This is a genomic window from Nocardia testacea NBRC 100365, from assembly GCF_000308775.1.
Lineage (GTDB): Bacteria > Actinomycetota > Actinomycetes > Mycobacteriales > Mycobacteriaceae > Nocardia > Nocardia testacea.
In genome coordinates this window covers 1-53989 of record NZ_BAGJ01000269.1, presented here as the reverse complement: position 1 = coordinate 53989, position 53989 = coordinate 1, and the positions used below count along the sequence as shown (strand labels likewise).

The 53989-nt window shown below is 69.2% G+C and carries 59 protein-coding genes; 27 read left to right on the top strand and 32 right to left on the bottom strand.

The window, feature by feature from the left end:
• The first annotated feature begins 54 nt into the window (after window positions 1-54).
• Window positions 55-699 carry a sigma-70 family RNA polymerase sigma factor gene (locus ON38_RS30465; protein ID WP_245564414.1) on the top strand — a complete coding sequence of 215 codons (645 nt, stop codon included), beginning with the start codon at window positions 55-57 and terminating at the stop codon, window positions 697-699.
• A 239-nt stretch (window positions 700-938) separates the two neighbouring features.
• On the opposite strand, the gene ON38_RS30460 is transcribed toward ON38_RS30465, so the two are convergent.
• The gene (locus ON38_RS30460; protein ID WP_039828537.1) at window positions 939-1778 is read right to left on the bottom strand and encodes an amidohydrolase family protein; all 840 of its coding nucleotides are present in this window, start codon (window positions 1776-1778) and stop codon (window positions 939-941) included.
• Window positions 1779-1834: 56 nt separating this feature from the next.
• Between ON38_RS30460 and ON38_RS30455 the strand changes: the two genes are divergently transcribed.
• The gene (locus ON38_RS30455; protein WP_083873227.1) at window positions 1835-2305 is read left to right on the top strand and encodes a MarR family winged helix-turn-helix transcriptional regulator; all 471 of its coding nucleotides are present in this window, start codon (window positions 1835-1837) and stop codon (window positions 2303-2305) included.
• Here the strand turns inward: ON38_RS30455 and ON38_RS30450 are convergent.
• The 3 genes from ON38_RS30450 to ON38_RS30440 form a co-directional block, all read right to left on the bottom strand.
• Window positions 2288-3196 carry a bile acid:sodium symporter family protein gene (locus tag ON38_RS30450; RefSeq protein ID WP_039828536.1) on the bottom strand — a complete coding sequence of 303 codons (909 nt, stop codon included), beginning with the start codon at window positions 3194-3196 and terminating at the stop codon, window positions 2288-2290. The genes ON38_RS30455 and ON38_RS30450 overlap by 18 nt on opposite strands.
• Before the next feature lie 107 nt (window positions 3197-3303).
• Entirely contained in the window at window positions 3304-3813 is a 510-nt protein-coding gene (locus tag ON38_RS30445) for a GtrA family protein (RefSeq protein WP_039828535.1), read from the bottom strand.
• 73 nt (window positions 3814-3886) lie between these two features.
• Window positions 3887-4363 carry a MarR family transcriptional regulator gene (locus ON38_RS30440; protein ID WP_039828534.1) on the bottom strand — a complete coding sequence of 159 codons (477 nt, stop codon included), beginning with the start codon at window positions 4361-4363 and terminating at the stop codon, window positions 3887-3889.
• A gap of 68 nt (window positions 4364-4431) precedes the next feature.
• Here ON38_RS30440 and ON38_RS30435 point away from each other — a divergent pair, with 68 nt between their 5' ends.
• The gene (locus ON38_RS30435; RefSeq protein ID WP_039828533.1) at window positions 4432-4818 is read left to right on the top strand and encodes a tautomerase family protein; all 387 of its coding nucleotides are present in this window, start codon (window positions 4432-4434) and stop codon (window positions 4816-4818) included.
• Window positions 4819-4962: 144 nt separating this feature from the next.
• On the opposite strand, the gene ON38_RS30430 is transcribed toward ON38_RS30435, so the two are convergent.
• The gene (locus ON38_RS30430) at window positions 4963-5301 is read right to left on the bottom strand and encodes a hypothetical protein (RefSeq protein WP_039828532.1); all 339 of its coding nucleotides are present in this window, start codon (window positions 5299-5301) and stop codon (window positions 4963-4965) included.
• A 414-nt stretch (window positions 5302-5715) separates the two neighbouring features.
• On the opposite strand from ON38_RS30430, the gene ON38_RS34505 reads away from it, so the two are divergent.
• Window positions 5716-6183, top strand: coding sequence for a hypothetical protein (locus ON38_RS34505; RefSeq protein ID WP_157182007.1), 468 nt, complete (start codon window positions 5716-5718; stop codon window positions 6181-6183).
• Here ON38_RS34505 and ON38_RS30420 read toward each other — a convergent pair.
• From ON38_RS30420 to ON38_RS30410, 3 genes are all read right to left on the bottom strand, one after another.
• Window positions 6160-7410: a cytochrome P450 family protein gene (locus ON38_RS30420; protein ID WP_039828531.1), complete on the bottom strand. Its 1251-nt coding sequence runs from the start codon at window positions 7408-7410 to the stop codon at window positions 6160-6162. The genes ON38_RS34505 and ON38_RS30420 overlap by 24 nt on opposite strands.
• A gap of 252 nt (window positions 7411-7662) precedes the next feature.
• Complete coding sequence (locus tag ON38_RS30415; RefSeq protein ID WP_039828530.1) at window positions 7663-8916, bottom strand: cytochrome P450 family protein; 1254 nt, start codon at window positions 8914-8916, stop codon at window positions 7663-7665.
• A 286-nt stretch (window positions 8917-9202) separates the two neighbouring features.
• Entirely contained in the window at window positions 9203-9769 is a 567-nt protein-coding gene (locus ON38_RS30410) for a TetR/AcrR family transcriptional regulator (RefSeq protein ID WP_039828529.1), read from the bottom strand.
• 75 nt (window positions 9770-9844) lie between these two features.
• Here ON38_RS30410 and ON38_RS30405 point away from each other — a divergent pair, with 75 nt between their 5' ends.
• From ON38_RS30405 to ON38_RS30390, 4 genes are all read left to right on the top strand, one after another.
• Window positions 9845-10309 carry a cupin domain-containing protein gene (locus ON38_RS30405; RefSeq protein ID WP_039828528.1) on the top strand — a complete coding sequence of 155 codons (465 nt, stop codon included), beginning with the start codon at window positions 9845-9847 and terminating at the stop codon, window positions 10307-10309.
• Between the two features lie 357 nt (window positions 10310-10666).
• Window positions 10667-11479 (top strand): class I SAM-dependent methyltransferase, encoded by an 813-nt coding sequence (locus ON38_RS30400; protein ID WP_039828527.1) that lies wholly within the window; start codon window positions 10667-10669, stop codon window positions 11477-11479.
• A 90-nt stretch (window positions 11480-11569) separates the two neighbouring features.
• Window positions 11570-12085 carry a peptide-methionine (S)-S-oxide reductase MsrA gene (gene msrA, locus ON38_RS30395; protein ID WP_039828526.1) on the top strand — a complete coding sequence of 172 codons (516 nt, stop codon included), beginning with the start codon at window positions 11570-11572 and terminating at the stop codon, window positions 12083-12085.
• Between the two features lie 84 nt (window positions 12086-12169).
• Window positions 12170-13732: a bifunctional phosphatase PAP2/diacylglycerol kinase family protein gene (locus ON38_RS30390; RefSeq protein ID WP_245564412.1), complete on the top strand. Its 1563-nt coding sequence runs from the start codon at window positions 12170-12172 to the stop codon at window positions 13730-13732.
• A 190-nt stretch (window positions 13733-13922) separates the two neighbouring features.
• On the opposite strand, the gene ON38_RS30385 is transcribed toward ON38_RS30390, so the two are convergent.
• Both ON38_RS30385 and ON38_RS30380 read right to left on the bottom strand, forming a co-directional pair.
• On the bottom strand, window positions 13923-15563 hold the full coding sequence (locus tag ON38_RS30385) for an MFS transporter (protein ID WP_051165490.1): 1641 nt from the start codon (window positions 15561-15563) through the stop codon (window positions 13923-13925).
• Between the two features lie 15 nt (window positions 15564-15578).
• Window positions 15579-16004: a VOC family protein gene (locus ON38_RS30380; RefSeq protein ID WP_039828525.1), complete on the bottom strand. Its 426-nt coding sequence runs from the start codon at window positions 16002-16004 to the stop codon at window positions 15579-15581.
• Between the two features lie 341 nt (window positions 16005-16345).
• Here ON38_RS30380 and gad point away from each other — a divergent pair, with 341 nt between their 5' ends.
• Window positions 16346-17785 (top strand): glutamate decarboxylase, encoded by a 1440-nt coding sequence (gene gad, locus ON38_RS30375; protein WP_039828565.1) that lies wholly within the window; start codon window positions 16346-16348, stop codon window positions 17783-17785.
• 108 nt (window positions 17786-17893) lie between these two features.
• On the opposite strand, the gene ON38_RS30370 is transcribed toward gad, so the two are convergent.
• The 3 genes from ON38_RS30370 to ON38_RS37225 all read right to left on the bottom strand — a co-directional run bounded on the left by ON38_RS30370 (window position 17894) and on the right by ON38_RS37225 (window position 20250).
• Complete coding sequence (locus ON38_RS30370; RefSeq protein ID WP_039828524.1) at window positions 17894-18292, bottom strand: hypothetical protein; 399 nt, start codon at window positions 18290-18292, stop codon at window positions 17894-17896.
• A gap of 177 nt (window positions 18293-18469) precedes the next feature.
• Window positions 18470-19675 carry an NADH:flavin oxidoreductase gene (locus tag ON38_RS30365; protein ID WP_039828523.1) on the bottom strand — a complete coding sequence of 402 codons (1206 nt, stop codon included), beginning with the start codon at window positions 19673-19675 and terminating at the stop codon, window positions 18470-18472.
• Window positions 19672-20250, bottom strand: coding sequence for a TetR/AcrR family transcriptional regulator (locus ON38_RS37225; protein ID WP_039828522.1), 579 nt, complete (start codon window positions 20248-20250; stop codon window positions 19672-19674). The genes ON38_RS30365 and ON38_RS37225 overlap by 4 nt, the downstream gene beginning before the upstream one ends.
• Window positions 20251-20464: 214 nt before the next feature.
• Between ON38_RS37225 and ON38_RS30355 the strand changes: the two genes are divergently transcribed.
• Window positions 20465-21319, top strand: a complete 855-nt coding sequence (locus ON38_RS30355; RefSeq protein ID WP_039828521.1) for a 3-hydroxyacyl-CoA dehydrogenase — start codon at window positions 20465-20467, stop codon at window positions 21317-21319.
• A gap of 115 nt (window positions 21320-21434) precedes the next feature.
• On the opposite strand, the gene ON38_RS30350 is transcribed toward ON38_RS30355, so the two are convergent.
• The 6 genes from ON38_RS30350 to ON38_RS30320 all read right to left on the bottom strand — a co-directional run bounded on the left by ON38_RS30350 (window position 21435) and on the right by ON38_RS30320 (window position 26558).
• On the bottom strand, window positions 21435-21869 hold the full coding sequence (locus tag ON38_RS30350; RefSeq protein ID WP_039828520.1) for a hypothetical protein: 435 nt from the start codon (window positions 21867-21869) through the stop codon (window positions 21435-21437).
• Between the two features lie 39 nt (window positions 21870-21908).
• Window positions 21909-22628, bottom strand: coding sequence for a hypothetical protein (locus tag ON38_RS30345; RefSeq protein ID WP_039828519.1), 720 nt, complete (start codon window positions 22626-22628; stop codon window positions 21909-21911).
• 124 nt (window positions 22629-22752) lie between these two features.
• Entirely contained in the window at window positions 22753-23580 is an 828-nt protein-coding gene (locus ON38_RS30335) for a CbbQ/NirQ/NorQ/GpvN family protein (RefSeq protein ID WP_039828517.1), read from the bottom strand.
• A 77-nt stretch (window positions 23581-23657) separates the two neighbouring features.
• Window positions 23658-25187 (bottom strand): nitric oxide reductase activation protein NorD, encoded by a 1530-nt coding sequence (locus ON38_RS30330; protein WP_039828564.1) that lies wholly within the window; start codon window positions 25185-25187, stop codon window positions 23658-23660.
• A 191-nt stretch (window positions 25188-25378) separates the two neighbouring features.
• Window positions 25379-25996, bottom strand: coding sequence for a TetR/AcrR family transcriptional regulator (locus ON38_RS30325; protein WP_051165489.1), 618 nt, complete (start codon window positions 25994-25996; stop codon window positions 25379-25381).
• Between the two features lie 211 nt (window positions 25997-26207).
• Window positions 26208-26558 carry a DoxX family protein gene (locus tag ON38_RS30320; protein ID WP_051165488.1) on the bottom strand — a complete coding sequence of 117 codons (351 nt, stop codon included), beginning with the start codon at window positions 26556-26558 and terminating at the stop codon, window positions 26208-26210.
• 155 nt (window positions 26559-26713) lie between these two features.
• On the opposite strand from ON38_RS30320, the gene ON38_RS30315 reads away from it, so the two are divergent.
• Both ON38_RS30315 and ON38_RS30310 read left to right on the top strand, forming a co-directional pair.
• Complete coding sequence (locus ON38_RS30315; protein ID WP_039828516.1) at window positions 26714-27610, top strand: LysR family transcriptional regulator; 897 nt, start codon at window positions 26714-26716, stop codon at window positions 27608-27610.
• Window positions 27611-27667: 57 nt separating this feature from the next.
• Window positions 27668-29158, top strand: coding sequence for a class I adenylate-forming enzyme family protein (locus tag ON38_RS30310; protein ID WP_039828515.1), 1491 nt, complete (start codon window positions 27668-27670; stop codon window positions 29156-29158).
• Here the strand turns inward: ON38_RS30310 and ON38_RS30305 are convergent.
• The gene (locus tag ON38_RS30305) at window positions 29125-29379 is read right to left on the bottom strand and encodes an acyl carrier protein (protein ID WP_039828514.1); all 255 of its coding nucleotides are present in this window, start codon (window positions 29377-29379) and stop codon (window positions 29125-29127) included. The genes ON38_RS30310 and ON38_RS30305 overlap by 34 nt on opposite strands.
• 79 nt (window positions 29380-29458) lie before the next feature.
• Here ON38_RS30305 and ON38_RS30300 point away from each other — a divergent pair, with 79 nt between their 5' ends.
• On the top strand, window positions 29459-30739 hold the full coding sequence (locus ON38_RS30300; RefSeq protein ID WP_157182003.1) for a phthiocerol/phthiodiolone dimycocerosyl transferase family protein: 1281 nt from the start codon (window positions 29459-29461) through the stop codon (window positions 30737-30739).
• Between the two features lie 37 nt (window positions 30740-30776).
• Here the strand turns inward: ON38_RS30300 and ON38_RS30295 are convergent, their stop codons facing one another.
• Window positions 30777-31268: a MarR family winged helix-turn-helix transcriptional regulator gene (locus tag ON38_RS30295; RefSeq protein ID WP_039828512.1), complete on the bottom strand. Its 492-nt coding sequence runs from the start codon at window positions 31266-31268 to the stop codon at window positions 30777-30779.
• A gap of 132 nt (window positions 31269-31400) precedes the next feature.
• Between ON38_RS30295 and ON38_RS30290 the strand changes: the two genes are divergently transcribed.
• Window positions 31401-32585: an MFS transporter gene (locus ON38_RS30290; protein WP_051165497.1), complete on the top strand. Its 1185-nt coding sequence runs from the start codon at window positions 31401-31403 to the stop codon at window positions 32583-32585.
• Between the two features lie 43 nt (window positions 32586-32628).
• Here the strand turns inward: ON38_RS30290 and ON38_RS30285 are convergent, their stop codons facing one another.
• Together ON38_RS30285 and ON38_RS30280 are read right to left on the bottom strand one after the other, a co-directional pair.
• Complete coding sequence (locus ON38_RS30285; RefSeq protein WP_039828560.1) at window positions 32629-33912, bottom strand: cytochrome P450; 1284 nt, start codon at window positions 33910-33912, stop codon at window positions 32629-32631.
• Between the two features lie 34 nt (window positions 33913-33946).
• Entirely contained in the window at window positions 33947-34438 is a 492-nt protein-coding gene (locus ON38_RS30280) for a helix-turn-helix domain-containing protein (RefSeq protein ID WP_083873225.1), read from the bottom strand.
• Window positions 34439-34494: 56 nt separating this feature from the next.
• On the opposite strand from ON38_RS30280, the gene ON38_RS30275 reads away from it, so the two are divergent.
• Complete coding sequence (locus tag ON38_RS30275; RefSeq protein ID WP_218000869.1) at window positions 34495-35139, top strand: class I SAM-dependent methyltransferase; 645 nt, start codon at window positions 34495-34497, stop codon at window positions 35137-35139.
• 9 nt (window positions 35140-35148) lie between these two features.
• Here the strand turns inward: ON38_RS30275 and ON38_RS30270 are convergent, their stop codons facing one another.
• Complete coding sequence (locus ON38_RS30270; RefSeq protein ID WP_039828511.1) at window positions 35149-35919, bottom strand: IclR family transcriptional regulator; 771 nt, start codon at window positions 35917-35919, stop codon at window positions 35149-35151.
• 111 nt (window positions 35920-36030) lie between these two features.
• On the opposite strand from ON38_RS30270, the gene ON38_RS30265 reads away from it, so the two are divergent.
• The 5 genes from ON38_RS30265 (at window position 36031) to ON38_RS30245 (ending at window position 41296) form a co-directional block, all read left to right on the top strand.
• Window positions 36031-36879, top strand: a complete 849-nt coding sequence (locus ON38_RS30265) for a 2-keto-4-pentenoate hydratase (protein ID WP_373281263.1) — start codon at window positions 36031-36033, stop codon at window positions 36877-36879.
• Entirely contained in the window at window positions 36876-37838 is a 963-nt protein-coding gene (locus ON38_RS30260) for an acetaldehyde dehydrogenase (acetylating) (RefSeq protein WP_039828510.1), read from the top strand. Before ON38_RS30265 ends, ON38_RS30260 begins: the two co-directional genes overlap by 4 nt.
• Window positions 37839-37917: 79 nt before the next feature.
• Window positions 37918-38964 (top strand): 4-hydroxy-2-oxovalerate aldolase, encoded by a 1047-nt coding sequence (gene dmpG, locus ON38_RS30255; RefSeq protein WP_039828509.1) that lies wholly within the window; start codon window positions 37918-37920, stop codon window positions 38962-38964.
• A 189-nt stretch (window positions 38965-39153) separates the two neighbouring features.
• Window positions 39154-40344 (top strand): NAD(P)/FAD-dependent oxidoreductase, encoded by a 1191-nt coding sequence (locus ON38_RS30250; RefSeq protein ID WP_039828508.1) that lies wholly within the window; start codon window positions 39154-39156, stop codon window positions 40342-40344.
• A gap of 10 nt (window positions 40345-40354) precedes the next feature.
• A complete protein-coding gene (locus ON38_RS30245; protein WP_039828507.1) occupies window positions 40355-41296 on the top strand; it encodes a sigma-70 family RNA polymerase sigma factor in 942 nt (313 codons plus the stop codon).
• A 98-nt stretch (window positions 41297-41394) separates the two neighbouring features.
• Here the strand turns inward: ON38_RS30245 and ON38_RS30240 are convergent, their stop codons facing one another.
• Window positions 41395-41976 carry a TetR/AcrR family transcriptional regulator gene (locus ON38_RS30240; RefSeq protein ID WP_039828506.1) on the bottom strand — a complete coding sequence of 194 codons (582 nt, stop codon included), beginning with the start codon at window positions 41974-41976 and terminating at the stop codon, window positions 41395-41397.
• A gap of 130 nt (window positions 41977-42106) precedes the next feature.
• Here ON38_RS30240 and ON38_RS30235 point away from each other — a divergent pair, with 130 nt between their 5' ends.
• On the top strand, window positions 42107-42421 hold the full coding sequence (locus ON38_RS30235; RefSeq protein ID WP_039828505.1) for a hypothetical protein: 315 nt from the start codon (window positions 42107-42109) through the stop codon (window positions 42419-42421).
• A gap of 48 nt (window positions 42422-42469) precedes the next feature.
• Complete coding sequence (locus ON38_RS30230) at window positions 42470-42886, top strand: nitroreductase family deazaflavin-dependent oxidoreductase (RefSeq protein ID WP_039828504.1); 417 nt, start codon at window positions 42470-42472, stop codon at window positions 42884-42886.
• A 227-nt stretch (window positions 42887-43113) separates the two neighbouring features.
• On the opposite strand, the gene ON38_RS30225 is transcribed toward ON38_RS30230, so the two are convergent.
• Entirely contained in the window at window positions 43114-43455 is a 342-nt protein-coding gene (locus ON38_RS30225; protein ID WP_245564410.1) for a GNAT family N-acetyltransferase, read from the bottom strand.
• 72 nt (window positions 43456-43527) lie between these two features.
• On the opposite strand from ON38_RS30225, the gene ON38_RS30220 reads away from it, so the two are divergent.
• Window positions 43528-44148 (top strand): TetR/AcrR family transcriptional regulator, encoded by a 621-nt coding sequence (locus ON38_RS30220; RefSeq protein WP_051165487.1) that lies wholly within the window; start codon window positions 43528-43530, stop codon window positions 44146-44148.
• 111 nt (window positions 44149-44259) lie between these two features.
• On the opposite strand, the gene ON38_RS30215 is transcribed toward ON38_RS30220, so the two are convergent.
• Window positions 44260-45159 (bottom strand): thioesterase family protein, encoded by a 900-nt coding sequence (locus ON38_RS30215; protein ID WP_083873224.1) that lies wholly within the window; start codon window positions 45157-45159, stop codon window positions 44260-44262.
• A gap of 40 nt (window positions 45160-45199) precedes the next feature.
• Here ON38_RS30215 and ON38_RS30210 point away from each other — a divergent pair, with 40 nt between their 5' ends.
• The 3 genes from ON38_RS30210 (at window position 45200) to ON38_RS36515 (ending at window position 47464) form a co-directional block, all read left to right on the top strand.
• Window positions 45200-45856, top strand: coding sequence for a GntR family transcriptional regulator (locus tag ON38_RS30210; RefSeq protein WP_051165486.1), 657 nt, complete (start codon window positions 45200-45202; stop codon window positions 45854-45856).
• The gene (locus tag ON38_RS30205) at window positions 45853-47052 is read left to right on the top strand and encodes an MFS transporter (protein WP_039828503.1); all 1200 of its coding nucleotides are present in this window, start codon (window positions 45853-45855) and stop codon (window positions 47050-47052) included. The genes ON38_RS30210 and ON38_RS30205 overlap by 4 nt, the downstream gene beginning before the upstream one ends.
• Window positions 47053-47161: 109 nt before the next feature.
• On the top strand, window positions 47162-47464 hold the full coding sequence (locus ON38_RS36515; protein ID WP_039828502.1) for a hypothetical protein: 303 nt from the start codon (window positions 47162-47164) through the stop codon (window positions 47462-47464).
• A gap of 94 nt (window positions 47465-47558) precedes the next feature.
• Here ON38_RS36515 and ON38_RS30195 read toward each other — a convergent pair whose 3' ends face one another.
• The 5 genes from ON38_RS30195 to ON38_RS30175 form a co-directional block, all read right to left on the bottom strand.
• A complete protein-coding gene (locus ON38_RS30195; RefSeq protein ID WP_083873223.1) occupies window positions 47559-48767 on the bottom strand; it encodes an NAD(P)/FAD-dependent oxidoreductase in 1209 nt (402 codons plus the stop codon).
• 98 nt (window positions 48768-48865) lie between these two features.
• Window positions 48866-49339: an RrF2 family transcriptional regulator gene (locus ON38_RS30190; protein ID WP_039828501.1), complete on the bottom strand. Its 474-nt coding sequence runs from the start codon at window positions 49337-49339 to the stop codon at window positions 48866-48868.
• 188 nt (window positions 49340-49527) lie between these two features.
• Window positions 49528-50868, bottom strand: a complete 1341-nt coding sequence (gene gudD / locus ON38_RS30185) for a glucarate dehydratase (RefSeq protein WP_039828500.1) — start codon at window positions 50866-50868, stop codon at window positions 49528-49530.
• On the bottom strand, window positions 50865-52274 hold the full coding sequence (locus ON38_RS30180) for an MFS transporter (protein WP_039828499.1): 1410 nt from the start codon (window positions 52272-52274) through the stop codon (window positions 50865-50867). Before ON38_RS30180 ends, gudD begins: the two co-directional genes overlap by 4 nt.
• A gap of 125 nt (window positions 52275-52399) precedes the next feature.
• Entirely contained in the window at window positions 52400-53332 is a 933-nt protein-coding gene (locus ON38_RS30175; protein WP_039828498.1) for a LysR family transcriptional regulator, read from the bottom strand.
• Between the two features lie 105 nt (window positions 53333-53437).
• On the opposite strand from ON38_RS30175, the gene ON38_RS30170 reads away from it, so the two are divergent.
• On the top strand, window positions 53438-53989 hold a 552-nt coding region (locus tag ON38_RS30170), incomplete at its 3' end, for a dihydrodipicolinate synthase family protein (RefSeq protein ID WP_039828497.1).

Here is a 53989-nt window from a genome sequence, read left to right as displayed (position 1 = left end):
AGGAAGCCCATCGGGCCGGTCTCAGTTTCACCCGAGATCGCGGAACTCCTCGGGGTGACGAAGGGCCGCATCAGCCAGATCAGGACGAGCGCTCCGCCGGCCGAACGCGCGTTCTTCGGTGTCGGCCCGGTGGCCGTCGGAATTCCCCGGCCGGCCGACGACGAGGACGAACGCGAACATCCGCACTTCGACGTGAGCTTCCAGGCGACTCGGCAGCGGGTGGAAGTCGACCTGGCTCGCCTGTCCATGGCCTCCACGCACTTCGAGATCGAACCCGACACCGAGGACGTCCCGGCCGGTGACGCCGTGGTGATCTGCGAGCCGGAGGCGGCCCCGGTGGCGCGCCGACTGCTCGCCGCCGACCCGGCCTTGCGCTTCGAGAACGATGACGGCACCTGGTATCTCGTCGACAAGGCCTCCGGGCACCGGTACGGCTCTCCGTTCCGCGCCGACAGTACGAACCGGATCGATATCGGTTACCTCGCCCGGCAGGTGGCCGACGGCCGGGTCATCGTCCATATCGCGGGTGTGACCGGCGTCGGATCGCTGGGCATCGCGCATTGGCTGACCGGCCACGTATCCGAGATCTACGAGCGATCGGCCCGGTTCACCAGCGCGGTGATCGAATGCGATTTCGACACCGATCTGTCGATCACCGGCAGCCGGATCGTCGCGGGGCCGTTCACCTCCCGGGAATGAGCCGGCGGTGGGCCCGCGGCCGAGGCGCCTACGCCGGTAGCGCCGACGCTCGGCGATCGGCACGGTCTTCCAGGCGGATCAGGGTCCGGCGACCGGTCGCCACCCGGTCCGACGGGGCCGCGTAGCCACCGGCCGTATCGGCGATCGCGTCGAGGCCCCCGCGTGGAACGACTTGTGCTGCCGGGTGAGCGTGGGAGCGTGCTCGCGGGTGATCTCGGCGCGGCCCGGCTCGACCGTGGTCACGACTCGTCCTGCGTGGCCGGGGGGTCGGGGAGGCGGAACACCCGTCGGGCGGTGCCCGCGAGGAAATCGGCCCGCAGCTCCTCGTCCCAGCCCAGGCCCGCCAGGTCGCGCAGGGCCCGGACCGGATCGATCATCGGCCAGTTCGTGCCGAACATGACGCGGCGACGACCCACGGTCCGGGCGTAGTCGAGGAACGCCGCGGGTAGCCGGTCGAGCGCGTACGCGGAGGTGTCGACGTAGAAGTTCGGGAATTTGACCGTGAGCGTGACGACTTCGTCGAGCCACGGGAATCCGACATGGCCACCCACCACCACCAGTTCCGGGAAATCGAGCAGGACCCGCTCCAGGTAGGGGATGAGCCGGCCGGTCTCGGAGGTCTTCAGCGGTCCGGTGTGCCCGATCTGGGTGCACAGCGGTATGCCCGCTTCGGCGCAGGCGGTGTAGACGGGGTAGTAGAGCCGGTGGTCCGGCGGCAGCTCCCACAACCAGGGCACGACCCGCACGCCCACGAAGACGTCGCCGGCCAGCTCGCGGACGGTCCGGGCGGCGCCCACCGGATCGCGGAGGTCGACTCCGAGCAGGCCGCGGAATCTGGTGGGCGCATGTTCGACAGTGGCCCGCACCTCGTCGTTGGTGATCAGCGGGCCGCTGGGTCCGTACCAGGCCGAGAGCAGCGCGAGATCCACTCCCGCCGCGTCCATCCGCGCGAGCGTCCGGTCGATACCGGGCACCATATCGGCGGCCTCCTTGCCGGTCCAGCGCAGCAGGGTGGCCAGCCAGGGCTCGCGGGCCATGCGCGGCCCCACCTGCTGGGCCCAGACGTCGATCGCACCCATGGACGGCTCCTTCCGACGGATATACTTCACTATCAAAGTATTGAGAGGCGGGCAGGATGGCAAGGGACCCGTACCGACTGATGGGCCGGATCCAGCAGGTGGCTCATTCGCTGCGCAAGAAGTCCGACCAGTTGCTGATCGACAGCGCCGGTGTCACCACGGCACAGGCCGGCATCCTTGCCGTGGTCGCCGACGATCCGGGCTGCTCCCAGCGTGATATCGCCCGGCGCCTACGGCTCGGCGAATCCGCCGTGGTCACCGCGATAGGGCGCTTGCGCGGCGCCGGTCTCGTCGAGCGGCGGGCGAGCGACCAGGATCCCCGCGCGGTCGCCCTGTTCCTCACTGCCCGCGGGACCGAGAGCGTCGGCCGGGCGCAGGAGACCTACCAAGTGCTCAACGGTCTCGTTCTCGACGCCCTCGGCAGCGACGGCCGGGCGCGGTTGGCCGAACTGCTGGACGCGCTCGATTCGGCCGTCGCGGCGTTCCCGGACCCGCCGGACGACGCGAGCTCACCCGGCCGGGGGTGAGGGCACAGCCCGAGTAGGCCGGGCCGGAGCCGGGCCGGAGCGGCGGGAACGGGCGAACAGGAAGGTGGCGAGGGCCGCGGGGATGTTCATGAGGAATCCGTACACCGCACCGGGAACGGCCATGGTCTCGTTGCCCAGGACGGTCACCGCGATGGTGATTGCCAGGGCCGCGTTGTGCACGCCGATCTCCATACCCGCGGCGATCGCATCCGCCTGTTCCACCCCGAACGCACGTGGCACCGCATAACCGATGAGCAGGCTGCATCCGCACAGCAGCAGGGCGATGGCGCCCAGCTGCCCGACATGTTCGGTGAAGGCGTCGAACTCCGAGACCAGTGCCGCGACGACCACCAGCGCCAGCACCACCGCCGCGGCGATCTTCACGGTGGTGTGCATCCGCAGCGCCCAGGTGGCGAACAGCCGGCGCACCGTCATCCCGAGCGCCACCGGGACGAGAACCAGCGCGAATACCTGGAGGAACTTGCCGGGTTGCAGACCGATGCCGGTGCCGTCGTCCAGGAACACCGAATAGGACAGCCCTACCACGATCGGCAGCGTGAAGACGGCGAGCACGGAATTCACCGCGGTCAGCGTGATGTTCAGCGCGACATTGCCACCGGCGATATGGCTGAACAGATTCGCCGACGTACCGCCGGGTGAGGCGGCCAGCAGCATCATGCCCACCGCGAGCGCCCCGTCGAGGCCGAACAGTCGCACCAGGCCGAAGCAGAGGGCGGGCAGCACGATCAGCTGACACGTCAACGCGATCAGCGCCGCCTTGGGAAAGCGCGCCACCCGGGCGAAGTCATCGACGGTGAGGGTCAGGCCCAGACCGAACATGACGATTCCGAGTGCGAGCGGCAGGGCGACCGCGAACACCATCGACCCCATAGGTCCATCCTTCCGACGGCCGAGTCTCGCCCGGGGGCTCGCGTCCCGTCAAGCGGACCGGGCGCGGCCGGTGGCGGGATCGGCCCGCTCGCCGGCCGGTGGGTGCCTCAGTGGGGTACCGGAGCCTGCTGCTCCCGCTCGCTCGGGAACACGAAACGCCGGAAGGCCCAGAACCGGAACGCCATCGCGAGCAGCACACCGAGGATCTGGCCGCTCACGAAATTCGCGGCCGCCTGCACCGCCGGACTCACCTCCGGGACCCGCATGCCCAGGACGTAGAGCGAGATGGCCTGCGGCACAAGGGTCACGCCGATACCCAGTGCGCTGATACCGAAGAACAGGGCGGCTTCGTGCCGGCGCTGGCGCCCGCCGCGGGTCCGGAAGGACCACTCGCGGCTGAGGACATAGGACACGATCGTCGCGAAGAGCACTCCGATCGCGCGCGCGGTCAGCGGTTTGTCGCTCAGCACGGTGAACTTCAGCGCGTACACGATACCGGTGTCGATGAACCAGGTGATCGCACCGACCACGGCGAACTTCAGCAGTTCACGGTTGCGGAGGAGCTGGGAACGATACGGTTCGGGGACCCGGTCGAGCGCAGTTCGGACTAGGGGCACTTCGCCCAATATAGGCGGCGCCGACCGGGATCGGTGCGAGTGCCGCCGCGCGAGTGCACACGATCACCGCCGTTCACGGTGCGGCGGAGCCGGGTTCGCCGGTGGCCTCCGCGATCGCGGTCTCATAGGCCAGCAGGGTGTCGACGATCATGCGCCGCTGCGCGGAGGTCAACGGGCCGAGCGCCGCGCGCCACGCGTGTGCGCCGGGGGAGAGCCACTGCGAGATGGCCGGTCTGCTCGTGGTGGCGATATCGATGATGCGACGCCGGCGATCGGCGTCGTCCTCGCGGCGGACCAGTACTCCCTTACGACTCAGATCGCTCACGATGAGGCTCACCGTCGTCGGTGCGACGCCGAGCCGGTCGGCCAGTTGCGAGACGGTTTGCGGGCCGTCCAGCAGAAGCAATGACAGCAGCGAGAGATGCCTGGGGGCCAGGTCTAACGACTGCAGTTCCGGCGGCGGACGCATCCGTTTCGCTCGGCCGACCAGGCGCGGCATCAGCAGCAGCAGTTCCCGGACGGTGTCGTCCGCGGAGTCGGGTGTTGACACGTGACAACCTCCGATTTACCTTTGTTTACAAATATTCTTTGTTCTCGAATCCATCCTAAGGGGCGCCGATGCCGCATCTGACTGTGCATGTCCTGGAACGCGACCTCGCCGGCCGGGAGGCCGGGCTGATCGAAGAACTGACCGACGCGGTCGTCGAGGTCTACGGCGAATGGGCCCGGGAGATCGTGGACATCCGGTTGATCGGCCTCCCCGACGGCCGCTGGGCGATCGGCGGTGTGCCGGTGACGAAGTCGTCGCCGAGCGTAACCTTCGGCATCAAGGAAGCCGCGTTCGAGCGGGCGGACGGGCCGGAGCTGGTGTCGCGTCTGATTTCCGGAGTGACCGACGCGATCGTGTCCGTGTTCGGGGACGAGGTCCGGTCGCGAGTGACCGTCGAATTCGTGGGGACCCCGGCCGGCCGCACCGGGGTCGGTGGTGTGCTCGCGGCACACTAGCTACGGACGTACCGGGAGCCGGTGGAAGCCCGGCGACTCGCGGATTCGGTGATTCGTCGGCCGCGGGCTCGTGTTCGTCGATGGCGGCGCCGTTCCGGCCATCCGGCGGCGCGGTGGACGACGCCGCTTCCGCGAGGGGACGGATCAGCTCTGCCCGCCGAGTACCTCGCCGATCGGCATCGGCGGCAGCGCGCGGACCAGGGTCATCACCGTGTTGCAGTACGCGGTGCGCAGCGGCTCCCACTGATTGGTGTTGCAGACGTAACCGCCGGTCTTGTCGTAGTGCGAGGAGTGGCCCTTGTACGACCAGGTGAGGCCGTCCTCGGAGGGGCTCCACGGGCACTGGTTCGGCTGGAGTCCGGTGCACGGACCCTCTACTCCCCACGGGCCGACCGGATAGGCCATGGCCTGCGGTGCGCCGGCGAAGGTCAGTGCCGCGACCGCTGCCGCGCCGGTGAACAGGTATCGTACGGTCGATTTCACAGCGCTCTCCTTCGGTGTGCGGGTTCGGAACCCATTGCCTCTCGTATCGCCGCGTCCGCATCCGTGTTAGCCGGGTGTACGAAAATGTCACCGGGAGTGCAGATTTCGGACCGGTGGCGGTGATTCTCCGAATCGGTCGGGGCCGGCCGCGTGGGCCGGGGCCGGATCGACCGCCGCGGAAGGGGTTTCGGCTGTCGCACCTGCCGCGAGCCGCCGGCACGCGGCGCCGGTGGCCGTCCGGTCGTGCGGTGAGGCGGACGGTACGCCGCCGCGCCGGTGGGTCGGGGTGAGTTGAGAACCTCCGTGTCCTGTGTGCCGTGTGCCGTACACCTTGCCTAATTGGTAGGCATCTGCATATGGTAGGCAAATGTTTACCAATACGTTCGTCGGTCCCGGCACCGTGCGAGTCGGCGGATGACCGCTACGTCGCCGTTCTCCGAAGGCACAGTGCTGATGCCGTGGAAGCCGGGCCCCGGTGCCGACTCCGCCGGGGCGGTGTTCGTCAGCGTGACCGATTTCCTGGCGACCTCGGAGCCGGATGTCCGCCAGATCTACCGGGAGGGGCTCGATCTGGGCGAGACCTGGCCGGTACTGCAGGGTGCGGTCGGAATGTGGCTGTGGGGTCGCCCGGCGCAGCTGCGCGGCGGTTCCATCTCCGTATGGGACAGCGAGCGGGATATGCGGCGCTTCGTGCGGTGGCCGGTACATGCCAGGATCATGCGGGCCTGGCGGGGCCGGGTCCGCGTCGTCACCGACTCGTGGCAGGCCGACCGTTTCGATATCGAGAGTGTCTGGGCGCGCGCCGGGCGGACCATCGAGGGTCCGCATCGCGGCGCCCGGCGCGGAGACGCGTCCGCGTCACCCGGCGAAGATCGGCGGTGACGGGGGGAATTTCACCGGCAGCGCGGTGAGGGACCGGTGGAAGGGGCCCGGTCGCCAGGTGGGCCCCTCTGGTGCGTCCAGTTCGAGTTCGGGAAGCGCGTCCAGCAGCAGGTCGATGGCGTCCTGGGCCACCAGGTAGGCCGGGGTCTGCGCGGGGCAGGTCCGCTGTCCCAGGCCCCAGGAGAGGTGGGAGCGGTTGCCGCGGTGGTCGTCGGCGCGGATGGAGGGGTCGTGGTTGCAGGCGGCGATGCTGATGACGACGGGTTGGTGGGCGGGTAGCCAGACGTCGTCGATGAGGATGGGTTGCCGTGGGTAGGTGATGAGGAAGTTGGCCATGGGCGGGTTGTCGAACAGCGCTTCGTCCAGGGCGTCGCGGGTGGAGAGGCTGCCGCCGAGGACGTTTCCGCCGAAACGTTCCTCGGTGAGGATGAGCAGCAGGGCGTTCGCCACGAGGTTCTGCTGCAATTCGATCACCGCACCGTACATACCCGCCAGCTGATGGACCATCTCGTCCTCGTCCAGTTCGGCCGGGTGCTGGAGCAGTCGTGAGGTGACATCGTCACCGGGTTCGGTCCGTTTGAGCGCGACCAGCTCGGCCAGTGCCGCATTGATCATCTGATTGCCGGCCCCGGCGTCGATCCCCTCGAACATGGCGGCAATCCCCGCGGCGACCTGCTGTCCGATCTCGGACGGGCAGCCGAGCAGGGTATTGCAGACCCCGAATGCCAGCGGGAAGGTGTACTGCATCAGCAGATCGGCCCGGCCGGTCTCGCAGAAGGAGTTGATCAGCGGGGTCGCGATCTGCTCCACCGCCGCGCGGAGTCCGTGCAGATCGACCTCGGCGAGCGCGGACACATTCGCCGATCGGTAACGCTGCTGGTCGATTCCGGTGCTCCGGGCGGGAACCGGCCGCCATTCCATGATCGGCAGTACGGGGCAGTCGGCGGGCATGCTCTGCTGCCAGGCCCGGGGGTCGGCGGGGAAGTGCTCGTGATCGTTGAGAATGTGGACAGCGGTCCGATGGTCGATGACCAGGGTCGCGGGGACGTCGGGCGCGAGGTCCACGGGCACCATCGAGCGGTGTTCGCGGCGCATCTGCTGGAACACCCGGTGCGGATTCTCGGCGAATTCGGCCGAGTAGAGGGGGATGCGCGGACCCCCGTCGGCGAAGGGCGAGCCGTGCACGGTGCGGGCGGCGGCATGGGTATCGGGGTGTGAGGTGCTCAATATGACTCCGTAGGTTTCGCAGTGGTCGACGACGGCCCCGGGGGCGGGCCCCGTCGTTCCGGCCCGCGGGCACGATACGTGACCGGATCGTCGAATATGTTGCGGTCGATTCTCTTTGCGCATGTACGACATCGCGTCACGCTGTGCTGACCGCGGGCTCCGCGGACCGCGCCCGGTCGTGCTGTTCCGCCTGGCCGGTACCGGCGGGGCCGGTGGGAACCTGCCGGTTCGCTCGGTCGGCCGGCCGGGATATCAGCGGAAGGTGAACGGGGGTGACGGCGGGAACTTCACCGGGAGCGCCGTCAGGGAACGGTGGAATGGGCCGGGGCGCCAGGCGGGGCCCTCGGGTGGCAGGTCGATCTCGAGTTCGGGAAGCGCGTCCAGCAGTTGGTCGATGGCGTCCTGGGCCACCAGGTAGGCCAGCGTCTGCGCCGGGCAATTGCGCTGTCCCAGGCCCCACGAGAGGTGGGAGCGGTTGCCGCGGTGGTCGTCGGCGCGGATGGAGGGGTCGTGGTTGCAGGCGGCGATGCTGATGACGACGGGTTGGTGGGCGGGTAGCCAGACGTCGTCGACGAGGATGGGTTGCCGTGGGTAGGTGATGAGGAAGTTGGCCATGGGCGGGTTGTCGAACAACACCTCGTCCAGGGCGTCGCGGGTGGAGAGGCTGCCGCCGAGGACGTTTCCGCCGAAACGGTCGTCGGTGAGAATGAGCAGCAGCGTGTTGGCGATGAGATTCTGCTGCAATTCGATACCCGCGCCGTAATGGCTCGTCACCTGATGGATCATCTCCACCTCGTCCAGCTCGGCGGGATGGCCGAGCAGGAGCGAGGTGACATCGTTACCCGGCTCGGTGCGTTTGAGGGCCACCAATTCGGCCAGGGCCGCGCCGATCATCCGGTTGCCCTCCTCGGCGTCCACGCCTTCGAACATCGCGGCCATACCGGCCGCGACTCGCCGGCCGATATCGGGTGGGCAGCCGAGCAGGGTGTTGCAGACCTCGAAGGCCAGCGGGAAGGCATACTGCATCAGCAGATCTGCTCGCCCGGTCTGGCAGAAGGCACTGATCAGCGGTACCGCGATCTCTTCGACCGCGGCGCGGATGGCATGCAGATCGATCTCGGCCAAGGCCGTGACATTCGCCTCCCGATAACGCTGCTGGTCGATTCCGGTGCTGCGCGCCGCGATCGGCCGCCATTCCATGATCGGTAGTACGGGGCAGTCGGCGGGCATGCTCTGCTGCCAGGCGCGCGGGTCGGCGGGGAAGTGCTCGTGATCGTTGAGGATGCGGACCGCGCTCTGGTGGTCGATCACCAGGGTCGCGGGGACATCGGGAGCCAGATCCACCGGCACCATCGCCCGATGTTCCCGGCGCATCTGCCGGAACACCCGGTGCGGGTCTTCGGCGAATTCGGGTGCGTAGAGCGGGATGCGGGGTCCGGCGTCGGCGAAGGGGGAGCCGTGGCCGGCATGGGGTGCGGTATGGGTATCGGGTGGTGGCGTGCTCAAGGGTGACTCCAGACTGGTCGCGATATGCCGAGACCTTCCGAGCGGCCGGCCCGTCATCTCGGCACGATGTAGCACCCTACTGGAGGCGGGTACCAATTACTCTGTGGCGCATTGTGTTTGACCACAGTGGCGGCGGGGTAAAGCGAGCCGACGGCCGGAGATGTGGACGCGATGGACGGCCTCGGCTGCGTGGCGGCCCGCCCGCGGTCCCGGAGAACTGTACGGTCGTCGTCCGTTGTCTGCCATGCGAGTGCGGTATCGCGCTGTGCGCGCAGGCCGTCGAGCTCTATGGGCGCAGCCCGTCGAGCACTATGGTCAGGAGTCTGCGCCAGTCACCGGCGGCCGTGCGAATGGTTGCCGAAAGGGCACCCACGATCATGTAGACATCGGCCACTGTGCAGTCGGCGCGCACGGTGCCCGCGGCCCGGTCGAGTTCGATGACCTCGCCGAGCACGGCTTCGAGACCGGCGCGGGCCTCGCCCCGGGGCTCGCTGCCGGTCGAACGCCGAGTGGATTCGATGGCGGCGGACAGGCCGCGGTCGGCCGCCAGGATCTCCCCTACGTGATGCAGATAACGGCCGAGCGCGCTCCCCGGTGGCGCGCTGATCAGGCAGTCGCGGGCGAAACTCTCGATCTCGGCGAACCGCTGTGCGGCAGCCGCTTCGACCAGATCACCGTGGGTGGGGAAGTGGCGGTAGACGGTGCCGATGCCGACGCCGGCCGCGCGCGCGATCTCGGGAAGCTGTACGCCGCTTCCGTGTTCGGCGAACAGGGTGCGCGCGGTGGCGAGGATGCGATCCCGGTTGCGGGCGGCATCGGCGCGCGGGGTCCGCCGGGGGGTGGGTCTTGACAACCGAGTTCCTCTCGTGGCCAACTAAACGGAATCGGAATCCGCTTCCGATTGTATCTCCGCGAGAGGTGGGAGTCCATGTCGGAGGATCGTTTTCGAGTGCTGGCGCCGCACGAGGTGCGCCCGGGCCGGGTGCCGCTACCGCCGGCATTCGCCGTGAAAGCGCTGACCGGTGATACCGAGGGCAGGTTTTCGCTGCTGGAGGTGACGCTCGTGCGCGATATCCCGCGCCACACCCATCACGTCGCCGACGAATGTATCTATGTGCTGGACGGGGGACTCGGCGTCGACTTCGCCGACCGATCGCTCACCGTGACCACGGGTATGTTCGTCCTGTTGCCACACGGGGTCCCGCACGCGTTGCGCGCGGTCTCCGACCCGCCGCCCCGGCTGCTGCAGATCTCCTCCCCGGGTGGCTGGGAATGCTATCTGGAGGATCTCTTCGAAGCGGGACCCGCAGTGTTCACCGAGGGTGCGCTCGACCCGGCGAAGGTCAATCCGATCGCGGCCCGCTACGACATCCGCTACGAGGAAACTGCCTAGGCCACAAGGCTATTCGGCGCACAGTATGTGCGCGGTGGCGACCGGTGCGAACCGGGGACCGTTGCCGCACGGCGAGGCGCACACGCGTCCGCCGATAGCGGTCGCGGCGGCCGGGGTCCTACCGGGACCGCGTGAAGCCGGTGGCGCCGCGCCCGGCCCGCCTTCTTCGGTGACGTCCCCGGGGGTGGACCGGGAAACCGGGGTTTGCGGCGCGCGGCCGCCGGGGCAGACAATAGGACGAGCTCGGCACGCGGCCGAGCTGGTGAAACGACAAGAAAGGGCGGCCGCGAGGTTTTCCCCGGAGGGCGCGACCTGCCGTGAACGGTTCCAGGTTCCGATCGACCCGAGGAGCAGACGATGACGCAGTTCGCGCCCGATCTCAAGAGCAAGCACAGAGCGATGTGGGCCTCCGGCGACTACCCCCGGGTGGCCGCCGATGTGATTCCCGGACTCGGTAGGAGGCTGGTCGCCGCCTGCGGTATCGGACCCGGGCAGCGGGTGCTGGATATCGCCGCCGGAGCCGGGAACGCGGCGATACCGGCGGCCCGGGCGGGCGCCGAGGTCGTCGCCAGTGACCTCACCCCCGAACTCTTCGAGGCCGGCCGCCGCAATGCCGCCGCGGCGGGCGTCGAGCTCACCTGGGAACAGGCCGACGCCGAAGCCCTGCCCTACGACTCCGGCGCCTTCGACGCCGTCCTCTCCTGCGTCGGAGTGATGTTCGCCCCCTTCCACCGGACGGCTGCCGACGAACTGATCCGGGTCACCCGGACGGGCGGGTCCATCGGGCTGATCAACTGGACGCCCGAAGGGTTCATCGGCCGGATGTTCGCCGTCATGAAGCCGTACGCCCCCACCCCGCCGCCCGGTGCGCAGCCGCCGCCCCTGTGGGGCGACGAAGCACATGTCACGGAGCTGCTCGGAGACCGGGTGACCGGCCTGACGCTGCGCCGCGAGCGCGCCGCCGTCGAGTGTTTCGCCGACGGCGCGGCCTTCCGCGACTTCTTCAAGGCCAACTACGGTCCCCTGGTCACCGTGTACAAAACGCTCGCCGGCGAGCCGGAACGGGCCGCGCAACTGGATCGGGACCTGGCCCATCTCGGCGCCGCGCACGATCTGGGCAACGGCCGGATGGAATGGGAGTATCTGCTGGTGACCGCGCACCGTGACTGACCATGTGCCGGTCGGCTGGGGAACGGGACTTTCCGGCTCCGATCGCGGGTTGTACCCGGGGCAGGGAAAGCACAGGACTGAGGAGGAAGCGTGACCGAAACGCGCAAGGCGATCCTGGCCGGTGGGTGCTTCTGGGGTATGCAGGAGCTGATCCGTAAGCAGCCGGGGGTCGTATCGACGCGCGTCGGCTACACCGGCGGGCGCAACGATCACCCCACATACCGCAACCATCCGGGGCACGCGGAGGCCGTGGAGATCGTGTACGACCCGGCGCAGACCGACTACCGGGCGCTGCTGGAGTTCTTCTTCCAGATCCACGATCCGACCACCAAGGATCGGCAGGGCAACGATATCGGCAGCAGCTACCGCTCGGAGATCTTCTACGTCGACGACGAGCAGAAGCGGGAGGCGCTGGCCACCATCGTCGATGTCGAGGATTCGGGACTGTGGCCGGGCAAGGTCGTCACCGAGGTGACGCCCGCCCAGGAATTCTGGGAGGCCGAACCGGAGCACCAGGATTATCTGCAGCACTTCCCGAACGGCTACACCTGCCACTTCCCGCGACCGGGGTGGAAGCTGCCGCGGCGGCAGACCACCGCCCGGTAGACACCGGGTAGCGGAGCGGCCGGGGCCGGTGTCCCGCGCCCTGTCGTTCGCCGCCCGGCCGCGGCGATGGGTAGTGTCGGGCGAGTGAGTGGTTGGGCGCGCCGGAGGTTCCAGAAGATCGGACGAGTCGATCGCGCGGTGGGGGGCGCGGTGTCGGACCTGCCCGCCTCCCGGCTGGACTCGGGATTGCTACGACTGACCGGCAGCGCCGACCACAGTGTGCTGTGGATGGCCTGCGCGGGGCTGCTGGCCGTCCGTCAGGGGGCCACACGGCGGGCGGCATTGCGCGGGGTGGTCTCGGTGGCCGGCGCCAGCTTCGTGGCCAATATCGTGCTCAAGCCGATTTTCGCGCGCCGCCGCCCGGCCGCGGAACTGATGCCCGAGTACCGCCGGCTCTCGCCCGCCCCGTCCTCGTCGTCGTTCCCGTCCGGGCACAGCGCCAGCGCCGCGGCCTTCGCGACGGCGGTCGCGATGGAGAGCCCGCGCACCGCGCTGGCCGTGGCGCCGCTGGCCTCGGCGGTCGCCTATTCCCGGGTGCACACGGGAGTGCACTGGGGTTCGGATGTCCTCGTCGGTGCCGCCGTGGGTTCGGGGATCGCATTGGCCACCCGGCGCTGGTGGCCGGTGCGCGAATCCGACGAGGCCCGGGCCCGGCTGGTCCGCGAGGCGCCGGTGCTCGCCGAAGGCAAAGGGCTCGTCGTCATGGTGAACCCGGTCTCCGGCGACGCCAACTACGACCCCACAGACGATATCGCCGCGGCCCTGCCGGCGGCGGCCGTATTGCGCACCCAGCCCGATATCGACTGCGCCGAACTCCTCGAACAGGCCATTGCCGCGCAGCAGGAGCCGGTCGCGGCCGTCGGGGTGGCCGGTGGTGACGGGACCGTCGCCGCGGTGGCCGCCGTCGCCCTGCGCCGTGGGTTGCCGCTGGTGGTGATCCCGACCGGCACGCTCAATCATTTCGCCCGGGATCTCGGTGTCTACGATCTGCTCGAGGTTGTCGACGCGACCGGTGTCGGGGAGGCCGTCGCGGTCGATATCGCCGGTGTCCAGTACGGTGACGCGACCGAGATGCGGACCCGGCACCTGATCAACACCTTCAGCCTCGGCTCCTACCCGGATCTGGTCCGGTTGCGCGAGAAATGGCAGTCGCGGTGGGGTAAGTGGCCCGCGTTCGCGGCGGCGCTCGTGGTCACCCTGCGCCGGGCCGAGCCGATCGAGATCTACCTCGACGACCACTGGCAGCGGGTGTGGTTCCTCTTCGTCGGCAACGGGCCCTACCACCCGCACGGCGCCGTACCGGCGTTCCGGGACCGGCTCGATTCCGGATTGCTCGACGTGCGCTGGTTGCGCGCCGATCTGCGCTGGTCCCGCACCCGCGCGGTGGTGGCGCTGCTGCTCGCCGCCATCGGGCACAGCCGGGTCTACGGGGAGCGGCAACTGTCGGAGCTGTTCGTGTACCTACCCCGGGCCGAATCGCTGGCGGCCGACGGTGAAGTGTTCGGCAGCGCCACCCATCTGCGCTTCTCGGTGGCGGGCCAGCTCACGGTGTACCGGCGCGACGAGTCGAATCCGCTGTGGGCCGATCGCAGCCGCCCCCATCACCGGCGGGCTCCGTGGCTGCCCGATGTGTTCCGTTTCCGCTGAGCGGTCCGAGATAACGGGTCCCTGCCTGCGCGCGCCGCGGTTCGCTCGACACTCGGCGGTTGTCCGAGCTGATCGGCCGGTTGGCTCGGACAACCGGCCGATCGGCCGGTTGGCGGCGGGCCTGTCCGGATCGCCGGCCGCCGACTCTTCATCCGTAGGCGGTCGGGTGAGTGATGCGCCCGGTCCGAAGTCATCCGGAAACGGATGGTCCGGTGTCGTCACCCCCCGGGGCAAGGGGCCGTTCGGGTAGCCGCCGGGTAACGAACAGCGCGAGGACGGCCAGCAGTGCCGTCGCCGCGAACGCCGTGTGCAGCGCGTCCAGGCGGGCCGCGGAATTGACCGCGACGACCGAGTCGGTGGTGGGTCCGTCCACCCCGGCGGCGGTGAGCGCGTCGCGCAACTGGGTGTCGGACAGGAACGGGACGCCGGCGGCCAACTCGGTGGTGGCCTGTTGCTGGACGGCGGCGGGCACGGCGGGATCGTTCTCGATCTCATCGATGACCGACGAGGTCAGGGTGGCGATCAGGATGGAGCCGATCAGCGCGGTGCCGAGCGACGCGCCGAGGTAGGTGGCGGTGTTCTGCAACCCACCGACCTCGGCACTGCGTGATTCGGGCACCGCGGAGACGGTCACCGCGCCCAGTTGTGAGGCCAGCGCACCCAGGCCCGCGCCCATCAGCAGCATCGGGACCGCGACCACGCGCGCGTCCGCCCCGGGGTCCATCCCGCCCGCCAGCAGCAGGATCCCGACGGTCATGGACAGCAGCCCCAGCCGGACCACGCGCCGCGGACCCACGCGAGGTGCGAGTTTCGGGATGCCGACAGCCGTCACGATCAACGCGACCGACAGCGGCAGCAGACGGGCGCCGGTTCCGAGCGCACTGAGCTGGAGGACCACCGAGAGGAACAGCGGAACGGTGAAGAACACCCCGGCCTGCACCGCGAACTGGGCGAAGAACATGCCCAGACCGCCGGTGAGCTGCCGGTTGCCCAGCAGTTCCGGGTCGAAGAGCGGTTCCCGTCCCGTCCGTACGCATACCGCCAGCCGCTCGCGGAGTAGATAGAGGACGAGCAGCCCGCCGAGTAGCAGCCAGATCACCGGTGACAGGCCGAACACGGCCGGGGCGCCGGGCCGCTCCTGGACCCAGCCCCATTCGCTCGAGCGGAGTACGCCGTACACGATCATGGCCAGGCCGCCTATCGACAGCGCCGAACCGAGGTAGTCGAGGTGGGCCTGTTCGGCGGCCGTGTCCTTCATCGTGCGCAACAGCAGCAGGATCAGCGCGACCACGACCACCTCGCCGAAGAAGACGAGCCGCCAGGAGGCGTAGGTCGTCACCGCGCCGCCCAGCAGCGGGCCCACCGCGATCGCCGCGGCGGCCGCCGCCGCGACCAGACCGTAGGCGGCGGTCCGGCGTTCGGCCGGGATATTCGCCGCCACCAGGGCCACGATCGCCGGCATGATCAATGCCGCGCCGATCCCCTCGAGCAGCGACCAGCCCACCAGTAGGACGGCGAGATTCGGCGCGAGACCGGTGACGAACGACCCCAGTCCATATACGACCAGGCCGATCCCGAAGACGCGCCGCCGGCCGACTATCGCGCCGACCTTCCCGCCGGTGATCATCAGGGACGCCATCACCAGCGTGTAGAGGGTTATGGCGGTCTGGATACCGGTGATGGTCGTGCCGAGGTCCTGCGCCACGGTCGACATGGATACGTTCATCACCGAGCTGTCCAGAGCCATGAGGAACTGTCCCGCGCACAGCACGGCCAGCACCGTTCCGGAACCGGATCGGGCCGTCGGCGCCTCGGGTCGCCCGGTGCCCATGGGTGAGGTCTACGGCTACTGCGACGAGTTGTAGTCGATCATCCACGGAATGGAGAACTTGTCGGTGAGCATGCCGAACAGTTCGGTCCATTCCGTCTCGGCGAGATGCATATCCACCGACCCGCCCTCGCTCAGCGCGGCGAACACTCGCTCGGCTTCGTCGCGGTCGCCGACCTCGAGACATACGGTGAAGTTCGGTCGTTGCGGAATGTCGACGGTCTGGCCGGGCGGACAGTCCGAGCCCATCAGGATCTGGCCGGCCCCGGCCAGCGGCAGCGCCGTATGCGCCACCAGGTCCTTGGCCTCCTCCGGCAGGTTCGCGCCCTCGCCCATATCGCCGAACCGGATCAGCTGCAGTTCGCCACCGAACACCGACTGGTAGAAGGTGAACGCTTCCTCGGCGTTGCCGTTGAACATGAGGTACGCGTTGACGGATTTCACGGGTCTCCTCCTCTGGTGATGCGGATGTGTGGATGTGTGACCAGGGGGAACGCGCCACGATTCGGCGATGCCGGGCACAGCGGCCGGCATGCGGACCGATCGGCCGAGCGTAGCCCGCGCGGTGCGGTGCCGGGGCGAATCCCGCCCAGATGCGGAGTGGTCGCCCCCGCCCGATCGCGCCGCGGGACCCTATCTCCGCGAACCTCGCGGCAGCAGGGCGCGGGCCCCGACCCGCCGGGGCGGCCCGCCGTGCGCCGCGGCAGCCGTTCGCCGGGCGATACTCGGGATCGCCGCCTGTCCGGGCGGTGTCCCGTCCGGTCCGAATGCTGGTGGAGGTCTCCATGGCATTGACCCATCCGTCTCGGCCCGGTGGTCCCGGCCGGGACGATATCTCGGTGAATCCGGTGTTCACCCGGGAACCGCTGGAGGTGCCCCGTAACCGGCTGCCCGCCCGGGAGCTGGACGCCGATACCGCGTACCAGATCGTGCACGACGAACTGCTGCTCGACGGCAACGCCCGGCTCAACCTTGCCACTTTCGTCACCACCTGGATGGAGCCCGCGGCGCAGGTGCTGATGAGCGAATGCTTCGACAAGAACATGATCGACAAGGACGAGTACCCGCGTACCGCCGAACTGGAGCAGCGATGTGTGCGGATCCTGGCCGATCTGTGGCACGCCGCCGACCCCGACCATGCCGTCGGTTGTTCGACCACCGGCTCCAGTGAGGCGTGCATGCTGGCCGGACTCGCCATGAAGCGACGCTGGCAGCTGCGGCGCCGGGCGGCCGGGCAGCCGACCGACCGGCCCAACCTGGTGATGGGGATCAATGTGCAGGTGTGCTGGGAGAAATTCGCCGAGTACTGGGACGTCGAACCGCGGGTGGTGCCGATGTCGGGGGAGCGGTTCCACCTGACCGCGGAGGAGGCGGCGGCCCGCTGCGACGAGAATACGATCGGTGTGGTGGCGATCCTGGGATCCACATTCGACGGCAGCTACGAACCGGTCGCCGAGATCTGCGCGGCGCTGGACCGGGTGCAGGCCGAGCACGGCTGGGATATCCCGGTGCATGTGGACGGGGCGTCCGGCGCCATGATCGCGCCGTTCTGCGATCCCGAGCTGGAATGGGATTTCCGGCAACCCCGGGTCGCCTCGATCAACACCTCGGGTCACAAGTACGGGCTGATCTATCCGGGCGTGGGCTGGGTGCTGTGGCGGGACGCCGACGCGCTACCGGACGCGCTGGTCTTCCGGGTGAACTATCTCGGCGGGGAGATGCCGACCTTCGCGCTCAACTTCTCCCGGCCCGGCGCGCAGGTGGTGGCCCAGTACTACACCTTCCTGCGGCTGGGGCATCGCGGCTACGCGCGGGTGCAGGGCTACTGCCGGGAGGTGGCCTCCGCACTGGCCGACCGGATCGCGCAGCTGGGCCCGTTCCGGCTGATCACCGACGGCCGGCAGCTGCCCGTTTTCGCATTCACGCTGGCCGAGGGCGAGACGGGGTATTCGGTCTTCGATGTATCGGCGGCGCTGCGCGAACAGGGCTGGCTGGTGCCCGCCTATACCTTTCCGGCCGATCGGGAGGATCTGGCGGTCCTGCGCGTGGTGGTCCGCAACGGTTTCAGCCACGACCTGGCCGATCTGCTGATCGAGGCGCTGCAACGGGCACTGCCGCGGTTGCGGTCCCAGCAGGCGCCGCAGCGGGGCGCCGAGGCCGCGTCGTTCTCGCACGGGGCCGATATCCGGCCGCATCACGCGGGAGTGCGGCCGGCGGGGTCGTGATCGAGTGGAACCGGCCGGCACAGTCGCCGTGGCCGGCCGGTTCCGCTGTCTCGGGCCGGGCCTGCCCGAGGTCTATCGACACTTGTTCGATGTGCCGTTGTTCAGGTATCAGAAGGCGCTGCCGGTACCGGGCAGGAAGATCCGCGGGAAGGGCAGACCGAAACCGGGACGGTGGTGGCCGTGATCCCAGCCGCGGTCCCAGTCGTTGTGCCGGCCGTGATCCCAGCCGCGGTCGTGGCGGTTGCGGCCGCGGTTCCAGTCGATCGGGTTGTCGTGCCGGCCGTTCCAGCTGTGGTCGTTGCGGCCGTGCCACCCGCGATCGCCGTAGCCGTGACCGTGCCGGCCGGGGCGGCTCACGTCCTGGACCTCGGTGGTGTCATCGGTGACCACGGGCGCTTGGTTGTCGGCGAGAGCGGGTGCGGCGGTGAGTGCCAGCGGGGCCAGGGCGATCGCGGCGGTGGCCGCGATCCGGACGGCGAGTCGGCGGGTGCGTGCGGTTCGGTGCATGATTCGTCCTCGGTCGTAGCGCCGCCCGGGGGCGGTGGCGGAAGCAGTCGCACTGGGGGAGTGCGGCTTTGCTCTGATGCCTAGACCGTACCGTTAAACAACGGCGCATTCAATAGGTGTTCGTTAATTGGGGCTGACGAATATCGTGAACTGTGACTTCCGCGTCCCGTGCGGCGCCTATTCGCCGTCGGCCGGCTTCTCCGCGACGGTGGACGCGAGCTGATCGAGTCGCAGTACGCACCGGGTGCCGCTGTAGATGGTCGGCATGCACTCGTTGCAGTGCACGCAGGCGGATTCGGTGCTCGCGTCGGATCGAATGCGGCGCAACAGATCCGGCTCCCGCAGCAGGGCCCGGCCCATGGCGACGAAATCGAACCCCTCCGTCATCGCCAGATCCATCGACTCCCGGTCGGTGATACCGCCCAGCAGCACCAGCGGCATGGTGAGCTCCCGGCGGAACTGCCGGGCGCGTTCGAGCAGGTATGCCTTCTCGTACGGGTACTCGCGCAGGAATGCCTTGCCGACCAGGCGGAAGCCCCAGCGGGCCGGCCCCGGGAGTGTTTTCGCGAACTCGCGGCGCGGCGCGGCGCCGTGGAACAGCAGCATCGGGTTCAGCAGGGAGCTGCCCGCCGTCAGTTCCAGCGCGTCGAGCGCGCCGTCGGCCTCCAGCCACGCGGCCACCTGCAACGATTCCGGCAGAGTCAGGCCGCCGCGGACGCCGTCGTCCATATTCAACTTCGCGGTCACCGCGATCCGGTCACCGACCGCCTCGCGCACCCGGCGGGCGATATCGCGGGCCAGCCGGGCCCGGTTCTCCAGCGGGCCGCCGTAGCGGTCCTTGCGCCGGTTCAGCAGTGGGCTCAGGAATGAACTCACCAGGTAGTTGTGCCCGAAATGTATTTCCACCGCGTCGAATCCGGACTCGATCGCCAGCAGCGCCGCGTCGGCGTGGGCGGTGACCAGGTCGTGGATTTCGGCCGCGTCGGGAACTTTCATCGGGCTCATGCCGAGTGGGCTGAACATCCGGCTCGGCGCCAGCGCGGGAAGGCGATTGGACGCGGAATTGGCCACCGGCCCGGCATGGCCGATCTGCGCACTGGCCGCCGCGCCCTCGGCGTGCACGGCATCGGTGAGCCGGCGCAGGCCCGGCACCGCCTCGGGGCGCATGTAGATCTGGTGGCGGTCGGTGCGGCCGCCGGGCGCGACCGCGCAGTAGGCGACAGTCGTCATGCCGACGCCGCCCGCCGCGACCTCCCGATGGAATTCGACCAGATCGTCGGTGACCAGCGCGTCCGGTGTGCGACCTTCGAAGGTCGCGGCCTTGATCACCCGGTTGCGCAGGGTGAGTGGCCCCAGTGGGGCGGGGGCGAATACATCGGTCACGATATGTCTCCTGTCGGTGCGGTCAGCCCGGCCACGACGAAAGCGCGCAGAGTGGCCACGGTCTGTGGGCTCAGCGCCCGGTCCTCGGCGGCGGCGCGGCCGAATCGCATGATGATGAGGTCGAACGCGAGCATCCAGCGGCGCCGGCTCTCCCATTCGCCCACCTCGGGTAGCAGACCGGCCCACGAATCGATCCGGAACCACTGCTGCTGCCACGGGCCGACCTGCCGGTCGATCACGCATTGCGCGAGCAGACGCAGGTGCAGCCGGCCCAGCGGGTCGGCTGCCAGATCGGTGAACGGGGTGAGCACCGCGTCGACCAGATCGGCCACGGGTCCGGCGGCGGCGGTGACCGCGGTGAGGCGGTCGGCCCACAGTGCCCCGAGGCGCTCCTCGAGCAGGGCCGCCACCAGGGCTTCCTTGGATCCGAAGTGGTAGTGGACGGCGGCGGGGTTGGCCCCGGCCTCGGTGCAGATGCGGCGTACCGAAACGTCGTCGTAGCGCTCGGTGAGCAGCAGTCGTTCGGCGGCCGTGAGCAGGCGTTCGCGGGTCGCGGCCGAGACTCGCTGGGGCATGCGGCCAGTGAACCATTGCGCCCGACGGTTTTCAATCATTGATTGAAATACTGTTTGAAAATGCTGGTGGGCGCACTGGCCCTCAGGCGTTATCCGATCGCAAACGGAGGCGCGGGCCACGCACCCACCGCGACGGGCCGCCCCTGTTGTACTGGTTCCGGTAGTCGGCTCCGGTTGCCCGATACGCCCACGATCGATCGACAAGGAGAAGACGATGGCCCTCGAGATCCGCGCGGTGACGGTACTGGGCACCGGGGTGCTCGGTTCCCAGATCGCCTTCCAGACCGCGTACCACGGATACCGCGTCCAGGCATACGACATCGACGACAAGGCACTCGACGCGGCGCGCGAGCGTTTCACCGGGCTCGCCGCCACCTATCGCGACGAAGTGATGGGCGCGACCGATGAGCTCACCGAGCAGACCCGCGCGGGTATCGGCCTGACCACCGATCTCGGCGCCGCGGTCGCCGAGGCCGATCTGGTTATCGAAGCGGTGCCCGAGGTGCTCGACATCAAACGGCAGACCTACCGGAAGCTGGGCGAGCTGGCTCCCGAACGGACCATATTCGCGACCAACTCCTCGACCCTGCTGCCCAGCGATATGGCCGATTTCACCGGCCGCCCGGACCGGTTTCTGGCCCTGCACTTCGCCAACCAGGTGTGGAAGTTCAACACCGCGGAGGTCATGGGCACCGACCGGACCGATCCCGCGGTGTTCGGCGCGGTGGTCGAGTTCGCCGCCGCCATCGGCATGGTGCCGATCGAGGTGCACAAGGAGAAGTCGGGTTACGTCCTGAACTCGCTGCTGGTGCCGTTCCTGAACGCCGCGATCGAACTCGCCGCCGGCGACTACGCAGAACCCGAGGCGGTGGACAAGACCTGGCGGATCGCCACCGGAGCGCCCATGGGCCCGTTCCGGATCCTCGACGTCATCGGGCTCACCACGCCCTACAACATCCTGAGCAGCAGTGCCGAAACCGAAGGTCTCGCCCGCTGGTTGAAGGAGAACTACATCGACAAGGGCAAGCTCGGTGTGGCCACCGGAGAGGGGTTCTACAAGTACTCCTGATCCCGCGAGCCGGCAGCCCGGATGATCCGGCGCGGCCGGTCGGAGGCCCCGGCCCGAGCGGGGCCGGACACACGTGTGCCCGGCGGGTATCGCCGGGCACACGGGCGTGGGATCCTCAGCGTGGTGGGGGCGCCGCGGCTTCCCGTGCCAGCCGGTCCTCGTGGATCCGGACCAGCTCCCGGAAACCGATCCGGTCCCAGCCCGGTTTCGGCTGGATACTCCAATCGTCGCGCGCGGTCCGCTGGCCGGCCGCCTCGGGTGGCCCGCCGAAGGGCGGTCCGGACAGCGGATACGGATGCGCGCATTCGAGGGTGTCGTCGGAGTATCTGACCTTCATCAGTTCACTGCAGATCTCGGTGAACGACAGGGTCGGCCAGCCGTACCACAGCGCCAGCGCCGGCACCGTGAACGCGCCCTCGATGACCAGCGCGAACAGGCAGACGAAGATACCGCGCCGCAACCACCGGTGCATCCGCGCGTACGGCGCGGTGGTGCCCAGGGGCAGTTCGTCCTTCTCCGGATCGCCTGCGGGGGCGGGGTTCTTGCTCATGCGGAGTCCTTCGGAAGAGGGAGGCGATTGCGGCCGCGGTCAGTCGGAGAAGATCTCGCGGTTGACCGTGTGCAGATAGGGGATCGCCAGGAACGGCGTGATGTAGAAGATGTCGTAGAGCCACCAGCCGATCACCGGCAGCACGACCCCGTCGTAGCGCACATCGGCGTACATGGTCATGTTGAACGTGTAACCGATCCAGATCACCAGCCCGAACCAGCAGGTGACGATCATCCACTGGTGTCCCCACCGCTTCATCTGCAGGAAGGCGATCGCCGCGGCGATGCGCATCGGGAACACGGTGAGCATCAGGGCGACTTCCCAGCCCTTCTCGCCGGGCGCGCCCGAACCACCGATCCACAGCTCGTTGTAGTGCCAGAAGTAGCCGGCGTCGAAGAAATTGCCCCAGGCGGTGAGGATCACCCGGTTGATCAGGGTGTGGTTGGCGACGAGGTCCAGGGCCCAGCCCAGGCTGTTGAGCGCGGCGTCCAGGATGACCAGGTAGCCGATCAGCGTGACGATGATCGGACGTACCGACAGCCCGGACTCCTGCGCTCTGCGCTGTAACCACACCCCGCGCAGGAAGATCGGCAGGCCGACGATGCCGAGGACCAGGGTGCCCATCAGCAGGGTGCCCACGGTGAGCCACCGGTCGGCCGCGCGCTGGGCGCGGCGGGATTCGTCGTGATGGAGGTCGTAGGAGTCGCCGGGTTTCGGCGTGGATGTGCGCCACGGCAGCGGGACAGCGGAGAGTTTCACGACGGCTCCTACCAATCCCGGATCGTGTACATGTGCAGTTGGATGAGGAACATCGCCAGGAGAAATCCGTAGGCGAAGACCTGGACGGCGATCAGCGCGCGCCGGCGCCGGCGATCCTGTTCGTTCACGGTCGTGGTCCTCCTTCTGGAACCCGCTGCGCGGAAGAGGTTTCCGCGGCGGCCAGCGCGGCCGCCGCGATCTCACGCAGACCTTCGTGGAGGGCGCCGTTGCTGCTCAGCGGCGCCAGAATGCATGCTTGGGCGGCTTCCCGCAGGTCCGCGCCCGCCGCGATCAGATGTCCGGTGGTCACCAGCACCCGGGTGGACGGTGGTTCGAAATGGAACATCTCGTCGGCTTGGCGGATGACGCGCGCGCACCCGACCAGCTGCCGGGCCACCGGTGGCTCGACCCCGGTCTCGGCGACCACCACCGCGGCTTCGCGATCCGCGTCGAGGTAATCCATTGCCAGCGTCACGAACCGCTGCCGGAAGGACGGTTTCAGCTCCTTCAGTGAACTGCGATAGGCCGGGTTGTAGGAACAGACCAGCATGAACGACTCCGGCGCCGGCACGACTTCGTCGGCGCGGTCGAGATAGAGCGCGCGGCGGTGATCGGTGAGCGAGTGCAGGATCGCCAGCGAATCGTGCCGTGCCTCGACCACCTCGTCCAGGTAACAGATCGCCCCGGCCTTCACGGCGCGGGTGAGCGGCCCGTCCTGCCAGACCACATCGCCGCCGGTGACCAGGAACCGGCCCACCAGATCGGAACTGGTCAGATCATCATGGCAGCTGATGGTGACCACCGGACGATCCAGCAACCTGCCCATATGCTCGACGAACCGGGTCTTACCGCACCCGGTCGGGCCCGTGAGCATCACCGGGACGCGGCGCCGGTACGCCTTCTCGAACAGTGCGATCTCGTGACCGGTGGCGGGGTGGTATTCGGTATTCATCCTGACCTCTCGATGCCCGGCGGCGGGGGTGTGTTCCGCGTTCGGTCGTGCCCGGAGCGGCTTCGCCCATGGCGCCGTCACATGGCGACCAATTCGCGGTGCACATGGGCGAGGACCCGGGGCAGCTCCTCGACCCGGTGGATGCGCTGCGATCGGCGCTGCCCGAACACCACGGGCAGCGGGTCGACCCGGACGGGGCCGACACCGAGGTAATAGACCGCGACCCCGGCCTCGTCGGCTTCCTCGACCGCGTGCGCGACATCGGCCCAGGCGTATCGGCCCTCGTACCCTTCGTCGGAGATCAGGCCGTCGCCGATCACGATGAGCAACCGGCGTCCGGCGGGCCGGTCGAGCAAACGCCTGGTCAGGTGTCGCAGCGGGGCGCCCAGGCGGGTGTAACCGCCGGCCCGCAGGCCCAGGCCGCCGGGGTGGACGAAGCGCGGTTCGTCGAAATCCTTCAGACAGCGCACCTCCACGCGATGGCGGGTGTTACCGGTGAACACGAAGATCCCGTGCTGCTGTGCGGCCGCGGCCATGGCGTCCGACAGCGCGTCCGCGCACGCCAGTTCCAGGGCGAAGGTCCGACCCTGGTGCACACCGAGTGAGGAACTGCCGTCGAGCAGCACGGCGGTGGCCACATCGCGCGCGGCGGGCACCAGGTCCCGGAAGACCCTGGGCTGGGCGGCGGTACCCGTGCGCAGGTCCACGAAGTGGCCGATATAGCGGTCGATATCCAGGTCGACGCCGTCCTCGCGGCCGCCGATGAGCGCGCGATGGGTGGGCTGGCGGAACCAGCGCCGCACATCCACCGCCACCGGTGCCGGAGTACGGCCGAGCGGCGGCTGCCGGCGTTCGAGGACTGCGACGTGGTCGGGCCGGAAACGTTTGGTCCACAGGTTCCATTCGGGATACGGGATACCCGGGCGCCGATCGGGACGGATCTCGATCTCGTCGTCCTCCGGCCGGCTCGGCGGCGGCAGGTTGGGATTGCGGACCCCGCCCTCCCCGCCGACCGGCACCGACATGGCCCGATAGGAGTCGGTGCGCGGGCTCGTCCACGGCATCCGGCCGTACATCCGCCGCAGCGCCACCGCCATACGGCCCCGCGCCGGGACGGTAAGCGGTGGGTCGCCCAGCAGTGGGTGGGGCGGCGGGGTCTGCCGGGAGCGGGCCAGCGCGACCGCCCGGTCGAGGATTTGCGGGCCGTCGGTCTCGGGATCGGCGGCTTCGAGTTCGGGGAGGACCCGGCGCAGTTCGGGGATCAGCCCCGGGAACCGGACCGCGATCCAGCCCATCGCGACGCCGCCCTCCACCACCGCCACACTCGCGAGCTCGCGCGGGGACAGCTCGTGAAGCCGGTACCGGGCGACACGGTCCTTGGAGGGTGCGCATTGCAGGGCGATTCCGCAGGTCAGTGTGCGACGGGTCCAATCCGGTGGCGGCGGGTAGGGCACCTGCACGAGCGTGCGGGAGGGGTCCAGGCCGAACGCCCGGCGCTCCCCGGCGACCAGTCGCGCGCCGTGGCGCCGCCGCTCGGAGAATGCCACGGCTGTCAGGGCGCAACCGCGCTCCAGCGACGCGGCGGAGAGGGAGGGGCTGGGGTGCACGATGGTCACCGTCGATCCGGCGCCGAGCGTTTCAGAACGTCCCGATGTTGCGCATGACCCAGTACCAGAAGCCGATCACGGCGCCCATCGCGCCCCAGCCGGCGATCAGCCGAACGATGTCCTGCCACATGTTGACCTCCGTGGGTCGGTTCCGCTGGACGCGGTGTGCGGTGACGGCCCGCGGTCGCGGGTCATCGGGGTTCCATACCGCGCAGTGCGGTGGAGACGTAGTTGTCGAGCATGGCGGCGCGCACCGACCTGGAATCGCTGGTGGTGGTCAGCAGGGCGTAGAGACCGAGGAGGAAGAACACCGCGCTGTGGAAGGGATCGATCTCGGCGGCGGCCTCGCCCGCTTCGCGCGCTCGCGTGATTTCCTCGACCACCTGCACGATCAGCGGGTGATCGGTCCATTCGTCGTCCGGCGGGCGGGTCGGGGTGAAGTGCAATCCGAGGACGTCTTTGAACAGCAGCGCGCCGACTCGCCGTTCCACCGAGAGCACCAGCCGGACCGCTTTCGCCAGAGCGCCCGGCAGATCGTGCGGTGCCGCCACGAAGCGGGCGAACTCCCCGGCCACCCGGGCTTCCTCGCGCCGCTCCAGTTCCAGCAGGACGTGTTCCTTGCTGGGGAAGTGGAAGTAGAAGGTGCCGCGGGCGACGCCGGCGGCCTCGATGATGGCACCGACATCGGCGCCGGCGGTCCCGGTGCGCCGGAACTCCGCGACAGCGGCGTCGAACACTCGTCTCCGGGTTTCGAGGCGTTGGGCTTCCCGGCCCCTGGGCTTTTCCGTCGGCGCGTTCACCCGTTCCATTAGCGGACATTCATTGAAAAATGTCAATAAAATATTTCAATGACACTTGTCAGCGGATCTGTGTTCTGCTGGTCCGCAACGTTTTCTGGAGCAGTCCGCGTCGCTGTTCTGGCGATACCTCGGCCGGTCGTCGGATCGGGGCCGCGGCGGGTGTCCGGGGGCGGCCGTTTCGTGGGGCGTTTGCTCCGGACCGTGTCGGCTTATCGGCGCGCTAGTGCGCGACCGGGAGAGCGGCGGTCGCCAGGGCGAGCGCGAAGTAGGCGCCCGGGAAGGCGATGTTGTAGTAGACGCGCGCCCGCAGGTGTGTGATCAGGGCGCCCGCGAAGAACAGCACCAGACCGACCGCCGCGGCGAACCCCAGCGGTTCCAGGCCGAGCAGGCCGAGCAGGACGCCGGCCGCACCGGTGAGTTTGAGCGCGCCCAGCCACGGCACCCAGCCGGACGGTACGCCGACCTCGGCGGAGTTCGCCAGGACGAATGGCGCCCGGACGAAATCGGCCAGGGCAATGCCTGCGTTGGCCACGACGGTGACCAAGGCGACGACGAGGTAGGTGGTGTGCACGGGAGTGACTTTCTGTTCGTAGGGATGTATCCGGCGTGCCCCGCGGCATCGGGTGCCAGGCGTGACGCCCGGCCCGAAGGGCTGCGCCGGCTGTGGAATCCAGCTTTGCGGGCCCTGCCGAAACCCGCCAATACCTGCATCCATAACCTGGCGGAATGGATGTGGACACCCGGTTGCTCCGCTACTTCGCGGCGGTGGCGGCGGAGGGGAATCTGACCCGCGCCGCCGCGCGGCTCTTCGTCTCGCAGCCGGCGCTGACCAAGCAGATCAGGCAGCTGGAGAACCTGCTCGGCGTCGAACTCTTCGCCCGTTCGCGGGCGGGGATGGCGCTCACCCCGGCCGGTGAGGCGCTGGCCGGGCGGGTACCGGCGCTGCTGGGGGAATGGGATCTCGCGCTCCGGGAAACCCGGCAGGCGGCGGGCCGCGCGGCACGGGTGTTGCGGGTCGGCTTCCTCGCCAGCGCCGCCAACGAGGCCACCCCGCGGATCATCGCCGAGTTCGCCCGCCGGCGACCCGGCTGGCGGGTGGATATGCGGCAGGCGTCCTGGGGCGACCCGACCGGAGGCCTCGCCGACGGCGAGGTGGATATCGCTGTGCTCCGGCTCCCGTTCCCCGGACAGGACCGGCTGCGGGTGCGGGAACTGTTCAGCGAACCGCGCTGGGTCGCCCTGGCCTCGGGGCACCCGCTGGCGAGCCGGGAATCGATCGATTTCGCGGACCTGCTCGACGAACCGTTCGTCGCGGCCCCGGCCGAAACCGGTGGCTGGCGTGACTACTGGCTCGGAGTGGACGAACGCACCGGGCGGGCGCCGCGGATCGGCGCGGTGACCGACCAGCCCGACGAATGGCTGAGCGCGATCGCGAACGGATACGGGATCGCGCTGGCCCCGGAATCGAGCGCCCGGTTCTATGCCCGGCCCGGTATCACGTACCGGCCGGTGACCGGCGTGGCGCCGAGCCGGGTGGGGGTCGTGTGGAAGGCGGAGTCGGAACCGGATCCGGTGGTGCGAGCGTTCGTCGAATGCTGTATCGAGATCGCCGGCGCCTTGTAGATGCCGTAGCCCGCTCCTATCGTTACGGGCAGGGGGAACCGGCCCCGCGGAGTAGGGATGATCTACGACAGGCTGCTCGCGCCGACAGCGCGGGCACCGATCACCAGCGGATTGCGGCAGGGCGGCGTATTCACCCCCTACGCCGCTCTGGTCGAGCGGATCGGCCGGCTCGCCGCCGGCTTGCGGGAGCACGGTATCGAGCGCGGCGATCCCGTGGGGCTGCTGATTCCGAACTCACCCGATCTCTTCGTCACCGCCCATGCGCTCTTCGCCCTCGGTGCCATCGCGATGCCGCTCAGCGAGACGGCCACGCGATCCGAACTCGCCGCGTGCGCGCGAAAGACCGGACCGGAGGCCGTTATCGCGAGTCCCGGCCTTGCCGCCACTGCCGAGATGCTGATCGCGGATGCGGCTCCCGATTCCCCTCTCTTCCTGACGAGTGCGCTGCCCGAAAGAAATGCGACGGCTCGGCTGCCGGACCTGCCGGGTGACACGACGGCGCTCTACCTCTTCTCGTCCGGCTCCACCGGGTTGCCCAAGGTGGTGCCGCACACCCATGCCGAGCTCGTCGCCGACAGCGAACGAGCCAGCACGGCCTGGGACATCCGGCCCGACGATATCGTCCTCGACATGCTGCCGGGCAACTTCGCGATGGGCTTCCTGCTGGGCGCTACGCAAGCCGTCGCCGGCGGCGCGACGACGCTTTACTGGAGCGACCCCCTGCCGCTGCCGCTGTCGCGCCGGAAACTGCTCGACACCATGGCCGGCGAGCGCGTCACCTTCATGGGCGCAGTTCCGGCAATGTACGAGATCATCGCCGGGCAGGCCGGCGGTGACGAACTCGGGCTGCGCCTGGCCTTCTCGGGCGGCGCCGCCCTGAAGCGACCGGTCTTCGAAGCGGTGAGCGAACGCCTCGGTGTCACACTTCGCCAGGATTACGGCTCCACCGAGGCGAGCATGTTCTCGCACAACGACTCCGTCGATCCCGATTCGACCTGGGACTCGGTGGGCAGGCCGGCGGGCGACGCCACGGCCCGCATCATCGCGCTGGATACCGCATACGGACCCGCGGTCGGCGAGATGGAGATTCGATCGTCCTCGCTCATGCGGGGTTATGTGGGCGACGAGGTGGCCAACGCCCAGGCGTTCGACGAGGGCTGGTTCAGGACCGGTGATCTCGCCTCGCTCGACGACGAGGGTCGTATCTTCATCCGTGGCCGCAGCAAGCTGCTGATCGAGGTATCCGGTTACAAGATCGACCCCATCGAGGTGGAGGAGATGCTCATGACCTCGCCGGCTGTCGCCGAAGCCGCGGTGGCGGGTCTCCCGGATCGGCGTACCGGCCAACGGCTGATCGCGTTCGTGGTCGCAGATGCCGACGTGTCGGCCGGCGAGTTGATCCGTTATGCCCGGAAAAGGCTCTCGGTGCAGAAGGTGCCGGCCGAGATCGCGTTCGTCGACGCACTGCCGCGCAGTCCGGCCGGCAAGGTGCTCCGCGCGCGGCTGTGCGAATTTCAGGCGGGCGCGGCCGCTCGCTGCGAAACATAGGCCGCCGTCCTCGCGGGTGATTCGAACAATTCCGCCCGTATCTCCGTATCCGGAATGCTGATCTCGAATCGCTCCTCGAGGAATTGCACCAGTCGTGCCAGTTGGATCGAGTCCAGCAATCCGGCCTCGAGCAGCCGGGTATCGCGATCGACCGGTGGTCCGCCGGTTTCGGCCACCATGGCGGAGATATAATCGACTATCGGTTGTTCGATATCGTTCATCGCTGGCGCCCCCTTTATGTAGTCCACATATTAGCCAATATCGTCGCGACCGGAAATACGCGAAAAGATGGAGGGCGGCGTGGCCGAAACACGACCGTTGGGCGAAAAGGAGCAATTGCTCAACCATTTGCACGCCCGTGGCGGGCTGATCGCCATGCTGGTCCTGCATGTGCGCGGCCGCCTCGATCCGGCGCTGGTGCGGCAGGCGCTGGCCTGGCTACAGACCCAGCATCCCATTCTGCGCGCGCATATCCGCTACGGCGAGATCATCTGGCGGCGCCTGCCGCCGTTCGCCCGTCGCCGGCCGTGGTTCGATACCGACGGCACCACGCAGATCCCCTTGCGGGTGCTCGACGACCCCGACCCGGACGCGTGGCGAAAGGTTATGGCCTCCGATATCCGCACGCCGATCCCGAAGGGCAACCATCCCCGGCTGCGGATAACGCTGGTGCGGCAGTCGCCGGACGCCGACCTCGGCCACATCGTCATCTGCGCCGACCACGCGACGCTCGATGCCCGGTCGGCCCATATGCTCGCGCGCCAGCTACTGGAATTCCTCGCCGACCCGGCCGGGTCGGCGGCGAAACCGCCGGTCCACAGTGCCCTGCCCCCGCCGCTCGAAACCGGCCTGCCCCACCCGTCCGGCAGTGGCAAAACGACCACCTACACCCCGGCCATCCGCTTACCCGTGCGGCCGGTACCCGATCGGCGGAAAGAAACGCGAGTCCTGGCGCGGCACCTCGGGTCCACCGCGACGGCAGCACTCGAGGAGGCCGTCAGGAGCAACAGAACGACGCTGCACGGTGCCGTGACGGCGGCCTTCCTGCTTGCCGTCCGCGAGCGCTACCGGCTCGACGCGATGACCGTCTTGACCACGGTCGACCTCCGCCGCCTCGGTAGCCTCGCGCTGCCGCCCGAGACCTACGGTTGCTACGTCGACATCCTGCGTACCGCGCACTCCATCACCGATGACTTCTGGGCAACCGCGCGTGACGCCTCGTTCAAGCTGATCGCGGCGCTGGCCAGGGACCCGGCGTCCGCCTCGATCATGAAATTCCCCGAATGGGAGGTGTATCGGCGCGAGGTCCGCCCGACGATCCGGAGCAACGGGCGTGTGGACGGCCTCGCCGTGACCACGGTCGGCGAGTCCGGCCTGCGGGCCGACTACGGCGCCTTCACGCTCGAGGACGTCACCAGGGCCGTATCGCTCGATATGTTCGGACCGTCGCTGTTCGTGATCGCCAACCAGTGGCTGGGTGGTCTCGACCTGAGCGTCGGGTATGCGGCGACGGCGATGAGCGACGACGAGGTGCGGTGGCTCACCGACAATGTGATGGCCCGGCTCGGAAGCGCCGGATGAGAACGCCGCGCCCAGCGGTTCGATGTTTGATGGGGGCTCAGGCCGAGCGATATGCCCGGCTTCCCGCGCTGCGCGCCGACGAGGTGTTCAACGCCTCGACCGCCGCCACGAGCGGCGCGAGTTCCGGATCGGCGGCCGCTTGCCCCAGGGCGCCCGACAGCGCGGAGTCGTGGGTGGGCCGGGCGTGTTCCAGCAGGTCTATACCCGCCGGGGTGACATCGGTGTAGATACCCCGGCGATCGTCCGGGCACAGATATCGCTGCAGCAGCCCGCGATCCTCCAACCGGGTGACGAGGCGGGTGGTGGCGCTCTGACTCAGTACGACCGCGTCGGCGACCTGGTTCATCCGTAGATGTCCGCCCACGCCGTCGTGCTGCCGGCTCAGCACCACCAGCAACGAGTATTCGCGCACGCTCAGCTGGTGCCCGGCCTGCAGAGCCCGCTCTATGCACGCCTCGATCCGGTCGTGCAGCAGGGAGAGGGCGTACCACCCGTCGGCCAGGCCGGTCAGCGCTGGGTCCGCAGTCATCGTGTTCCTTCTTTCGGGGTCGTTCCCAGGATAGATGACCTCCGAGATAGCCCGCGCTTGCAACTAAACGCGTATGCAATTATTGTCGACGCTTGTAATTCTCGTGCGCAATGTCAAGTGGAGGCACAGGTCATGCCGCTCGCCCTACTCGCCCTCACCCTCGGGGCTTTCGGGATAGGCACCACCGAGTTCGTCGTCGTCGGGCTGCTCCCCGATATCGCCGGCACCTACGGCGTGTCGATACCCACGGCCGGACTACTGGTCACCGGATACGCCCTGGGCGTCGTGGCCGGCGCGCCGCTGATGACCGGCCTCGGCACCCGGATCGCCCGCAAGCGCATGCTGCTCGCGATGCTGATACTTCTCGTCGTGGGCAATATCGTGTCCGCTGTCGCGCCGACCTTCGCCATCATGGTGGCCGGCCGGATCGTCGCCTCGCTCGCCCACGGAGCGTTCTTCGGCATCGGCGCGGTCGTCGCGGGCACCCTGGTCGCTCCGGCACGCCGGGCCGGGGCCATCGCGATCATGTTCACCGGATTGACCGTCGCCACCGTGCTCGGCGTACCGCTGGGTACTATGCTCGGCCAGCATTTCGGCTGGCGGCTCACTTTCCTGTTCGTGGCCCTGGTCGGCCTGGTCGGCCTGCTCGGCGTCGCCGCGCTGATCCCCGAGACGCCCGCACCGCGCGAGGCCCGGCTGCGTACCGAACTCGCCGTCTTCGGTAACCCGCAAGTCCTGCTCGCGATGGCCATGACAGTGCTCGGCTTCGGCGGCGTATTCGCCGCCATCACCTATCTGGCGCCGATGATGACCGAGGTCACCGGCTACGCAGAGAACTCGGTCACCTGGCTGCTGGTGCTGTTCGGCCTGGGTTTCTTCGCGGGCAACCTGATCGGTGGCAGATTCGCCGACCGGCATCTGATGCCGATGCTCTACCTCTCGCTCGGCGGGCTCGCGGTGGTGCTGGCACTGTTCACGGTCACCGCCCACAACAAGATCGCCGCCGCCATTACGGTGGTACTGATCGGCGCACTGGGATTCGCGACCGTACCGCCGCTCCAGAAGCGGGTGCTCGACCATGCCGCCGGTGCGCCCACCCTGGCCTCGGCCGTCAATATCGGCGCCTTCAATCTGGGCAACGCGATCGCCGCCTGGCTCGGCGGCGCGGTCATCGCGGCCGGGTTCGGATACACCGCACCGAACTGGGTGGGGGTGGCGCTCGTGGTCGTCGCGATCGGACTGGCGGTGACCGCGGATCTGCTGGAACGCCGCGCAGTCCGGACGGGCGTCCGGGAGGATGCGCTCGTCGGTGTCTGAGCTCACCGATGTCTGAGCTCACCGATGTTCACCGTCGGTACATCTAGGCGGCGGTGAGTACGGCGGGCATGGAGCGGTAGGCGTGCAGGTTCACCAGGCGCCGTGGGATCGGCGGACCGTCCAAGCGCAGCTCCGGGTATCGCTCGAAGAGTGTGCGCAGCGCAATGACGCCTTCCATGCGAGCGAGCCGGAACCCCAGGCAGCCGTGTACTCCACTGCTGAACGCGAGGTGGTCCGCGGCGTTGGCCCGCGTCACGTCGAACTGTTCGGGATCGGGGAAGACGCGGGGATCGTGGTTCGCGCCCGCCAGGGACAGCAGAACCAGGGAACCGCGCGCGACGTGCTGATCGGCGATGTCGATATCACAGTTGGCGACCCGGGCGGTCATCCGCACGGGGCAGTCGTAGCGCAGGATTTCCTCGATCGCGCCCGGCCACAGATCCGCTTGCGCCCTGAGTAGTTCCAGTTGATCGGGATGACTCGTCAGCAGCACGATCCCATTGCCGAGCAGGTTCACCGTGGTCAGGAATCCGGCGTCGAGCAGTAGGGCCGCATTGGCTATCTGCTCACGCCGGGTGAGCTCACCACTGGTCGCCAGCACCGTGAGCAGGTCGTCGGAAGGTTCCGCGGCGAGCTGGTCGATGCGCTGGTCGAAGTACTGCTTGACAGCTGCCAGCTCGTCGGTGGCCCGGCGATAGGTGGTCCAGGTCAGGGCGCGGTCGACCAACGGCGCACTGTTGAAACCCCACTTCAGCATGGTCGAATGCATATCGTCGGGAAGTCCGAGGATCTCGGCGATGATCGCGACGGGCACCCGGGTGGCGAAGTCCTCGATCAGGTCCGGCCGCGGCTTCGATTCCAGGCGATCGAGTAGGTCCTCGGTTACCGCCACGGCCCGTTGCTCCAGGGCGCCGATCGCGCCGGGGCCGAACGCGCGCCCGACCAGGCGTCGATACCGGCTGTGTTCCGGTGGGTCGGTCGCCAGCATGGAGGGCGGCTCGGTGAGGTCGGGAAGTTCTCGGTCCGTCTTCGCCAGCACCCACCGGATGGGCTTCGGAATGGCCGGATGGCCGGGTGAGGCCACACCGAAGCGATTGTCTCGCAAGATGAGACGGCACAGTTCGTAGTCCGCGGTGACATGTACTCCCGACAGCTTCGGTAGCCGGCCCCGCTGCCGGATCTCCTCGATGAACGGCGAAGCGCCGAGCGAGCGATCCGGGCCGAAGACGATCTGGGCGAGGGGATCGCCGCGACGCGCCGACCAGAGCAGATAGGCCCGAGCCACACCGTGCAGGAGCAGCCAGCGGATCCACGCGCGAGTAGACATCGTCACCTCCACCCCCGGCCCACCCTTATAATAGTCACCCGCTATGTCGAGGCGCTGCCGGTCCTGACGCGGCCGGCCGATCCCGGGAAGCCCCGGTCGCAGCGATCCCCGCGGTGGCGAGGATTTCCGAGCGGAAGCGGGGGCATTCGGTGAAATCCTCGTAGCGGCAGGTGAGTACGTGGCCGATCAGGTCTTTCGAGGTGCGGATCCGGGCGAGCTGTTCGTCGAGTTCGGCCAGATGTGATCGGAGGACGCGGCGGCGGCCGGGGCCGTCGCAGGCGTCGAGGAGCTCGCGCGTGCGGGCCAGGCTCAGGCCGACCTGCTTGCTGTGCAGGATCAACGCGACCCGCGCGATATGCGACTGCGTGTAGCGGCGGCGGCCGCCGACCCTGGTCGCGGGGGTGAGCAGGCCGACGCTCTCCCAGTGGCGCAGGACGTGGGCGGCCAGGCCGAAACGGGCGGCCAGTTCGCCGATGGAACAGGTGGGTTCGGAACTCGGCGGCGCGGTATCGGGGGTTGACTTCATGTTCACATTAACTTGCAGTCTGGGCTCGAACGTCAAGCACGGAGACAGGAGTGACGATGACTATGCCCGGAGCGGCCGAGATGTGGAACGAGCGGTACGCGCAGCCGTTCACCTCCTACGGCACCGAACCCAACGACTATCTGCGGGAAGTGGCGGATCGGATACCCGAGGGGCCGGTTTTGTGCCTGGCGGAGGGGGAGGGGCGCAATGCGGTGTACCTGGCCGGGCGCGGACACTCCGTGACGGCCGTGGACCTGTCGGAAGTGGGGCTGGCGAATGCCCGTGACCTGGCCGCGCGTCACGGGGTGCGGATCGAGACCGTGGTCGCCGACATCACCGAGCTGGATATGGGCGAGCGGCGCTGGGCGGGGATCGTCTCCATCTGGGGCCATCTGCCGTCGGCGTTGCGGCCGGGCGTGCACGCGGCGTGTGTGCGCGCGCTGCGACCCGGCGGTGTGTTCGTACTCGAGGCCTATACGCCTCGGCACCTCGATCGGCCCGGGGTCGGGGGGCCGCCGGTGGCGGACGGGATGCCCACCTTGGAGGAGTTCCGCCGCGACCTGAGCGGGCTGCGGCTGGAGCACTGCCGGGAGGTCGACCGCGATATCGCCGAGGGGGCGTTCCATCACGGGCCCAGTACGACCGTGCAGGTCCTCGGAATCAGACCGAGTGGAGGCAGCGGTACGGTCATGCCACGATAGTCGCGCGGTCTACCCGTTCGGGTTCGCCGCGCGGCGGGCCAGGATGGACGCTATCCCCGTAGCGGCGGCCCGTACCGGCGCAGTGTGCGCCTCGGGGTGGAAGCGGGTCACCGGACCGGTCACCGAGATCGCCGCCAGCGGTTGTTCGTCGGCGCTGAGCACGGGGGCGGCGACGCATACGATTCCGAGTGCCGACTCCTCGTGTTCGTAGGCCAGTCCGGTCTCGACGATCTGGCTCAGTTGCGCCCGGAGCAGTCCGGGGGCGACCACGGTGCGCGGGGTGCGTCTGGTCAGCGGGCCGGCCAGGATTCGGTCGATCGTCTCGGGACCGGAGTGGGCGAGCAGCGCCTTGCCGATCGCGGTGCAGTACAGCGGCATCCGGCCGCCGATCCGGGACGGGGCGCGGGCCTGCCGGTGGCCGCCGATCTTGCTGATATAGACGACCTCGTCGCCGTCGCGGACACCGAAGTGCACGGTTTCGCGGGTGCGGGCGAAGAGGTCCTGGAGAAAGGGGACGGCGACCTCGAGCAGTGTGCGCTCGGTGGCCGCCCGCATGCCCAGCTCGAACAGTCCGCGCCCGAGCCGATAGCCCTCCGGTGAGGAACTCAGCAGGCGCGCGGTCACCAGGTCGCGGCACATCCGGTGCACGGTGGCCTTCGGGAGCTCGGTGCGGCGGGCCAGTTCGGACAGTCCGACGGCCTGGTCCTCCACTCCGAACGCCTCCAGGATGAGCAGCGCCCGGCCCAGCACAGAGCGCTCGTCGAGGCGGTGTTCCGGCATGGGCGGCCCTTCTGGTGAGACTGGTCCAGTCAGTGGACCACATTACTGTTCAGACCCGCTCCGAGGGTGTGCACTGGTCACACCCCGACGAAGAGGAGAACGGAGGTCGTGGTGGCCACCACTGTCGACAGCATCAGCGACAGCGGGCCCGGCGTAGACGAGTCGATCGTCGCCCGTGCCGCGCAACGCCTGATCACCGCCGCGCAGACGCGCCGGACCTGTGCCCCGCTGCGGGAGGGGTTGATCAGCCCGGACGATGTCGCCACCGCCTACCGGATCCAGGAGCGGTTCAACGCCGCCCGGGTCTCCCCGGAGGTCACGGTGGTCGGCCGCAAGATCGGCGCGACCTCGCAGGCCGTCCAGCAGCAGCTGGGCGTGGACCAGCCCGATTTCGGGGTCCTGTTCTCCGATATGGCGTATTCGGACGGCGAGGTGATCCCGATCGACCGGCTGTTGCAGCCGCGGGCCGAGGCCGAGATCGCGTTCATCCTGGGCGAAGACCTCGCCGAGGGACCGCTCGATATCGACCAGTGCCGCGCGGCGGTGGCCGAAGCGGTGGCCGCGCTGGAGATCGTGGACAGCCGGATCACCGACTGGAACATCTCCTTCGCCGACACCGTGGCCGACAATGCGTCGAGTGGTCTCTACGTGCTCGGCACCGAGCGCCGGACCCTAGACGACTTCGAGCCCGTCGACGTCACCATGAGCATGCGTATCGACGGGGAGGAAGTGTCGACCGGTAATGGCGCCGCCTGCCTCGGCGACCCGCTCAACGCCCTGTCCTGGCTCGCCCGGCAGGCCCGCACCTTCGGTGAGCCGCTGCGGGCCGGGCAGGTGATCCTCTCCGGCGCGCTCGGCCCGATGCGGCCGCTGCACCCCGGCGCCACCGTCACCGCCGCCATCTCCGGCCTCGGGACGGTCACGGCTTCGTTCACCACCGCTTCGGAGGTCTCCCAGTGAGTGACAACAACACGCGTACCAAGGTCGCGATCATCGGTTCGGGCAATATCGGCACCGACCTGATGATCAAAGTGCTGCGCCATTCCCGATTCCTGGAGATGGGCGCCATGGTCGGTATCGACCCGGAATCCGACGGACTCGCCCGGGCCGCCCGGTTGAAGGTGCCCACCACCCACGAGGGCGTGGAGGGCCTGATCGCGCTGCCGAATTTCGACGAGATCGACATCGTCTTCGACGCCACCTCGGCCAAGGCGCACAAGCAGAACCACGAGCGGCTGGCGCCGCTGGGTAAACGCCTGATCGACCTCACCCCCGCGGCCATCGGCCCGTTCGTGGTGCCGCCGGTGAACCTCGAGGAACATCTCGCCGCGCCGAACGTGAACATGGTGACCTGTGGTGGCCAGGCCACCATCCCGATCGTGGCCGCGGTCTCCCGGGTGGTGCCGGTACCCTATGCCGAGATCGTGGCCTCCATCGCCTCGAAATCCGCCGGGCCCGGCACCCGCGCCAATATCGACGAGTTCACCGAGACCACCGCGCACGCCATCGAAACCGTGGGCGGGGCGGAACGCGGCAAAGCGGTGATCATCCTGAATCCGGCCGAACCGCCGCTGATCATGCGCGATACGGTCTTCTGCCTGGTCACCGCCCCCGACACGGATTCGCACGAGCAGATCAAGGCCTCGGTGGCGAAGATGGTCGACGATGTGGCGGCCTACGTGCCCGGCTACCGGCTCAAGCAGGAAGTGCAGATCGACGCGATCCCCTCGGACCAGCCGGTGCACACGCTGCTCGCCAAGGACAACGACTCCTTCCCGACCCACCGGGTGTCGGTGTTCCTCGAGGTCGAGGGCGCGGCCCACTACCTGCCCGCCTACGCCGGCAATCTCGACATCATGACCTCGGCCGGATTGCAGGTCGCCGAGCGCATCGCGCAGAACATCCAGCAGGCGGCATGAGCGGGTCAGGCCCGGAGGTGGTAGCGCAGCGTGACCACGCAGGCCCCCGCCCATGCCCAATAGAGAAAGTAGGTGCCCGATGAGCGAGCCCGACGCCGTGCCGACCGTTTTCGTCCAGGATGTGACCCTGCGCGACGGAATGCACGCCATCCGGCACCGGATCACCCCGGAGAACGTCGGCAGGATCGTGGCCGCGCTCGATGCCGCCGGTGTCGACGCCATCGAGGTCGCGCACGGGGACGGTCTGGCCGGCGGTTCGGTGAACTACGGTCCCGGCTCGCACAGCGACTGGACCTGGCTCGAGGCCGCCGCCGCGAATCTGAAGAACGCGCGGCTGACCAGCCTGCTGCTGCCCGGTGTGGGTACCGCCGAGGATCTGCGGCGGGCCTGGGGCCTGGGCGTGCGCTCGGTGCGAGTGGCCACCCATTGCACGGAGGCCGATGTCGCCGCCCAGCACATCGCCACCGCGCGGGAGATCGGAATGGACGTTTCCGGCTTCCTGATGATGAGCCATATGGCCGAACCGGCCCAGCTGGCCGCGCAGGCCAAGCTCATGGAGAGCTACGGCGCGCACTGCGTCTACGTCACCGATTCCGGCGGCCGCCTCACCATGAACGGTGTGCGCGACCGCATCCTGGCATACCGCGATGTGCTCGACCCGGCGACCGAACTCGGTATCCACGCCCACGAGAATCTGTCGCTGTCGGTGGCGAATTCGGTGGTGGCCGTGGAGAACGGGGTCACCCGGGTCGATGCCTCGCTGGCCGGTCACGGTGCGGGCGCGGGCAATACGCCGATCGAAGCGTTCGTGGCCGTCGCCGATGTGCTGGGCTGGAAGCACGGGTGTGATGTGTTCGCGCTGCAGGACGCCGCCGACGATCTGGTCCGGCCGTTGCAGGACCGCCCGGTGCGGGTGGACCGGGAAACCCTCACACTCGGCTACGCCGGGGTGTACTCCAGCTTCCTGCGGCATGCCGAGGCCGCCAGTGAGCGGTACGGGATCGATGTCCGGACCCTGCTGATGGAGGCGGGCCGGCGGCGGTTGGTGGGCGGTCAGGAGGACATGATCGTCGATATCGCGCTCACCATGCTGGCCGAGCAGAAGGCCGAACAACAGCCTGCCTGACCGGTCCGCGGCGGCTCGGGTGACCGCGCCGCCGCGGCCGGACAGCGGACAGCCCCGGTGCCGGCCGGGGCTGTCCGCGTAGTGGAGCACGCCCGGGCCGAGGATAGTGATCCACATCACCACTCGATGTTGTCAGGAACGCGGAAGCCGTCTCGTTCAGGAAGCACGCGAACCAGACAGGAGCGAACCATGCCGCATCGCATCGTCGTCCTCGGGGCCGGATACGCCGGAGCCTTCTGCGCCGGATACCTGGCCCGTCAACTGCATTCCGATGATTTCGAGATCACCGTCGTCAACGCCGAACCCGATTTCGTGGAGCGGTTGCGCCTGCATCAGCTCGCCGCCGGGCGGGATCTCCCGCACCGGCCGCTGGCGGAGGTGTTCGCGGGCACCGGTATCCGGCTGCGAATCGCGCGGGTGACCGGTATCGACGTCGAGCGCCGGGACGTCACCGTCGCCGATGCCGCGGGCACCGACCGGCTCGCCTACGACACCCTTCTGTACGCACTCGGGAGCACCGCCGCCGAGCATGGCGTCGCCGGTGTCGCCGAACACGCTTTCCACGTGGCCACGCGGCCGTCCGCATTGCGCCTGCGCTCTCGCCTGGACGAACTGGGCGCGGACGGGAGGGTGCTGGTGGTCGGCGGCAACCTGACCGCGATCGAGGCCGCCACCGAGATCGCCGAATCCCGGCCGGGGCTGCGGGTCGAGCTCGTCACCGGCGGTGAGCTGGGCGGGTGGCTGGGGCCGAAGGCCCGCCGTCACCTGCTCCGCGCATTCGACCGGTTCGGAATCACGATCCACGAGCACACCACCATCGAACGGGTCGAGGAGGCGGCGGCGGTCGCCGCCGACGGCACCGTGTTCGCATCCGACGCGACCGTGTGGACCGCCGGTTTCGCCGTCCACCCGATTGCCGCCGCCAGCGGCCTCGAAGTGGTGGCAGGCGGGCAGATCAGAGTCGACCGTCAGATGCGGTCGGTCTCGCACCCCGATGTCTACGTGGCGGGTGACAGCGCTTTCGTCATCGGTGACAACGGCCGGCCACTGCCGATGTCGTGCGCTTCGGCGGGATTCACCGGTATGCAGGCGACGTCCGCGATCATCGGAGATCGGACCGCGCGCCAGGTCGAGACGACCGCGCTGAGCTATGTCGGCAACCACATCGGCCTCGGCCGCAAGGACGGGATCTTCCAGCTGGTCGACGGTGACGCCGGCGCGAAGTCCGGGGCACTGTGCGGCCGGCCGGCGGCGTGGGTCAAGGCGGCGATCGTGGCGACCAGCGGCTGGGCCATCGGCCACCCGACCTTCGGGAAGCGGAGTCACCGGTACCGTGCGGCGGCCACGGGAGTGCCCTCGGCCGTTCTGGTCGCAGGATAGAGTCCTGCCCGTGGACACTGCCACCGTGGCGCGATTCGAGGCCAGCCGGAACAGGCTGGCCTCGCTCGCCTATCGGCTGCTCGGCTCGGCCGCCGACGCCGAGGACACGGTGCAGGATGCCTTCCTGCGGTGGCAGGCCGCCGACCGGGAGTACATCGAAGTGCCCGAGGCTTGGCTGACCAAGATCGTCACCAATCTGGCGCTCGACCGGTTGCGTTCGGCGCAGATGCGGCGCGAACGGGCGGTCGGCACCTGGATGCCCGAACCTCTCCTCGACGGCGACCCGATGCTGGGCCCGGCCGATACCGTCGAACAGCGCGAATCGGTGACACTGGCGGTACTGACGCTCATGGAACGGCTGGCACCGGTCGAGCGGGCCGTCTACGTGCTGCGCGAGGCATTCGCATACAGCCACGCCGAGATCGCCGAGTTCCTCGGCATCACCGAGTCCGGGAGCCAGCAGCACGCCCATCGGGCCCGACGCCGGATCGCCGCCGCCGGCCATATCTCCGATATCGACCCCGCCTCCGCCCGCCGCATCGTCGAGGCGTTCGTCGCTGCCGCGTCCTCGGGGCGGACCGAACAGTTGGTCGCGCTGCTGACCGACGACGCCACCGGCATCTCCGACGGCGCCGGGCTGCGGTCGTCCGGGAAACCGATCCGATACCCGACCCCGCAACGGATCGCCGCGGCGCTGCGAGCCGGTTTCGCGCCGTCTCCGGCCAAGCGCCGGCTCGCCGGCGGTTCGCCCGCCATCCATGCGGCTGTGGTGAACGGCTGCCCGGCCATGGTGGCCACCCTCGCGGACCGGGTCGTGGGTGTGGTGATCCTGGAGATACGCGGTGACCGGGTCGCGGGCGTCCGTGGCATCGCCGCCGCGGCCCGGCTCGGTCGCCTCACCGCGGAATGGCAGCGACAGCAGCACGCGGTTCCGCTGATCGAATCCTGGTAGCCGACCGGTGATCACCGCGGCCGTCGGCCCGGCCGCGTTCGGTGGCACAGCGGGTCGTGCGTCGCCGTCCGGAGCGAACGCGTCTCCCGCGAATCCGATCAGGGGCGGGCGGGTCGTGGGCCGCCGTGGGCGATCTCGTGGACGGCCGGGCGCAACAGTTCGATGATCCGGTCGGCGGGGGCATCGGCGACCGCGTCCAGCCGCAATAGTTGCCGGCTGATGACGACCCCGAGGGTGAGCGCTCCGATCAAGCCCGCGCGCAGGTCCGCGTCGTGGGGTTCGAGGTGCCCGGCGGCCTGCCGCTGCCGGGCGGTCATCGCCGCGCGCACGCTCTGCGCGGTATCCGAATGGGTGAGCATGGTGCGGACGGCGGCCAGGGTCGCGCTGTCGGGTTCGCCGTCGATCTTCGCCGCCAGTGCGGCGAGCAGTTGTTCGGCCGCTTGTTCCGGGGTGCCGCTGATCGGGGCGTCGGGTTCGGGGACCGCGACCCTGGCGAACAGTTCCTCTTTCGACCCGAAATAACGCATGACCAGGCTGGGATCGGTCTCCGCCGCGGCCGCGACGGCGCGGATGGTGGTGCGCTCGTAGCCGGATTCGGCGAACAGGCGGGTGGCCGCCCGCAGAATGCGTTCCTGGGTGCGCCGCCGCTGTTCGGCTCGGGTCGGCTGGGTTTCGGACACCCGACCAGCCTAGGGCCCGCCCGGTTGTGTCCTGGGCCGTGACCGCCTGCATTCGGACAACGAGTGTTGACCGAATGCGCGCCAACTGCTACTTTCGGACTACAAGCGTTGACCGAATGAGGTGGGTTCGATGTGGCCGACAGTGGTAACAGGGTTCGCGGCAGGCGTGCTGGGCGCGAACGCGTTCCCGCATTTCGCGAAAGGGATGATGGGCGAGGAGTTCCCGAATGTCACCGGAAACGCGCCGGTGCGGAACGCGGTCGCGGGAGTGCTCGGCTTCGTCATGGCGGCACTGCTCGGATACGCGGCCCATCTCGGGGCGCATCCGTGGGCCGGATTCGCGGCACTGAGTATCGGGGCACTCGTCATGGCTGTTTTCCACGGGTTGCGCGGGGCATTCTGGTTGAACCGGGTGCTGGGTAAACCGATCCCCGCCCCGGTATGAGCGCACCGCTGAACGGCGGGGTGCGGTTCGGACGCGGAGGACGTGCACATGGCGGCCTGGGACGACGAGGTCATCGAGGAATTCCGTGCCGGCGAGGGACGCGTCGGCGGGCCCTTCGCGGGCTACGATCTGCTTCTGCTCACCACGATCGGCGCGAAATCCGGCCTACCACATACGAAACCGGTGATGTATCTGCGTGACGGGGATCGGCTGGTGATCGTCGCCTCCAATGCCGGGGCGCCCCGGAACCCGGCCTGGTACCACAATCTGTGCGCGCATCCGACGGTGACCGTGCAGGTGGGCGCCGAGCTCTTCGAGGCCGATGCCCAGGTGATCGACGCCGGGCCCGAACGCGATCGCCTGCACCTCGAGATGGTCGCGATCCTGCCCGCACTGGCCGAGTACGAGCGCACCGCGGGCCGCGTCGTGCCGGTCGTCGCGCTCACCCCGCGCGCCCCGGGGTGAGTGGGTAGTCCCGGGAGCGGGGTGAGGGCCGGGGTGTGCGAACAGCCGGGGGGGGGCTAGAGCGGCCGGGACCAGTGCTGTCCCATCAGGTCCCGGCCGAAACTGTGGTGGGGGTGTTCGTCGTCGAGTTCGAAGCCGGCGGCCAGGTAGATCCGGCGGGCCGAGGTGAGCACGCTGTTGGTCCACAGGGTGATCCGGCGGTAGCCGCGGGCGCGCGCGAAGTCCAGTCAGGTGGCGACCAGCCGGTTGCCCAGGCCGTGGCCGCGGGCCTTCGGATGGACCAGCAGGATACGCAGCTTCGCGGTGTCGTCGGTATCGCCGCGCACACAGAGCACGCACCCCACCCGTTCGCCGTCGAGCGTCGCGATCCAGCCGGCCGCACGGGCGGGATCGGGGGCGGTCGCGTATTCGGCGACTATCTCGGCCACGAGTGCTTCGAAGGAGATGTCCCAGCCGAATTCGGCGGCATAGAGCTCACCGTGTGCCTGCACCGCCCAGCCCAGATCGCCCGGCCGGCCGAGCGCGCGGATCGCGAGGTCGCGTGCCGGTTCGGCGGCTGTTCGGGTCATGGTCGTTCCTCCTGATGCGATACCGGATGCCCACCACTGAAACGACTGTTTCAGTGGTGTCAGAATGCACGCATGGTGGACTCGGACGCAACCCCCTCGGCACGGCAGGCCGAACTGCTCGAAGCGGCCTATCGCTATGCGCTGGCCCACGGTTTGGGTGAGATGTCGCTGCGCCCGCTCGCGGCGGCCATCGGGACCAGCCCGCGGGTCCTGCTCTACCTGTTCGGCAGCAAGGACGGTCTGGTGCGCGCGCTGCTCGCCCGGGCCCGGGCCGAGGAACTCGCCCTGCTGTCCACTGTCCGGACTCCCGCGTCCGGGCAGACGGAGGATCGGCTGCACCGGGTCGCCGCCGTACTGTGGGGCTGGTTGGCCGAACCGTCGCGCCGCGCCCTGCTCACTTTGTGGCTGGAGGGCTATGTTCGCTCGCTGGTGGAACCGGCGGGCCCGTGGGCAGACTTCGCCCGGGAAACCGTCGAGGACTGGCTGGAGGTGCTGGCCGCGGCCCAGCCCGCGCGCGTCCGGGACAGCGCGGAGGGCTGCGCCGAGCGCACCCGGGTGCTGGCGGTATTGCGTGGCGCGCTCATCGATCTGCTCGCGACCGGCGACACCGACCGGGTGAACGCTGCCGTGCGCCGGGAGTTCGGCGACCGGGCGGGCGGCTATACCCGAACCGGGCCGGGCCCGGCCCGCTGAGCAGGCCCCCGCCGAGCAGGTGCCGGGCGAGAGCGCCGCGGGCTCCCTGATCGACGGCTTTCGCGAAGAGTTCGCCGGCGGCGCAGTCCCTGGTCGCCGGGCTCGACCCGGTCAGCGTGGGCCGAGGAACAAGGTCTGGGTGCTGCGGCCCAGCGGGCCCTTCTCGTCGAACAGGGCGGACTCGGCCAAGCCGATACCGTGCGGCTGCGGATGGGTGACGGCGTCGAGGCAGACCCATTCGCCGGCCGGCTGACGATGCAGGGTGACGGTCAGATCGGTGTTGATGAACAGGTAGCGGTCCCAGTCGAGGACCGCGCTGACCCCGTTGCCGGAATCCGCCGCGGCCAGGGTGCGTTCCAGCGGGCTGGGGGTGGTACCGGCGACGATCGGGTACTTCAGCCGGATCCAGCACACCGCCGGGCCGGGTTCCCGGAACGAGCCGGTGACGTAGCGGTATTCGATACCGGTGTGGAATCCCGCGGGCTGACTGGAGGGGAACGGTTCGGGAGCGGGCGTCTGGTCGGGGCCGGGGCGCGCCCCGGTCGGCAGCAGGTGTTCGGGAATCTCGAGTTCGGGCTCGGCGAGTTTGAATCGCCACGCGGCGGCCCGCATCACCGGACCGCGGTCGGTGGACAGCGTCGCCTCGATCAGTTCGACACTGCGTCCCGGGCGTACTAGGCGGGCCTGCGCGGCGAGCGGGACCAGGGGGACGGGTCCGAGGATCTCCACGGCGACGCGGCCCACCTGGAAACCCGGGCGGGGTTCGCACCGTTCGATCACATGGCCGAGCAGCGCGGAGGGGGGACCGGCGTGCTGGGCGTCGGGCGACCACGGACCGCGCGTGAGCTCGGTGGAGACGAACCACTGCGGGTCCGTGGGATCGGGCAGGTAGAAGGCCTCGCTCACATCGTTGTCCGTTCGTCCGGGGCGGCGGCGCGCCGTCTGTTCGATCTCTGTCCCGACCGTACCGCCGGAACCGGAGGACTTGGCCCGGCGGGCGGACGAATGCATGCTTGCATGCAAGCTTGTATCTATGCACTAGAGTGGTTGCGTGCGGACATCGTCGAACCCGGCCGAAACGCCCGGGCAGAGTGCAGCGGACCGGGCCTACCGGCTCACCAAGGAACTGGTCCTGTCCGGTGAGCTGCCGGGCGGCCATCTCTTCAGCGAGACCGAGATCGCCGGCCGGCTGGGACTGAGCCGCACTCCGGTCCGGGAGGCGTTCGTGCGGCTGCAGGCCGAGGAACTGCTGACCCTGGTGCCCAAACGCGGCGCCATCGTCGCCCCGGTACCGCCGGGCGAGGCCGAGGATGTGCTGGATGCCAGGGAGGCTGTCGAAACCGCGGCGGTCCGCCGTCTGCTCCGCACTCCGGAGCGGGTGCCCGCCGCGATCGGCCGCCTGCGCGCCGCACTCGCGGTCCAGCGCGGGCACGCCGAGACCGGTGATCTCGCGGCCTTCGCCGAGGCGGACGAACTCTTCCATCGCACCCTGGTCGAGGCAGGCGGTAACGCCCTGCTGACCCGCTTCTACACCGGGCTGGCCGATCGGCAGCGCCGGATGAACGTGGCCGCGCTCGGCCCGGTGCCCGACCTGATCCCGGTCGTACTGCGACAGCACGAGGAACTGGTCGCCGTCATCGAATCGGGCGACGCGGCGGCCTTCACCACCGCCCTGCGCGCACACCTGGACGGGACCCACCGGCGATGAGGCAGGGCTCATGGCATGCGGCGGTGGGGGCGATCTTCGTCTGCGCCTGGGGCGGTAATCAATTCACGCCGCTGCTGGTGATGTACCGCGACCAGGGTTACTCCCCGCTGCTGGTCAACGTGCTGCTCGGTGCCTACGTTCTCGGTCTGGTGCCGGGCCTGCTGCTCAGCGGTGCGCTCTCCGCGCGGTTCGGGCGGCGCCCGGTGGCCGTCGCGGGGGTCGTGGCCTCCCTGGCGGCCAGTCCGCTCCTGGCAGCCGGGGTGTTCGGTGTCGGCTGGATCGCGATCGGCCGGTTGATCACCGGTTTCGGGGTGGCCGTGGCCATGGCGGTGGGCACCACCTGGACCAGCGAACTCGCTGTCCGCGCCGGCCACGGCCCGGCGACCGGCGCCCGCCGGGCCGCGCTGTGGCTCACGCTCGGCTTCGGTTTCGGCGCGGGCGTCGCGGGCGTGCTCGCCCAGTGGGGTCCGGCGCCGATGGTGCTGCCGTATATCGTGCACGCGCTGCTCGCCGCCGCGGTGTTGCCCGCGGTGCTGCGGGCGCCGGAGACGGTGCCGGCGGGGACGGGGACGCCCGGACGCTTCTCCGGTCTGCGACATCCGCGGTTCCGGCGGGTGGTCGTGCCGATGGCGCCGTGGATCTTCGGTTCCGCCGGCGTGGCCTACGCGGTGATGCCGCAGCTCGTCGGCGACCGCGTCGGGCGGTGGGGCCTGCTGTATTCGACCACTGTCACCGTCGCCACCCTCACGGTCGGCGTACTGGTCCAGCCGCTCGCCAAACGGCTGGACCGCACCACCAGCGCGCGGGCGGTGGCGGTGGCCATGTCGGTCATGTCGGCCGGGCTGGTGGTCGGCGCGCTGGCCGCGCTGGTCCGTTCACCCGTCGTGGCCCTGGTCGCCGCGCTCGCCCTGGGATGCGCGTACGGGATCGCGCTGGTCTCCGGCCTGCTCGAAGTGCAGCGGCTGGCGGCGCCGGAGGAACTGGCCGCGCTCACCGGCGCCTACTACGCCCTGGCCTACCTCGGGTTCCTTTTGCCATCACTGCTCAGCCTGCTCGGCCCGGCGGCCGACTACCCGGTGCTGCTCGGCGGGCTGGTACTGGTGGCGCTGTCGGGGACCGCGGTGATAGCCCGGCACTCCCGGTCGCATCTGCCCGCGGCGCCGGCTCCCGGGAAACAGCTGGTTCCGGCCGGTTGAGCAACCGCGCCCGGCCGGCGTCCGCGGGACCGGATCGAGTCTCCACGGTCTCGGATGCACGTGGCCCGGCTCGAACAACCACCCCCGGCCTCCACACCGTCGAACCGGGATGCGCCGTCGAACCCGCCATGCACCGGCGCACAGCGACGCACTGCCGAACCGCGACGCACTGCCGAACCGCGACGCACTGCCGAACCGCGACGCACTGCCAAACCACGACGCACCGGCGAACCGCGACGCACTGCCGAACCGCGACGCACTGCCGAACCGCGACGCACTGCCAAACCACGACGCACCGGCGAACCGCGACGCACTGCCGAACCGCGACGCACCCGCGAAGTGCGACGCACCCGCGAAGTGCGACGCACCCGCGAAGTGCGATGCCCTGTCGAACCGCGATGCACCGGCATGACGCGACGCACCCGCGCGACGTGGTGCAGTGGCTGATGTGGTGCAGCGGCGACGTGAGGTGTGGCGGTACGGCAAGGGGCGGCTCGTGACGCGGTTCAGAGGCCCGGGGTGGGGATATCGCGTACCGAGAAGCGGTGGTCGGCCTGCCGGAGCAGTTCGCCGGGGTCGTCGGTGGGCGGATAGATCCACCACTCGTTCACTTTCCGCTTGCGCTCCTTGGCGCTCGCGCCGGTCGCGACCACGCGGCGGTCCCAGCCGTTGGTGAAAATCGCGCCGGCCGGGCCGAGATCCAGGCAGGTGACGTAGGGCGCCGGCGCGAACGGTACGGCCGGGAGCCCGAACAGATCGGCGGCGGCGTTGTGGCCCGCGAACTTCCCGAGTTGCAGTGCGTGCTGGCAGCACTGCAGTACCGGGTGTCCCGGCTCGGCGTCCGCGGCCGCGGTATCCCCGGCCGCGTACACGCCGGGAACTCCGCGTACCCGTAGCTGCTCGTCCACCGCCAACCGGCCCAGCCGGTCCCGGTCGGCGGGGATCCCGGCGGTGAGCGGACTCGCCTGTACCCCGGCGGTCCACACCACCGTCCGCGCCGCGATACGGGTGCCGTCGGACAGTACGACCCCGTCGGGTTCCACCGCGCTCAGGCCGACACCCAGATATTGTTCGACTCCGAGGCTCGCCAGGGCCGCTCGGATCTGCGGCCGGGGGCCGGGGCCGAGTTCGGGCCCGACCGTATCGGCCCGCTCCACCAGCACGACGCGGATCGGCTCGGGTGTGGCGAGCGCACCGAGCCGGTCCACCAGTTCGGTGGCGATCTCGAGCCCGGTGAAGCCCGCGCCGACGATCACGGCGGTGTAGCGCCCCGCACCCGGCGGCAGGTCCGGCAGCCGGTGCAGATGCGAATCCAGTGCGGCGGCGGCCGGGAGGGTGTCCACATTGTGCAGCAGCTCGGCGCCCGGCACACCGGGCCGGACGAGCCGGCTACCGGTGGCGAGGATCAGTCTCTCCCAGGGGATCTCCGCTGTCTCGCCGTCTCGCCCGACCACGGTCACGGTCCGGTGTGCGGTATGCACGGCGGTCGCGGTACCCGCGATCCGCCGGACTCCGACCGGCCCGAGGATGCGATCCAGCGAGATCCGCATGCGGTCGGGTTCGGCCTGGTATAGGCGTGGCCGGATCACCAGATCGTCGCCGGGGTCGATGAGGGTGACGGGCAGGTCTCGTCCTGCCGCGCGGGCGAGCCGGACCGCGCCCGCGGCGCCCCACACCCCGGCGAAACCGCCGCCCAGCACCACGATTCCGGACATGTCATTCTCCTGACGTCATCTATTGGGGATATAAAACGTCTCTATTGAACGGCTGCGGCGGTCCGGCGCCGGGAGGTGAGGCCGGGCCCGCCGCGAGATCAGGGGTTCGCGAACTCGCGCCGGGTACGCTCCGCCGACGTGGCCGGGGCGCCGGCGGCGAGGTCGGCGATGGTCTGGGCGGCGAGTTCGCGCCGCCACGCCAGTTCCGCGCGGCGCATGGCCAGTGAGATACCGCATGGCCGGGTGAACTCCGCGCCGCCGCTGTGACCGCTGCCGCCGCGCTGCCGGATCTCGGTGCACCGGAAGGGGTCCACCCCGCCTTCCACGGCGGTGACCACATCGAGCAGGGTGATCCGTTCCGGCGGCCGGGCCAGGCCGAAACCGCCGCGCACGCCCGGGGTGGAGGTGAGGATTCCGGCGCGGACCAGCGCCTGCAGCCGCTTCTTCAGATACTCCACCGGCAGGTCGAACCAGGCAGCCAGCCGGGCGATCGGTACCGGCCACCGGTCGTCGAGCCAGGCCAGCGTGACACAGCAGTGCAGGCTCCACTCGACGCCCTCGCCCATCTTCATAAAAGGGATACTAACTATCCCTGTTTCTGGGACGCAAGGGCTGGGCCGCCGGGGACCGGAGTCGGACGGATATGACCGATTCGGTGACCCGACCGGTCGCGAGCGGCCGCATGGTGAACCTCGGTTTTTTCTACGGGGAGCGCAACAGAACGGGCCGGCTCCCGCCCGGGGAGCCGGCCCGGAGAACCTCAGCGGCTGAGCGCGGGACGCTTGCTGTCGAACTGCCAGCCGGGGATCAGGTACTGCATGGTCGCCGCGTCGTTGCGCTCGCCCAGCCCTTCCCGCTGGTAGAGCTCGTGTGCGGCGGCCACCCGCTCCTCGTCCAGATCGATACCGAGACCGGGACGCTGCGGAAGGGCCAGTTCACCGTCGACGATCCGGTAGGGATCATGGGTGATGCGCTGGCCGTCCTGCCAGATCCAGTGCGTGTCGATGGCTGTGATCTCTCCGGGCGCCGCCGCCGCGACCTGGGTGAACATGGCCAGCGAGACATCGAAGTGATTATTCGAATGCGAACCCCAGGTCAGGCCCCAGGCGTCGCAGAGCTGCGCGACGCGCACCGAGCCCGCCATGGTCCAGAAATGCGGATCGGCCAGCGGGATATCGACCGCCCCGGTCCGGACGGTGTGCCCGAGCTCGCGCCAATCGGTGGCGATCATATTGGTCGCCGTCGGCAGGCCGGTGGCCCGTTTGAACTCGGCCATCACCTCCCGGCCGGAGAACGACCCCTCCGGGCCGACCGGGTCCTCGGCGTAGGCGAGGACATCGGTGAGTTCCCGGCACAGCGGCACCGCTTCGCGCAGCAGCCAGCCGCCGTTGGGGTCGAGGGTTATCCGGGCATCCGGGAACTCCTCGGCCAGGGCACGCACCGCGGCGGCCTCCTCGGGCCCCCGCAGGACACCGCCCTTGAGCTTGAAATCGCGGAAGCCGTAGCGCGCCCGCGCGGCCCTTGCCAGGGCCACCACCGACTCCGGGGAGAGTGCCTCCTCATGGCGCAGTCGCATCCACTCGTCGGCGTCCGCCGGTTCGTCGGTACCCGACCGGTAGGGGAGATCGGTGCGGCCGCGGTCGCCGATGAAGAAGAGATAACCGAGTGCGGGCACCCGGTCCCGCTGCACACCCTCGCCGAGCAGGGCGGCGACCGGCACCTCCAGATACTGTCCGAGCAGGTCGAGCAGGGCCGATTCGACCGCGGTCACCGCGTGCACCGTGACCCGCAGATCGAAGGTCTGGTTTCCCCGCCCGCCCTCATCGCGGGCGGCGAAGGTGCGCCGGATATCGGTCAGCACGGCGTGGTATTCGCCGACGCCGCGGCCGATCACCAGATCCCGGGCCTCGGTGAGCGTGGCGCGGATCCGCTCGCCACCGGGCACCTCGCCGACCCCGGTGCGACCGTCGGAATCGGTGAGGATCACGAGATTGCGGGTGAAGTAGGGGGCGTGCGCGCCGCTGAGATTGAGCAGCATGCTGTCGTGGCCGGCGAGGGGCACGACACGCATCTCGGCGACGCGGGGGGTGCGGGTGGTCATGAACGCTTCTCCAGAGTGGTGACCGCGGCGGTGGCGGGGTGGGCGGGCGCGTCGAGCGACCCGGGTTCGGGGAGGGTTCCCGCGGCGGCCGGGGCCGCGGTGTCGCTGTTCGCTCCGTTCGACCTGCGGACGAGCAGAACCGAAGCGGCGGCGAGCACGGAAGCGGCGGCGAGCGCGTAGAGACCCCAGGTGACCTCATCGGTGGCCGATTTGATCAGGCCGAAGCCGTACGGCGCCACGAAACCGCCGAGATTGCCGAGCGAATTGATGATGGCGATGGCGGGGGCGAGGACCAGCGGATGCAGCCCGGACTGGGGAATGGACCAGAACAGCGGGCTGGCGCTCTTGAAGCCCATGGCGGCGATGCACAGGAAGACCAGGGCGAGCCACGGCGACGCGATGGCGGCCAGGTAGGTGCCGACCGCCGCGGTGAGCAGCGCGACGATGAGCAGCGGCCGGCGGTTGCCGGTGCGGTCACCGACGCGTGCCGAGGCGTACATGGCGCCCACCGCGCAGATCCAGGGCAGCGAGGACAGCAGGCCGACCGTTATATCGTTCAGGCCGTCGATCCGGCGGATGATCGAGGGCAGCCAGAAGGTGTTCGCGTAGATGGACAACTGGATGGCGAAATAGATCCAGCAGAAGAGGATCAGTTTCGGATCCAGCAGCATCCGCCATCGGGACGCCCGGTGCGCGACCCCGGAATGGGCGGCCTTGTCGATCTCCTCGGCGGAAATGGTGTCGACGAGGGCTTTCTTCTCACCCTCGGTCAGCCATTTCGCGTGCTTGATATGGGAGTCGAGGAAGAAGAAGGCGATGATGCCCACGACCACCGATACCGTGCCCTCGATACCGAACATCCACTGCCAGCCGTGCAGGCCGAGGGCGTCGTCGAGGGAGAGCAGCGGGCCCGACAGTGGGCCGGAGATCGCGGCGGCGACCGAGGACCCGGCGACGAAAAGCGCCGTGGCCCGGCCGCGATGGCTGTTCGGCAGCCATTTGGCGAGGTAGAAGATGACCGCGGGGAAGAATCCGGCCTCGGCCGCGCCGAGCAGGAAGCGCAGCACGTAGAACATGGTCGCGTTCTGCACGAACATCATGGCGGCCGATACCAGCCCCCAGCTGACCATGATGCGGGTGAGCCAGATGCGCGCTCCGTACTTCTCCATCATCACGTTGCTCGGTAGCTCGAACAGGGCGTAGGCGATGAAGAAGACACCCGCTCCGAAACCGTAGGCGGCAGCGCCGATACCGACATCCGCCTCGAGGTATTCGCGGGCGTAGCCGATATTCGAGCGGTTGATCTGGTTGCAGATCAACATGATGATGAACAGCGGGACGACGCGTCGAAAGAACTTCGACACGGCCATTTCCAGTTCCGCAGTCGGCTGTCGAGTGAACGACATCGTCCACTCCTTTCGGTCGAACCACCACCGCGCTACGCAGTGCCGTGGGAATACGTCTGAGGCCGGGTGACTCGCCTCACAAGCACTGAATGTAAAGACCTCGGGTGATTCCGGTCCAACACCAATTACGGATGAATCGATACAGGAAAGGTATCGGAAGTGGCGGGAATGCTCTCGCCCGCCCCCGCCAGTTCCGTCATCAGGCGGGTGAAGGCCGGGTTCTCGTTGCCGTGGCGCCACACCAGATCCAGTTCCACCCGGGTCCGCACCCCCTCCAGCGGGCGGTAGACCACGTGGTCGAACCGCATGCCGGTGGCCGATTCGGGCACCAGCGCCACGCCCCAGCCCAGGTTCACCAGCGCCAGGATGCTGTGGATCTGGGTCATGTACTGGGTGATCACCGGGATCACGGCCGCCGCGTGCAGCACCGTGGTGATCAGGTCGTGGAAGTACCGGGCCTCGACCGGCGCGTGCATCACCATCTCCACGCCGTGCAGCGCGGTCACCGGCACCGGCCCCGTATCGGCCGCCAGCGGATGGTCCGCGGGCAGGGCCGCGACCAGTCCCTCACGGACGAAGGTGCGGGTGGTCAGGTCCGGCCGGGTGATCGGCGGGCGGACCATGCCCAGATCGAGGGCTCCCTCCGACAGGGCCTCCACCTGGTCCATGGTCACCATTTCGCGTAACTCCACATCGACATCGGGTAGGGCTGTTCGTGCCGCGGCGAGCACCCGTGGCAGCCCGGAGTGCACGCTCGCCCCGGTGAAGCCCAGCCGCAGGACGCCCCCGGTGCCGGCCGAGACCCGGCGTACCGCGAGGGTGGCCCGCTCGGCCTGCTGGAGCAGCCGCCGGGCGTCGAGCAGGAAGGCGCGGCCGGCGCGGGTGAGCTTCACGGTGCGGTTGGAACGGTCGAACAGCTCCGCGCCGACCTCCTTCTCGAGGAGCTGGATCTGCCGGCTCAGTGGCGGCTGGGTCATGCGCAGGCGTTCCGCCGCCCGGCCGAAGTGCAATTCCTCGGCCACTGCGACGAAATGGGTGAGCTGGATAAGAGTGAACATCCGATATCGACCTTGTATTGATAGATATGTAATCAGTGTTGGACGTGAATCATAGGGGTTCCTAGGGTGAGGGCAGCAGGTCACCTCGAACAGGAGTCGCACGCCATGACCACTGCCCCTCCCCAGGAAATCGCCCGGAAGCTGGGCTCCGGCCTTCTGTCCTTCCCGGTCACGCACCTGCGCGCCGACGGTTCGTTCGACGAGGCCGCCTACCGGGACAACATCGGCTGGCTCGGTCAGTACGACGCGTCCGGCCTGTTCGCCGCGGGCGGCACCGGCGAGTTCTTCTCGCTCACCCCGGCCGAGGTCGAACAGGTGGTCACCGCCGCGGTGCGGGAAGCGCCGGAAGGGCTGCCGGTGATCGCCCCCGCCGGGTACGGCACCGCGACCGCGGTCGAGATGGCGCGCGCCGCGGAGCGCGTCGGCGCGAGCGGCATCCTGCTGCTGCCGCCCTACCTCACGGAGGCGAGCCAGGAGGGTCTGGTCGATCATGTGCGGCAGGTCTGTGCGGCCACCGATCTCGGCGTCATCATCTACTCGCGCGCCAACGCGGCCTACTCCGAAGCCGCCGTCGCCGAACTCGCCGATCGCTGCCCGAACCTGATCGGGTTCAAGGACGGTATCGGCAATATCGAGCAGATGACCCGGATCTACGCT

Excerpts from the sequence above, each read along its gene's own strand:
- ON38_RS30195 (WP_083873223.1), bottom strand. The coding sequence starts at position 48,767 with ATGTCCGGAATCGTGGTGCTGGGCGGCGGTTTCGCCGGGGTGTGGGGC.
- ON38_RS30455 (WP_083873227.1), top strand. The coding sequence starts at position 1,835 with ATGGCAAGGGACCCGTACCGACTGATGGGCCGGATCCAGCAGGTGGCT.
- ON38_RS30230 (WP_039828504.1), top strand. The coding sequence starts at position 42,470 with ATGGCGGCCTGGGACGACGAGGTCATCGAGGAATTCCGTGCCGGCGAG.
- ON38_RS30280 (WP_083873225.1), bottom strand. The coding sequence starts at position 34,438 with ATGAAGTCAACCCCCGATACCGCGCCGCCGAGTTCCGAACCCACCTGT.
- ON38_RS30215 (WP_083873224.1), bottom strand. The coding sequence starts at position 45,159 with ATGCATTCGTCCGCCCGCCGGGCCAAGTCCTCCGGTTCCGGCGGTACG.
- ON38_RS34505 (WP_157182007.1), top strand. The coding sequence starts at position 5,716 with ATGACCGCTACGTCGCCGTTCTCCGAAGGCACAGTGCTGATGCCGTGG.
- ON38_RS37225 (WP_039828522.1), bottom strand. The coding sequence starts at position 20,250 with ATGCCCCAGCGAGTCTCGGCCGCGACCCGCGAACGCCTGCTCACGGCC.
- ON38_RS30385 (WP_051165490.1), bottom strand. The coding sequence starts at position 15,563 with ATGGGCACCGGGCGACCCGAGGCGCCGACGGCCCGATCCGGTTCCGGA.
- ON38_RS30315 (WP_039828516.1), top strand. The coding sequence starts at position 26,714 with ATGGATGTGGACACCCGGTTGCTCCGCTACTTCGCGGCGGTGGCGGCG.
- ON38_RS30190 (WP_039828501.1), bottom strand. The coding sequence starts at position 49,339 with ATGAAGATGGGCGAGGGCGTCGAGTGGAGCCTGCACTGCTGTGTCACG.
- ON38_RS30400 (WP_039828527.1), top strand. The coding sequence starts at position 10,667 with ATGACGCAGTTCGCGCCCGATCTCAAGAGCAAGCACAGAGCGATGTGG.
- ON38_RS30405 (WP_039828528.1), top strand. The coding sequence starts at position 9,845 with ATGTCGGAGGATCGTTTTCGAGTGCTGGCGCCGCACGAGGTGCGCCCG.
- ON38_RS30310 (WP_039828515.1), top strand. The coding sequence starts at position 27,668 with ATGATCTACGACAGGCTGCTCGCGCCGACAGCGCGGGCACCGATCACC.
- ON38_RS30335 (WP_039828517.1), bottom strand. The coding sequence starts at position 23,580 with ATGAATACCGAATACCACCCCGCCACCGGTCACGAGATCGCACTGTTC.
- ON38_RS30325 (WP_051165489.1), bottom strand. The coding sequence starts at position 25,996 with ATGGAACGGGTGAACGCGCCGACGGAAAAGCCCAGGGGCCGGGAAGCC.
- ON38_RS30285 (WP_039828560.1), bottom strand. The coding sequence starts at position 33,912 with ATGTCTACTCGCGCGTGGATCCGCTGGCTGCTCCTGCACGGTGTGGCT.
- ON38_RS30220 (WP_051165487.1), top strand. The coding sequence starts at position 43,528 with ATGGTGGACTCGGACGCAACCCCCTCGGCACGGCAGGCCGAACTGCTC.
- gad (WP_039828565.1), top strand. The coding sequence starts at position 16,346 with ATGGCATTGACCCATCCGTCTCGGCCCGGTGGTCCCGGCCGGGACGAT.
- ON38_RS30175 (WP_039828498.1), bottom strand. The coding sequence starts at position 53,332 with ATGTTCACTCTTATCCAGCTCACCCATTTCGTCGCAGTGGCCGAGGAA.
- ON38_RS30290 (WP_051165497.1), top strand. The coding sequence starts at position 31,401 with ATGCCGCTCGCCCTACTCGCCCTCACCCTCGGGGCTTTCGGGATAGGC.
- ON38_RS30370 (WP_039828524.1), bottom strand. The coding sequence starts at position 18,292 with ATGCACCGAACCGCACGCACCCGCCGACTCGCCGTCCGGATCGCGGCC.
- ON38_RS30295 (WP_039828512.1), bottom strand. The coding sequence starts at position 31,268 with ATGACTGCGGACCCAGCGCTGACCGGCCTGGCCGACGGGTGGTACGCC.
- ON38_RS30225 (WP_245564410.1), bottom strand. The coding sequence starts at position 43,455 with ATGACCCGAACAGCCGCCGAACCGGCACGCGACCTCGCGATCCGCGCG.
- ON38_RS30270 (WP_039828511.1), bottom strand. The coding sequence starts at position 35,919 with ATGCCGGAACACCGCCTCGACGAGCGCTCTGTGCTGGGCCGGGCGCTG.
- ON38_RS30460 (WP_039828537.1), bottom strand. The coding sequence starts at position 1,778 with ATGGGTGCGATCGACGTCTGGGCCCAGCAGGTGGGGCCGCGCATGGCC.
- ON38_RS30275 (WP_218000869.1), top strand. The coding sequence starts at position 34,495 with ATGACTATGCCCGGAGCGGCCGAGATGTGGAACGAGCGGTACGCGCAG.
- ON38_RS30305 (WP_039828514.1), bottom strand. The coding sequence starts at position 29,379 with ATGAACGATATCGAACAACCGATAGTCGATTATATCTCCGCCATGGTG.
- ON38_RS30355 (WP_039828521.1), top strand. The coding sequence starts at position 20,465 with ATGGCCCTCGAGATCCGCGCGGTGACGGTACTGGGCACCGGGGTGCTC.
- ON38_RS30180 (WP_039828499.1), bottom strand. The coding sequence starts at position 52,274 with ATGTCGTTCACTCGACAGCCGACTGCGGAACTGGAAATGGCCGTGTCG.
- ON38_RS36515 (WP_039828502.1), top strand. The coding sequence starts at position 47,162 with ATGCGCCGTCGAACCCGCCATGCACCGGCGCACAGCGACGCACTGCCG.
- ON38_RS30235 (WP_039828505.1), top strand. The coding sequence starts at position 42,107 with ATGTGGCCGACAGTGGTAACAGGGTTCGCGGCAGGCGTGCTGGGCGCG.
- ON38_RS30450 (WP_039828536.1), bottom strand. The coding sequence starts at position 3,196 with ATGGGGTCGATGGTGTTCGCGGTCGCCCTGCCGCTCGCACTCGGAATC.
- ON38_RS30350 (WP_039828520.1), bottom strand. The coding sequence starts at position 21,869 with ATGAGCAAGAACCCCGCCCCCGCAGGCGATCCGGAGAAGGACGAACTG.
- ON38_RS30250 (WP_039828508.1), top strand. The coding sequence starts at position 39,154 with ATGCCGCATCGCATCGTCGTCCTCGGGGCCGGATACGCCGGAGCCTTC.
- ON38_RS30435 (WP_039828533.1), top strand. The coding sequence starts at position 4,432 with ATGCCGCATCTGACTGTGCATGTCCTGGAACGCGACCTCGCCGGCCGG.
- dmpG (WP_039828509.1), top strand. The coding sequence starts at position 37,918 with ATGAGCGAGCCCGACGCCGTGCCGACCGTTTTCGTCCAGGATGTGACC.
- ON38_RS30205 (WP_039828503.1), top strand. The coding sequence starts at position 45,853 with ATGAGGCAGGGCTCATGGCATGCGGCGGTGGGGGCGATCTTCGTCTGC.
- gudD (WP_039828500.1), bottom strand. The coding sequence starts at position 50,868 with ATGACCACCCGCACCCCCCGCGTCGCCGAGATGCGTGTCGTGCCCCTC.